This is a genomic window from Sutcliffiella horikoshii (assembly GCF_002157855.1).
GTDB lineage: Bacteria > Bacillota > Bacilli > Bacillales > Bacillaceae_I > Sutcliffiella_A > Sutcliffiella_A horikoshii_C.
Genome location: NZ_CP020880.1, coordinates 2,243,552 through 2,301,222 on the forward strand (window position 1 = coordinate 2,243,552; position 57,671 = coordinate 2,301,222).

The 57,671-nt window shown below is 40.1% G+C and carries 58 protein-coding genes and 1 riboswitch (1 of these 59 cut by a window edge); of the genes, 8 read left to right on the forward strand and 50 right to left on the reverse strand.

Going from position 1 to position 57,671, the window contains the following annotated elements:
* Nucleotides 1–26: 26 nt before the first annotated feature.
* A complete protein-coding gene (locus tag B4U37_RS11520; RefSeq protein ID WP_088018341.1) occupies nucleotides 27–920 on the reverse strand; it encodes an alpha/beta hydrolase in 894 nt (297 codons plus the stop codon).
* 132 nt (nucleotides 921–1,052) lie between these two features.
* Here B4U37_RS11520 and B4U37_RS11525 point away from each other — a divergent pair, with 132 nt between their 5' ends.
* Nucleotides 1,053–1,589: a YhcN/YlaJ family sporulation lipoprotein gene (locus B4U37_RS11525; RefSeq protein ID WP_088018342.1), complete on the forward strand. Its 537-nt coding sequence runs from the start codon at nucleotides 1,053–1,055 to the stop codon at nucleotides 1,587–1,589.
* 71 nt (nucleotides 1,590–1,660) lie between these two features.
* On the opposite strand, the gene B4U37_RS11530 is transcribed toward B4U37_RS11525, so the two are convergent.
* Genes B4U37_RS11530 through B4U37_RS11590 form a run of 13 tightly spaced genes read right to left on the reverse strand, consistent with a single transcriptional unit; the run spans nucleotide 1,661 to nucleotide 14,029 of the window.
* A complete protein-coding gene (locus B4U37_RS11530) occupies nucleotides 1,661–2,101 on the reverse strand; it encodes a bifunctional adenosylcobinamide kinase/adenosylcobinamide-phosphate guanylyltransferase (RefSeq protein WP_088018343.1) in 441 nt (146 codons plus the stop codon).
* Nucleotides 2,056–2,688 carry a histidine phosphatase family protein gene (locus B4U37_RS11535; RefSeq protein ID WP_088018344.1) on the reverse strand — a complete coding sequence of 211 codons (633 nt, stop codon included), beginning with the start codon at nucleotides 2,686–2,688 and terminating at the stop codon, nucleotides 2,056–2,058. The genes B4U37_RS11530 and B4U37_RS11535 overlap by 46 nt, the downstream gene beginning before the upstream one ends.
* On the reverse strand, nucleotides 2,640–3,404 hold the full coding sequence (cobS, locus tag B4U37_RS11540) for an adenosylcobinamide-GDP ribazoletransferase (protein ID WP_245839960.1): 765 nt from the start codon (nucleotides 3,402–3,404) through the stop codon (nucleotides 2,640–2,642). The genes B4U37_RS11535 and cobS overlap by 49 nt, the downstream gene beginning before the upstream one ends.
* Nucleotides 3,398–3,946 (reverse strand): bifunctional adenosylcobinamide kinase/adenosylcobinamide-phosphate guanylyltransferase, encoded by a 549-nt coding sequence (locus B4U37_RS11545; protein ID WP_198317020.1) that lies wholly within the window; start codon nucleotides 3,944–3,946, stop codon nucleotides 3,398–3,400. Before B4U37_RS11545 ends, cobS begins: the two co-directional genes overlap by 7 nt.
* Complete coding sequence (gene cobD / locus B4U37_RS11550; RefSeq protein WP_088018346.1) at nucleotides 3,943–5,019, reverse strand: threonine-phosphate decarboxylase CobD; 1,077 nt, start codon at nucleotides 5,017–5,019, stop codon at nucleotides 3,943–3,945. Before cobD ends, B4U37_RS11545 begins: the two co-directional genes overlap by 4 nt.
* A 9-nt stretch (nucleotides 5,020–5,028) precedes the next feature.
* Nucleotides 5,029–5,970, reverse strand: coding sequence for an adenosylcobinamide-phosphate synthase CbiB (gene cbiB, locus B4U37_RS11555; RefSeq protein WP_245839962.1), 942 nt, complete (start codon nucleotides 5,968–5,970; stop codon nucleotides 5,029–5,031).
* Nucleotides 5,971–5,990: 20 nt separating this feature from the next.
* Nucleotides 5,991–7,472: an adenosylcobinamide amidohydrolase gene (locus B4U37_RS11560; RefSeq protein ID WP_088018348.1), complete on the reverse strand. Its 1,482-nt coding sequence runs from the start codon at nucleotides 7,470–7,472 to the stop codon at nucleotides 5,991–5,993.
* Complete coding sequence (locus B4U37_RS11565; protein WP_088018349.1) at nucleotides 7,465–8,538, reverse strand: FecCD family ABC transporter permease; 1,074 nt, start codon at nucleotides 8,536–8,538, stop codon at nucleotides 7,465–7,467. Before B4U37_RS11565 ends, B4U37_RS11560 begins: the two co-directional genes overlap by 8 nt.
* Entirely contained in the window at nucleotides 8,504–9,499 is a 996-nt protein-coding gene (locus tag B4U37_RS11570) for an ABC transporter substrate-binding protein (RefSeq protein WP_088018350.1), read from the reverse strand. The genes B4U37_RS11565 and B4U37_RS11570 overlap by 35 nt, the downstream gene beginning before the upstream one ends.
* 22 nt (nucleotides 9,500–9,521) lie before the next feature.
* Nucleotides 9,522–10,562, reverse strand: a complete 1,041-nt coding sequence (gene cobT, locus B4U37_RS11575) for a nicotinate-nucleotide--dimethylbenzimidazole phosphoribosyltransferase (protein ID WP_088018351.1) — start codon at nucleotides 10,560–10,562, stop codon at nucleotides 9,522–9,524.
* Nucleotides 10,546–12,087, reverse strand: coding sequence for a cobyric acid synthase (locus B4U37_RS11580; RefSeq protein ID WP_088018352.1), 1,542 nt, complete (start codon nucleotides 12,085–12,087; stop codon nucleotides 10,546–10,548). The genes cobT and B4U37_RS11580 overlap by 17 nt, the downstream gene beginning before the upstream one ends.
* Complete coding sequence (locus B4U37_RS11585) at nucleotides 12,080–13,462, reverse strand: cobyrinic acid a,c-diamide synthase CobB (RefSeq protein ID WP_088018353.1); 1,383 nt, start codon at nucleotides 13,460–13,462, stop codon at nucleotides 12,080–12,082. Before B4U37_RS11585 ends, B4U37_RS11580 begins: the two co-directional genes overlap by 8 nt.
* A gap of 18 nt (nucleotides 13,463–13,480) precedes the next feature.
* Nucleotides 13,481–14,029 (reverse strand): cob(I)yrinic acid a,c-diamide adenosyltransferase, encoded by a 549-nt coding sequence (locus tag B4U37_RS11590; protein ID WP_088018354.1) that lies wholly within the window; start codon nucleotides 14,027–14,029, stop codon nucleotides 13,481–13,483.
* 176 nt (nucleotides 14,030–14,205) lie between these two features.
* Nucleotides 14,206–14,393, reverse strand: a riboswitch (cobalamin riboswitch).
* A gap of 966 nt (nucleotides 14,394–15,359) precedes the next feature.
* Here B4U37_RS11590 and B4U37_RS11595 point away from each other — a divergent pair.
* Nucleotides 15,360–15,641, forward strand: a complete 282-nt coding sequence (locus tag B4U37_RS11595) for a hypothetical protein (RefSeq protein WP_088018355.1) — start codon at nucleotides 15,360–15,362, stop codon at nucleotides 15,639–15,641.
* Nucleotides 15,642–15,750: 109 nt separating this feature from the next.
* On the opposite strand, the gene B4U37_RS21970 is transcribed toward B4U37_RS11595, so the two are convergent.
* The gene (locus tag B4U37_RS21970) at nucleotides 15,751–15,918 is read right to left on the reverse strand and encodes a hypothetical protein (RefSeq protein ID WP_157663774.1); all 168 of its coding nucleotides are present in this window, start codon (nucleotides 15,916–15,918) and stop codon (nucleotides 15,751–15,753) included.
* A gap of 397 nt (nucleotides 15,919–16,315) precedes the next feature.
* On the opposite strand from B4U37_RS21970, the gene B4U37_RS22740 reads away from it, so the two are divergent.
* From B4U37_RS22740 to B4U37_RS11605, 3 genes are all read left to right on the forward strand, one after another.
* Complete coding sequence (locus B4U37_RS22740; protein WP_483883386.1) at nucleotides 16,316–16,675, forward strand: DUF421 domain-containing protein; 360 nt, start codon at nucleotides 16,316–16,318, stop codon at nucleotides 16,673–16,675.
* 24 nt (nucleotides 16,676–16,699) lie between these two features.
* A complete protein-coding gene (locus B4U37_RS22745; RefSeq protein ID WP_483883387.1) occupies nucleotides 16,700–16,927 on the forward strand; it encodes a hypothetical protein in 228 nt (75 codons plus the stop codon).
* Between the two features lie 68 nt (nucleotides 16,928–16,995).
* Nucleotides 16,996–17,508: an isochorismatase family protein gene (locus B4U37_RS11605; protein ID WP_088018356.1), complete on the forward strand. Its 513-nt coding sequence runs from the start codon at nucleotides 16,996–16,998 to the stop codon at nucleotides 17,506–17,508.
* A gap of 746 nt (nucleotides 17,509–18,254) precedes the next feature.
* On the opposite strand, the gene B4U37_RS11610 is transcribed toward B4U37_RS11605, so the two are convergent.
* From B4U37_RS11610 to B4U37_RS11675, 15 genes are all read right to left on the reverse strand, one after another.
* Complete coding sequence (locus B4U37_RS11610; protein WP_088018357.1) at nucleotides 18,255–18,716, reverse strand: 2-thiouracil desulfurase family protein; 462 nt, start codon at nucleotides 18,714–18,716, stop codon at nucleotides 18,255–18,257.
* A 216-nt stretch (nucleotides 18,717–18,932) separates the two neighbouring features.
* Nucleotides 18,933–19,526, reverse strand: coding sequence for a DJ-1/PfpI family protein (locus B4U37_RS11615; RefSeq protein ID WP_088018358.1), 594 nt, complete (start codon nucleotides 19,524–19,526; stop codon nucleotides 18,933–18,935).
* Between the two features lie 246 nt (nucleotides 19,527–19,772).
* Nucleotides 19,773–20,204 (reverse strand): MFS transporter, encoded by a 432-nt coding sequence (locus B4U37_RS11620; RefSeq protein WP_425444078.1) that lies wholly within the window; start codon nucleotides 20,202–20,204, stop codon nucleotides 19,773–19,775.
* A gap of 154 nt (nucleotides 20,205–20,358) precedes the next feature.
* On the reverse strand, nucleotides 20,359–21,261 hold the full coding sequence (locus B4U37_RS11625; protein WP_088018359.1) for an NAD(P)/FAD-dependent oxidoreductase: 903 nt from the start codon (nucleotides 21,259–21,261) through the stop codon (nucleotides 20,359–20,361).
* A gap of 201 nt (nucleotides 21,262–21,462) precedes the next feature.
* Complete coding sequence (locus B4U37_RS11630; protein WP_088018360.1) at nucleotides 21,463–21,861, reverse strand: Rrf2 family transcriptional regulator; 399 nt, start codon at nucleotides 21,859–21,861, stop codon at nucleotides 21,463–21,465.
* A gap of 263 nt (nucleotides 21,862–22,124) precedes the next feature.
* Complete coding sequence (locus B4U37_RS11635; protein ID WP_088018361.1) at nucleotides 22,125–23,327, reverse strand: toxic anion resistance protein; 1,203 nt, start codon at nucleotides 23,325–23,327, stop codon at nucleotides 22,125–22,127.
* Between the two features lie 18 nt (nucleotides 23,328–23,345).
* A complete protein-coding gene (locus tag B4U37_RS11640) occupies nucleotides 23,346–23,984 on the reverse strand; it encodes a 5-bromo-4-chloroindolyl phosphate hydrolysis family protein (protein WP_088018362.1) in 639 nt (212 codons plus the stop codon).
* Nucleotides 23,985–24,180: 196 nt separating this feature from the next.
* A complete protein-coding gene (locus B4U37_RS11645) occupies nucleotides 24,181–25,596 on the reverse strand; it encodes an NAD-dependent succinate-semialdehyde dehydrogenase (protein ID WP_088018363.1) in 1,416 nt (471 codons plus the stop codon).
* Nucleotides 25,597–25,690: 94 nt separating this feature from the next.
* Nucleotides 25,691–26,896: an MFS transporter gene (locus B4U37_RS11650; RefSeq protein WP_088018364.1), complete on the reverse strand. Its 1,206-nt coding sequence runs from the start codon at nucleotides 26,894–26,896 to the stop codon at nucleotides 25,691–25,693.
* Nucleotides 26,897–27,015: 119 nt separating this feature from the next.
* Nucleotides 27,016–27,171 carry a hypothetical protein gene (locus B4U37_RS21975; protein WP_157663775.1) on the reverse strand — a complete coding sequence of 52 codons (156 nt, stop codon included), beginning with the start codon at nucleotides 27,169–27,171 and terminating at the stop codon, nucleotides 27,016–27,018.
* Between the two features lie 100 nt (nucleotides 27,172–27,271).
* Complete coding sequence (locus B4U37_RS11655) at nucleotides 27,272–27,742, reverse strand: YusW family protein (RefSeq protein WP_088018365.1); 471 nt, start codon at nucleotides 27,740–27,742, stop codon at nucleotides 27,272–27,274.
* Nucleotides 27,743–27,800: 58 nt separating this feature from the next.
* Nucleotides 27,801–28,448 carry a phosphatase PAP2 family protein gene (locus tag B4U37_RS11660; RefSeq protein ID WP_088018366.1) on the reverse strand — a complete coding sequence of 216 codons (648 nt, stop codon included), beginning with the start codon at nucleotides 28,446–28,448 and terminating at the stop codon, nucleotides 27,801–27,803.
* A 62-nt stretch (nucleotides 28,449–28,510) separates the two neighbouring features.
* The gene (locus B4U37_RS11665) at nucleotides 28,511–30,436 is read right to left on the reverse strand and encodes a vWA domain-containing protein (protein ID WP_088018367.1); all 1,926 of its coding nucleotides are present in this window, start codon (nucleotides 30,434–30,436) and stop codon (nucleotides 28,511–28,513) included.
* A 10-nt stretch (nucleotides 30,437–30,446) separates the two neighbouring features.
* Nucleotides 30,447–31,319 (reverse strand): ATP-binding protein, encoded by an 873-nt coding sequence (locus tag B4U37_RS11670; protein ID WP_088018368.1) that lies wholly within the window; start codon nucleotides 31,317–31,319, stop codon nucleotides 30,447–30,449.
* A 150-nt stretch (nucleotides 31,320–31,469) separates the two neighbouring features.
* The gene (locus tag B4U37_RS11675; RefSeq protein ID WP_088018369.1) at nucleotides 31,470–32,252 is read right to left on the reverse strand and encodes a TerC family protein; all 783 of its coding nucleotides are present in this window, start codon (nucleotides 32,250–32,252) and stop codon (nucleotides 31,470–31,472) included.
* 422 nt (nucleotides 32,253–32,674) lie between these two features.
* On the opposite strand from B4U37_RS11675, the gene B4U37_RS11680 reads away from it, so the two are divergent.
* Both B4U37_RS11680 and B4U37_RS11685 read left to right on the forward strand, forming a co-directional pair.
* Nucleotides 32,675–34,039 carry an MATE family efflux transporter gene (locus B4U37_RS11680; protein WP_088018370.1) on the forward strand — a complete coding sequence of 455 codons (1,365 nt, stop codon included), beginning with the start codon at nucleotides 32,675–32,677 and terminating at the stop codon, nucleotides 34,037–34,039.
* Nucleotides 34,040–34,129: 90 nt separating this feature from the next.
* Complete coding sequence (locus B4U37_RS11685; protein ID WP_088018371.1) at nucleotides 34,130–34,507, forward strand: hypothetical protein; 378 nt, start codon at nucleotides 34,130–34,132, stop codon at nucleotides 34,505–34,507.
* A gap of 41 nt (nucleotides 34,508–34,548) precedes the next feature.
* Here B4U37_RS11685 and B4U37_RS11690 read toward each other — a convergent pair whose 3' ends face one another.
* The 16 genes from B4U37_RS11690 to B4U37_RS11765 form a co-directional block, all read right to left on the reverse strand.
* Complete coding sequence (locus B4U37_RS11690; protein ID WP_088018372.1) at nucleotides 34,549–35,385, reverse strand: CAP domain-containing protein; 837 nt, start codon at nucleotides 35,383–35,385, stop codon at nucleotides 34,549–34,551.
* A 379-nt stretch (nucleotides 35,386–35,764) separates the two neighbouring features.
* Nucleotides 35,765–36,916, reverse strand: coding sequence for a homogentisate 1,2-dioxygenase (locus B4U37_RS11695; RefSeq protein WP_088018373.1), 1,152 nt, complete (start codon nucleotides 36,914–36,916; stop codon nucleotides 35,765–35,767).
* A gap of 202 nt (nucleotides 36,917–37,118) precedes the next feature.
* On the reverse strand, nucleotides 37,119–38,030 hold the full coding sequence (locus tag B4U37_RS11700) for a fumarylacetoacetate hydrolase family protein (protein WP_088018374.1): 912 nt from the start codon (nucleotides 38,028–38,030) through the stop codon (nucleotides 37,119–37,121).
* A 19-nt stretch (nucleotides 38,031–38,049) separates the two neighbouring features.
* Nucleotides 38,050–38,658 (reverse strand): flavin reductase family protein, encoded by a 609-nt coding sequence (locus B4U37_RS11705; protein WP_088018375.1) that lies wholly within the window; start codon nucleotides 38,656–38,658, stop codon nucleotides 38,050–38,052.
* A 19-nt stretch (nucleotides 38,659–38,677) separates the two neighbouring features.
* Entirely contained in the window at nucleotides 38,678–39,766 is a 1,089-nt protein-coding gene (gene hisC / locus B4U37_RS11710; RefSeq protein ID WP_088018376.1) for a histidinol-phosphate transaminase, read from the reverse strand.
* A gap of 58 nt (nucleotides 39,767–39,824) precedes the next feature.
* Nucleotides 39,825–40,943: a 4-hydroxyphenylpyruvate dioxygenase gene (hppD, locus tag B4U37_RS11715; RefSeq protein ID WP_088018377.1), complete on the reverse strand. Its 1,119-nt coding sequence runs from the start codon at nucleotides 40,941–40,943 to the stop codon at nucleotides 39,825–39,827.
* A 119-nt stretch (nucleotides 40,944–41,062) separates the two neighbouring features.
* Nucleotides 41,063–42,499 carry a dihydrolipoyl dehydrogenase gene (lpdA, locus tag B4U37_RS11720; protein WP_088018378.1) on the reverse strand — a complete coding sequence of 479 codons (1,437 nt, stop codon included), beginning with the start codon at nucleotides 42,497–42,499 and terminating at the stop codon, nucleotides 41,063–41,065.
* Nucleotides 42,500–43,753: a dihydrolipoamide acetyltransferase family protein gene (locus tag B4U37_RS11725; protein ID WP_198317021.1), complete on the reverse strand. Its 1,254-nt coding sequence runs from the start codon at nucleotides 43,751–43,753 to the stop codon at nucleotides 42,500–42,502.
* A gap of 18 nt (nucleotides 43,754–43,771) precedes the next feature.
* Nucleotides 43,772–44,740 (reverse strand): alpha-ketoacid dehydrogenase subunit beta, encoded by a 969-nt coding sequence (locus B4U37_RS11730; protein ID WP_198317022.1) that lies wholly within the window; start codon nucleotides 44,738–44,740, stop codon nucleotides 43,772–43,774.
* Nucleotides 44,741–44,766: 26 nt separating this feature from the next.
* Nucleotides 44,767–45,831, reverse strand: coding sequence for a pyruvate dehydrogenase (acetyl-transferring) E1 component subunit alpha (gene pdhA, locus B4U37_RS11735; protein WP_088018380.1), 1,065 nt, complete (start codon nucleotides 45,829–45,831; stop codon nucleotides 44,767–44,769).
* Between the two features lie 16 nt (nucleotides 45,832–45,847).
* Entirely contained in the window at nucleotides 45,848–46,984 is a 1,137-nt protein-coding gene (locus tag B4U37_RS11740; protein WP_198317112.1) for a Leu/Phe/Val dehydrogenase, read from the reverse strand.
* A 36-nt stretch (nucleotides 46,985–47,020) separates the two neighbouring features.
* The gene (locus B4U37_RS11745; protein WP_088018381.1) at nucleotides 47,021–47,404 is read right to left on the reverse strand and encodes a thioesterase family protein; all 384 of its coding nucleotides are present in this window, start codon (nucleotides 47,402–47,404) and stop codon (nucleotides 47,021–47,023) included.
* A gap of 732 nt (nucleotides 47,405–48,136) precedes the next feature.
* Nucleotides 48,137–48,931, reverse strand: coding sequence for an ABC transporter ATP-binding protein (locus B4U37_RS11750; RefSeq protein ID WP_088018382.1), 795 nt, complete (start codon nucleotides 48,929–48,931; stop codon nucleotides 48,137–48,139).
* Nucleotides 48,909–49,931, reverse strand: coding sequence for an ABC transporter permease (locus B4U37_RS11755; protein WP_088018383.1), 1,023 nt, complete (start codon nucleotides 49,929–49,931; stop codon nucleotides 48,909–48,911). The genes B4U37_RS11750 and B4U37_RS11755 overlap by 23 nt, the downstream gene beginning before the upstream one ends.
* Nucleotides 49,932–49,964: 33 nt before the next feature.
* Nucleotides 49,965–50,963, reverse strand: a complete 999-nt coding sequence (locus B4U37_RS11760) for an ABC transporter substrate-binding protein (protein WP_088018384.1) — start codon at nucleotides 50,961–50,963, stop codon at nucleotides 49,965–49,967.
* A gap of 266 nt (nucleotides 50,964–51,229) precedes the next feature.
* Nucleotides 51,230–52,177 carry an NAD(P)H-dependent flavin oxidoreductase gene (locus B4U37_RS11765; RefSeq protein ID WP_088018385.1) on the reverse strand — a complete coding sequence of 316 codons (948 nt, stop codon included), beginning with the start codon at nucleotides 52,175–52,177 and terminating at the stop codon, nucleotides 51,230–51,232.
* Between the two features lie 79 nt (nucleotides 52,178–52,256).
* On the opposite strand from B4U37_RS11765, the gene B4U37_RS11770 reads away from it, so the two are divergent.
* A complete protein-coding gene (locus B4U37_RS11770) occupies nucleotides 52,257–52,772 on the forward strand; it encodes a gamma carbonic anhydrase family protein (RefSeq protein WP_088018386.1) in 516 nt (171 codons plus the stop codon).
* Between the two features lie 309 nt (nucleotides 52,773–53,081).
* Here the strand turns inward: B4U37_RS11770 and paaX are convergent, their stop codons facing one another.
* From paaX to B4U37_RS11790, 4 genes are all read right to left on the reverse strand, one after another.
* Nucleotides 53,082–53,957, reverse strand: a complete 876-nt coding sequence (gene paaX, locus B4U37_RS11775) for a phenylacetic acid degradation operon negative regulatory protein PaaX (RefSeq protein WP_088018387.1) — start codon at nucleotides 53,955–53,957, stop codon at nucleotides 53,082–53,084.
* A 150-nt stretch (nucleotides 53,958–54,107) separates the two neighbouring features.
* Nucleotides 54,108–55,319 (reverse strand): 3-oxoadipyl-CoA thiolase, encoded by a 1,212-nt coding sequence (gene pcaF, locus B4U37_RS11780; RefSeq protein ID WP_088018388.1) that lies wholly within the window; start codon nucleotides 55,317–55,319, stop codon nucleotides 54,108–54,110.
* 21 nt (nucleotides 55,320–55,340) lie between these two features.
* Nucleotides 55,341–56,186 carry a 3-hydroxyacyl-CoA dehydrogenase gene (locus B4U37_RS11785; protein ID WP_088018389.1) on the reverse strand — a complete coding sequence of 282 codons (846 nt, stop codon included), beginning with the start codon at nucleotides 56,184–56,186 and terminating at the stop codon, nucleotides 55,341–55,343.
* A gap of 81 nt (nucleotides 56,187–56,267) precedes the next feature.
* A protein-coding gene (locus B4U37_RS11790; protein ID WP_088018390.1) for an aldehyde dehydrogenase family protein crosses the window boundary here: on the reverse strand, nucleotides 56,268–57,671 show its 3' portion. The gene runs 114 nt beyond the window's last position; the window shows 1,404 of its 1,518 coding nt (coding positions 115–1,518); its start codon lies beyond the right edge, outside the window; it ends in the stop codon at nucleotides 56,268–56,270.

Genomic DNA, 57,671 nt, shown 5'->3' on the forward strand with positions numbered 1-57,671 from the left:
TATAACTCCACCTTTTTTATGATTCTTTATTCTCTTTTATCCTTATTATCCCCAATGGCTGATAAATATCTTTTAATATGTGTAAAAGTTATTTCCCTGATCATTGCCGTTTCATTAAAAAGTTGATGGTTAGCTCCATCGATAAGAACACATGTGGAGTTTGGGTATTTTTTAAAAATAAAATTTAAATTATACCTCCAATCAACTGTCGTATCTTTATTTCCCTGAATGATAAAAAGGGCTTTCTCACTCCCTGAAAGTTGTTTCGACAGACTGCTGTTCCACCGCTCTAGAGATTGAAGCCATCTAATAGGTAACTTCGTGAATTGAAGAGGATCCTTCTTCACACGTGCTAAATACTCTTGGTCTGAAGAGTTCTTTCTAAATGTCCTGTGAAGATGAAATTTTTTCTCCCCAATGAGTTTAACACCAAATTTTGAAAATGACCACAAATATGGCTGAATCAAGGGGGCAATCAGAATTACCTTATCAAATGGGCATGCATACTCGTTCATGTAATTTAGAATGATGGCAGCACCTGTACTATGTCCCATTATTGACCATCTTTTATGAGTTATTCCTTTTTGTATGATGTGAGAATGGACGGCATGGAGGACTTGGACATATTCAGAGAAATCATTAATATCTCCCCGGTCTCCATTTGAATGGCCATGGCCAGGTAAATCAAACGTAATGACACCGTATCCCTCGGAAACTAAAGTTTGAATGATATTTGAAAGTGCTCCTGAATGATCAAGATAACCATGGACAATGGTGACTAGTCCTTTATTCTTTTCAGGTAATAATGTCTGAATGAAAATATCGTGGTGTTCATGGGTAAGCATCTCACCAGTATGTATAGAACTCAAAGTATGTAAATTATAGAAATGTAAATATTCTTGCGTGTCATATGTTATCATAGCTAACCTCTCTTCATCCCATAAACAACTTTACTTATTCTTATCTTACCTTATTCTCAAACAAAAAAACCGAATAATTCCTTTCCTCTTGTTGAATCATAAAGGTAAATATGATGAAAGAGGTGTAGAGAAATGAACATTAAAGGATTTTTAGTAACTGGCCTAGTCATGACGATGGTGATGAGTGGCTGTGGGAATGTAGATGACTATGGTACAGCAAGAAATGACAATCCTGATGACGCTCTAAACGTAAATTATGATAACATGGGGCGTTACAATAGGAATGTAAGAAATGGTGACATCAACCCACGTAGAGTTAATGATACCAACGAACCAAGACTTGAAGTGGCAGATGAAGCTACCAAACATATTACAGATTTAAAAGAGGTAGAATCCTGCAGTGTTCTCATAACTAACCGCAACGCCTATGTGGCAGCTGTTTTGGAAGGGAAAGGCAAAAAGGAATTAACGAAAGATGTGGAAAAGAAGATAGCAGATCAGGTGCGTAAATCAGATAGCAACATCCGCAATGTGTATGTATCTGTAAATCCAGAGTTTGTCGATCGTATGGAAGGTTATACGAATGATATTAGAGAAGGCAGACCTGTTGCTGGAATCTTTGATGAGTTTACAGAAGTAGTACAACGTTTATTCCCGACTTCTCGATAATGCAGCAGTGGTATGAAAAGTCAAAAACCCAGATTTAAAGTCTGGGTTTTTGTTTCTTTCCTTTCAAACATCTATACTCGCTCCTTCAGTTTTTCATTCATCCCATGCCAAACATAGTATACCTCATCGGCAAGCTTTGCGGCATCTTGCAAAATCCATCCTGCTATGTCACGGAGTCTTCTTTCCTGTTTATTGACGGGGACAATTCCGCGACCCATTTCCAACATGATTATAACTACTTGGTTACCCGTCTTACGTTCCTCCTCTTTCAACTCCAAAAGAAAGGAATAAAAAAATTGCCGAATGGAATCATCATTTTGGTCAGATAGTAGAGCCTTCGTTATCCATTTTTCCCAACCCTCTAAAACAATAAGGGTATCTCTCTCCCAATAAGATTTCCAGTCGGTAAAGTTATGACCATAATAGGAGGATACCCAGTTTAGTTCACCGGAATGAAGGGCTCTCACTATTTTTCTTTTTCCGCTATAGGCACCACCGATAAAGAGTTGCACACCCAGTCTCCTTCCTTGTCTTCCAATTTTAAAAATAAGCCTTTTCCATGTGCAACAGCAGGCGATTCCCAAAAAGATTCTGTTGCATTGAATTTACGAAGCATGTACCGAATCACTCCACCGTGGGTCATTATCAGAATGGTTGCTTTTTTCCCAGAGAACCTGTATTTATCCAGCATATCCGATACAAACGCATCCACCCTATCTTGGAACATTTGCCCGCTTTCACCAGATGGTGTGCTATGCAATTCCCAATTATCAAGCCATTTCTGGTAACTAGAATCTTCCTTCAACTCTTCATATTTCTTACCTTCCCAATCTCCAAAATTCATTTCTCTTAATCTTAGATCAAGGTTTGGAAAATGACATAGACGCAAGTATTCCAAAGTTCTTTGACATCTTATTAGATCGCTAGAATAGATAGCATCAAATGAAAGACCTTCAAGCTCTGTTTTAAGTAAATCCAATTCATCAAGCCCGTCCATCATGATATTCTCATCTGTATGTCCCAGATAACGTTTGTCTTTGTTCCAAGCTGTTATCCAATGACGAATGAGATATAGATCCACATAACGATCAACCCCCATAGTTCTCCTCCTTCAATGGCTGTCCCCATCAGGTCACCATTGCTTCCTTTAAAATGTTTCATCATCCATTTGCCATAACACCATGTGAATAAGACGTACGCAGGCAGTAGCACAAAATACTCTGGAAGAAGTAATAACAGTGCAGCTATAGGCAGGAATGAGGCGAACAAATCTCCCCTGGTCATATTCTTCTTCCATTCAAACGCTAGTCCCTCTTGCTGAGCAGTTGGAAAAAGATACATCAAATAGACCGCAATGCCTCTTGAACAAGCAAGGATGACCAAAAAACACATAGTATTTAAATAAGATTCATGTAGTAGTAAGTAGATGAAAACTGTTTTCCATACTACCAGGAACAATAAACTTAAGATTCCAAAGCTTCCAACCCGTGGGTCTTTCATGATCTCCCATTTTTTCTCAAGTGTTGCATTGGAACCAACAGCATCCGCCACATCCATCCAGCCATCAAGATGCAGCCCTCCTGTAACCCAAATCCAGATGGTCAAAATAAGCAATGCCATCATCCAAGTTGGCACATTACCATTCAAAAGAGCTACAGTTATAAATAGAATTCCTCCCAGCACCATACCTGTCAGGGGGTAACATCTTAGAGCCCACCTGCTAGTCTCCTTGTTCCAAGGGCACTCAACAGGTACAGGAATCCTGGTTAAAAATTGGAGAGCTAAGCCTAAACCATACAAGCTGTTTTTCAACATAACACCCCTTTTCCTTTCCAATACTTTGGAATACCAGCCCTGACCTGTACCGCCACATCAGATTGTTTAACAATATATTGATGAAGTAATCCCAATGCATATACATAGGAGCGGACCATTTTATACGGTGAGGAAGGTTCTTCGTTCAGATCATTTGAAACGATTAGCAGAGTCAACCTTTTTTCCCTTGCGATAGTCATCCACTCTTCAACCACTGGAACCAGCTCTGCTCCTTTGCATGGAATTTCAGCAAATAGCATGTTACTAAGCCAGATGGTCAGGCAATCCAGCAGTACCACATCGCCCCTACGTGCTTGCATCATACTTCTGCCAACCTCTACCGGTACCTCATCTACTTCCCACTCCCCACCACGCTGAGCCTTGTGCATCGTTATTCTTCTCTCCATTTCGTTATCGCTTTTTTTTGAAGTAGCTATATAAACGAGATGGGTAGAAGGATCTTTTTTATGAAGGGATAGAGCAAACTTTTCGGCAAAATGACTTTTTCCTGATCTAGCCCCTCCAGAGATAAAAATAATCATTTTTGCTCCCTCCATTTTTTTAAAATGGCAATCAATTTATCATTCTCTTCCTCCGAACGTACGGCAAGCCTTAAATGGCTACCTTCCAATCCTTTGAAATTATGTGTATGCCTTGCCAAAATACCGTGCTGGAACAAGAAAGTGAAAAGTGTCTCCGTTTTCTCCGGGTTTCTTTTATCCTGAAGGAGATAGAAGTTAACCGAACTGTTAGATAGATAAAAGTCATTACTTTCAATAAAAGCACGTAACTTCCTTGTCTCTTCTTCCAGCCAACTGACGGTTTTGGCAACAAAGTTTTTATCCTTTAATAAAAGTGGAGCGATTGCACTTGCTAAACCATTCACACTCCAAGGTATCTGAAAATCCTTTATTTCATTTATGACTGCTTCACTGGCCATCATATAACCTAACCGAAGGCCAGGAATCGTGTACATTTTTGTCAAAGAGCGTAGTAAAATCAGGTTAGGGTATTCCTTTAACAATGGAGTAAGTGCCTCATGTGGGACAAAATCTACGAACGCTTCATCTATAACCAGGAAAGTTTGATGATGAAGCCCTTGTTCCAGTAACATTTTTATTTCCGCCTTGGAAATGACCACCCCTGTTGGATTGTTGGGACGACAAAGGAAGAGTACATCCAAATCAGGTAATGATTCCAGGAGTTGATTCATTGGCAATCGAAAATCCTCTTCATGCGATGTTAAGATATCTGTCACCTGTAGATGATAATGCCTGCACGCCCGATCATATTCTGAAAAAGCTGGGTGCACAATTCCAGCCCTTTTTCCTTCAAAATACTTTGTTGCAAGGAAAATAGCTTCCGCTCCCCCATTCGTCAGAAGGATTTCTTTATCCCGGATTCTTTCCATCCAAGCCAATGCACTAGTGCTAAAAGAATAGTTCGGATCTGGATAATACAGCAGTTTTTTCCACTGTGCCTCCAACTCCCTCTGCAGCCATTGTGGTGGCCCCAAGGGGTTAAGATTCGCACTAAAGTCCAAGACTTCCAGCTCTTCTGCTTTCAAGAGTTTCTTCATCATTTCTGGCTGACCTCCGTGTTCTGGCCACTTCACTCTCAACCCTCATTTCTGTCCCAATAAAAATAGTAATAGAATTTCTAAGCCTACAAACACGCTCCAACCACCATGCATATATAGGATGGATGTAGGGATATCCCCTGCTACTAGCTTTCTATGAAAATCACCCATCGTTTTCCTATTAGATTCAATACCTTTATAATAATTTAAGCCACCCAACTGGATCCCCATCAAGCCTGCAGTCATCGCTTCCGGCCAACCGCTATTGGGGCTGGGATGTTTCTTTGCATCACGCATGGTAATGAGCCATCCCGATTTTCTATTAGAGCCTTTAATAAAAACAGAAGATAACCAAATGGATAGAGCTGTCAGCCTTGCGGGAATAAAGTTAGCCATATCATCCAACCTTGCCGAGGCCCATCCAAAATCCAGAAATCTTTCATTCTTATACCCTACCATTGAATCTAAAGTATTAACGGCTCTATATGCCATGGCAAGAGGGGCACCACCAAGCATTGCCCAAAACAAAGGGGCAGTAATGCCGTCAACTGTATTCTCTGCTATGGTTTCTACCGTCCCTCTGACCACTTCACTGTCTGTCAAGTTTTCTGTATCCCTCCCGACAATCATACTAAGGGATAACCTAGCTTCTTCCAAATTACCTTTTATTAGTGGGATCCAGACACTTTTTCCTGCATCAGCTAATCCCTTAATGGCGATGGTTGTCCATATAAAGTAAATTTCCAACAAAACGCCTACGTAAAAATGAATCTTATAGGATAGCGTTATCACAAGGAATACAATTCCATAAACAGCGAGGACCACGATGAATGCCAGAAGAACTCCCTTCCACCTTCGCTTCTGACCGTTGTTCAAGGATCTCTCCAAGAAAGAAATGAGTTTTCCCATCTGTACCACCGGATGTGGCAGCCATCGCGGATCCCCCAAGATTAGTTCCAACACAATCGCTGCTCCCAAAACAAACATATTTAAATAGAACACATTATCTACCATGCATGTTGACCTATTCTTTTCCGGTATTTTTGAATGGCTTTTGTTACCCCTTCATAGACAAGGTGACCAATCCCCTTCCCAATAAGGGTTCCAGATCCAGCATAAGGTGTTTTTTCACCTTGTTGGGTGAAGGCGAGAACCATGGCATCAGTGGATGTCCCTGTTGCAATGGTACCCGAAATTGGATCCTGTACCTCCAAATCATGGAGCGCCTTTACTTTTGCCTCGGTGGCAGACATCATTCCATTGACAAGCCCGCCATCCGTTAAATGCGCATCGATAAAAAGCATGATGTTAATGGTCCCAATGGTCACCGGTGACTGACACAATTCGATGTTTGTGATATCCACCGCATTGCCTACCCCGGCTGTAATTACTGCCATGAACGCGATACCCTTGATTTCTTTTTTGTATATCACAACATCTGAAAGCTCTACTGCGGTCATCATTCCGACTGACTGCTCAGTCGGAATTTTCTTTTGATAAAGCCATTCCTCGATATCTTTTACAGGATTATCACAGTTATAATTTTTCTCCACATGAAAGTTGCAGAAATGTCTATGCCACTGGATTCCCTCTCCTATCACTCCATTGGAGATGCTTCTTAACGGCTTAAAGGATTGCACATGGATGCACTTATCATCCATGTCAAATTTAAAATTATCATCAAAACTATAAATTTCCTTTTTATCCTCCAACTTTGGCGTCATTAAAAGCTGTGGCTTCGGGACAACCGGATGCGACCCTGCTTTAATCAGTACATCATATACTTTTTCGAGCTGCTCCTCTTTTCGGAGCGTGTCAGCATCCCCCACCTCCAGAAATCTCCCATTATGTAAAAGAGCCAAACGATCAGCATACAAAGATGCCACATTCAAGTCATGCAGGATGGCAAATACAGTAAGCCCTTTTGTATGTTGCCATTCCTTGATAAGATCCAACATATGAAAGGTATGCTTTATATCAAGATGATTGGTTGGCTCATCCAACAGAAGTATCGCTGGTTCCTGCGCAAGAGACTTTGCAAGTAAGACCCGCTGCTTCTCTCCACCACTCAATTTGCGGAATTGCTTATTCTTGTGTATGGTCACCCCTGTAACATCCATCACCTGTTGCATGATTTCTTTGTCTTTTTTGCTAAGGCTCTTAAGGAGACCTTTTTGATGTGGGTATCGTCCCAGACTGATGATTTCTTCAACAGTATAATCGAAAGAAACCTGTAATTCCTGTGTGAGCACCGCAATCTTTTTGGCTTTTTCCAACTTTGTAAAAGAAGATAGTGGTTTGCCTGATAACAACAGTTCCCCCTCTAATAAAGGAAGCTGACCTGTCACAAGTTTGAAGAGGGTTGTCTTTCCACTCCCGTTTGGTCCAAGAAGCGCAAAGAAATCGCCTCTCTTAATTGCCAGGTCCACACCGTTGATTATCGGTTTTTCTGGGCTATATCCACCAACTAGCCTTTTTAGTTCAATCATTCTTCTTCCCCTTTCCAATCCTTTCTCTAATAAGAAGACCAGCAAAGACTGGCGCACCAATCAACGCTGTTATCACACCAATTGGCAGTTCTTTTGGCGCAATGATGGTTCTGGCGAATAGATCCGCCAATACCAGAAATCCCCCGCCAATCAGCATAGATAAAGGAAGTACGTGTCGGTGATTAGGCCCAATTAATAGCCTGACTAAATGAGGGATCACAAGTCCCACAAAACCGATGGATCCAGACACCGCAACAGCGGAACCTGTCAGAAGCGAAGCACCAAATAAGATGAGTATCTTCCCTCTTTTCACATTCACCCCGATATGATCTGCTGCCTCTTCCCCAAGGGCCATTGCATTCAATTCCCGATAATGCAGGAATAAAAGGATGGATCCGGCCATCATAAACGGAAAAATAAGCTGTACATGGCTCCAACTTCTCATCCCCACACTTCCGTATAGCCAATAAATGATTTGAGTCATAGACTCTTTATCACCAAGGGCAATGATCAATGAAATAATGGAGCTGATAAACGCGCTGATGATGATTCCCGCTAGGATGATGGTTTCGATTGCGAGTCCCCGGCTGCTCAACCTGACTAGCCCAAACACAAGGAGTAAACACAATAGTCCGCTGAGAATGGCCACAACAGGAAGGGTGAAGCCTCCCAGCCCAATAATGGAGATGTTGAAGAAAAGTACGGCTACCGCCCCCAATGCAGCTCCAGAGGAAACCCCTATGGTGTAGGGATCAGCAAGGGGATTCCGCAACAATCCTTGAAAAGCTGCTCCGGCAAGGGCAAGGGATGCCCCGACAAACATGGCCAGCAACACTCGGGGAAAGCGGATGTGCCAAATGATCATTTCTTCATTCTTGGGAATGTCGGGCAGCCAGCCCTTCCCAAGTGTATTTTCCGATAAAATGTGCAAGATGGTCGGAATTGGAATGGCAACACTGCTGTTCAATAAACCAAGGAGGGCTGCACCAAGTACAAACCCTCCGCTACCAAGATATATCCAAAACAGCCTATTATTCAAAGATTTCCGGATAGATAAGTTTCGCAAGATGCTCCACTCCTTCAATCAAACGAGGTCCTGGCCTTGTTACCGTATCACTGTCCACATCATGGACATTTCCATTCTTAATGGCAGGTACCTCCTCCCAACCGGAGCGAGTCATGACCCCCTCTTTTGGGTTGTCCACATAATAGCCATAGGTAGTAATGATCACATCTGGATTTAACTGTACGATTTCTTCTTCCGTAAGTTTTACCCAGCCCTCCTGATTGCCGGCAGCATTTTCCGCTTGAATGGACTCCAGCATTTCATGCATGAAAGTCCCTTGACCTGTCGTAAAAATATCAGGAGCAGGAGAAACCTCGACCCAAACTTTTTTCTCTTCCGTCACTTGCTTGGCTTTTTCTTGCACTGCGAGTAGTCGTTCTTTCATATCGGCAACCAGCTTATCCGCTTCTCCCGAAGTACCCGTTGCTTTTCCAATCAATTCGATTGTTTCATATACATCCGCAAACGAGGATTCGCTACCAATCACAATAACACTTATTCCAGCTTCCCTATATTGTTTCAGGAGTGCCTCATGATTCTGGTGATGATAATCCGTCACAAAAATCACATCAGGCATCAACGTCAGAATCATTTCCGCATTCATGTCTTGGCCTCCCACTTTTTCCACATCGGCGGTTTGCGCTGGATAATTGCAATAATCGGAAACACCAATCATTCTATCTCCAAGACCTAGAGCATAAGCGATTTCCGTATTACTTGGTTGCATAGAAACTATGGTTTCTGGTTCTGTTTCAATGGTGATTTCCTGACCTGAATCGTCCGTTATAGTGATAGGAAAGGCGGAGTTCTGCGATTGCTCCTCACCGCTTGTATTTTCAACGACTGAATCATTTAAATTGCCATTCGTTTGCTCTGAGGTTGATCCACATCCTGTTACTATTCCGATGAATAAAATGAAAACAAGACCTATGATTCCCCATTTTTGTTTGATATGTTTCATCTGTTTTTCTCCTCTGCTTTTACTAGATTTTTTCTGCAATTCCTGCTGATTCAAATGTCGCCATATCTTTTACGATATCTGTTGCTGCCTTTAGGATTGGAAAAGCGAGAGCAGCTCCCGTGCCTTCACCAAGTCGGAGACCAAGATCCAGGATCGGCTTTTTTTCCAGCTGCCTGATAGCATGTTTATGACCAGCTTCCATGGATTGATGACCGATGAAAAGGTATCCCTTTACTTCAGGGTAGAGTCTTTGGGCAAGAAGAGCCGCTACCGTACTGATGAACCCGTCAACAAGAACTGGTATTTTCCGCTCCGCTGCCGCCAAGATAGCGCCAACCATCCCGCCAATCTCTAGGCCGCCAACTTTAGATAATATATCGATTGGATCATTCGGGTCTGGGTTTCGTTCCTGAAGCGACTGACGGATAACTTGCTCTTTCCATTTTAATTGGTCGGGGGTAATCCCCGTCCCAGCACCAATAACATCCGCTACATCTAAACCACTTAAGACTGACAGGATCGCACTGCTGCTTGTGGTGTTGCCAATTCCCATTTCCCCGATGATCAGACATTTCGCCCCGTTCTCAATGACTCTTGTTGCCATGTCGCTTCCAACTTCGATCGCCTGCCATGCCTCGTCTCTAGTCATGGCGTTTTCCTTTAGGAAGTTTGCTGTCCCATGACGGATTTTTTTCATATGAAGTTCGGCCCGCTCCATATCTGCCGCTACCCCTATATCGACAATTTCGACTTTTGCCCCGATCTGCTTCCCTAATACATTTATGGCCGCTCCCCCGTCAAGGAAATTGTGAACCATTTGTACAGTCACTTCCTGAGGATATGCGGACACTCCCTCACTAGCCACTCCATGATCAGCAGCAAAAACAATGATCCCTGTTGGAGTTACCTCAGGAAAATCCTCTCCTGTAATCTGAGCAAGCTGGATGGCGATTTCCTCCACAGCCCCTAAACTTCCAATGGGCTTAGTCAAGGAGTTTAAGTAGTCCGTCATTTTCTCCCCTTGTAATAAGTTAATGGGCTTTATGTTATACACTTTTCCCATGCGTTTGCACTACCTCCTTTTTGTTCGTCCTTTCAAATTCAACCATCTTTTCCTTGATTTTATCCATAGAAAGATGCAGGCTCACAACATCTGCCAATCTATCAAACGACTCTTCTCTTTTCCTATCAAAAGAGGTTCTGCCTATTAGGGGAGAGAGGCCTTTCTTCTGTCTTAAAGTGTTCAACAGTTCCTCTCTGAAACTGTCATTGTGGAAGATTCCGTGAAAGTATGTACCTATGATATTTTCAACTTGCACCCCATCCGTCCGGTCTGCCAATACTGCAAACGGCATTACATTTTCTCTTCCATGCAATGTAGTTACTCCCATATGAATCTCATAACCTTTTATAAAAAATTGTTTACCCTTGAAATTTAGGATCCCTTCGGAAAGAACAGTTCTCTTCTCCTTTTCCAGATGTGTTGTCATGGGGATGAGACCAAGTCCGGAAATCACTTTCAGCGAAGATTCTATCTCATACTCATCTACAACTTCCTCACCAAGCATTTGATAACCACCGCAGATCCCAAAAATTCTTGTCCCTTGTGCTGCCAATGTCTGTAACCGGTTCCCAAGGCCACTTTCATGCAAGAATTGCAAATCACCTAGTGTATTTTTGCTGCCTGGGAGGATGACCAAGTCCGGTTCTCCTAATTCTTCTGCCTTTTGCACATACTTCACATGACAATCCTCCTCGGAAAAGAGGGGATCCATATCAGTGAAGTTTGAGATGTATGGGAAGCGGATCACTGCAATATCCAAGTCTTTCGTTTCATCTTTATCTTTAGAAAAACTATCAAGGACGACAGAATCCTCCGCCTCTATATGTAAACCAGTTACATAAGGGATCACCCCCAATACCGGAATGCCGGTATATGCTTCAAACCATTCCAACCCAGGTTCGAGGAGGGATACATCTCCCCTGAATTTATTGATGACAACGCCTATGACTCTTTTGCGGTCCTCCTCTTCTAAGAGTTGCAATGTACCGACAAGGCTTGCAAATACGCCACCCTTTTCTATATCACCTACCAGAATAACTGGAGCATTGGTCAACCTGGCAATCCGCATGTTCACAAGCTCTCGATCGTTTAGGTTGACTTCAGCCGGGCTGCCCGCCCCTTCTATCACAAGGATCTCATATTCTTTTTGAAGGCGAAGATAGCTCTCTGTTATAACTTGCAAACCTTTCTCGTAAAATTCTTGCCGATATTCACCTGCCTTCATATTTTGAAAAGGTTTCCCATGCACCACAATTTGCGATTGATATTCGCCTGTAGGCTTAATCAAAATGGGATTCATGTCAGTGGTTGCCACCACACCAGCCGCTTCCGCCTGAACGCCCTGTGCCCTGCCAATTTCCTTGCCATCTCTAGTAATATAGGAATTTAGCGCCATGTTTTGCGATTTGAACGGTGCGGTTTTATAGCCTTCTCTAGCAAATATTCTGCACAATGCCGTTACCAAAGCGCTCTTTCCTGCATCGGAATGCGTTCCTTGGATCATCAGTGGCGTCCCTTTAAACATGCAATTTTACCTCCAAACATCTTTGAATCCAGTTTTCTACAACACTTGGATTGGAGCCAAAATGAATATGCGTATAACCAGCGACTAAGTTTTTAGTAACATACCCGTCTGTGCCTCTTCCTCTCATTCCTTTTGTTTCAAAGGCGGCGGGTAGCTCTGTTTCGTGATGGAAGGTGGAATAGTGGAACTCATGCCCCCTTGCCACCTCTCCCTCCTTCAAGAGAAAATTCCCGTTCAACCCTTTGACTTCCCTGTACCCAAGGGCAGCTAACCTGGTTTGCATATGCACAATACCAGGAATTACCCCTACCATTGGATAAGTCTCCCCTCCTGCAGTCACAATTTCCTCGCATAAATACATATAGCCTCCACATTCCGCAAAGGTTGGGATTTCCCTTTTCACTACTGCCTGATAGATGCTATCCATGGTTTTGGTATTTGATGAAAGCCTAGCTGCAAATTCCTCCGGGAAGCCTCCGCCAAGATAGACACCATCCACATCACTTGGGACCACTTCATTTTCCAAGGGAGAGAAATAGATTAATTCCGCTCCTCTGCTTTGCAAAAGTTCCAAGTTCTCTTCGTAATAAAAATGGAAAGCAGCATCATAGGCAACAGCTATTCGAACCTTTTTATTTGGATATGAAGTGAAAATGGAAAGCTTGTTTTTGGTTGGAAGCTCGGAAGCTACTTCCGCCAGCTTATATAAGCGCTCCACGTCCACCGTTTTTGCAACACGCTCACCCAATGCATGAAAAAAACCTTCAAGTTCTCCTCGTTCAATAGATGGAACAAGGCCTAAATGACGCTCAGGCATCTCAATTTCTGACTCTCTTGTCAGATAGCCTATTACGGGAATCTGACACTCAGATTCAACTGCAGCCTTAACTAAGTGAAAGTGTCCTTCGCTTCCCACTTTATTCGCCATCACACCAACAATGTTCACTTGGTCAGATAGTGTCTGATACCCTTTGACCATTGCACCCGCACTCCTAGCCATTCCGGAGCAATCCACCACAAGCACCACAGGACTTCCGGTGAGGATACTAATTTCTGCACTGCTTCCCTCATTTGAAAGGGGATCCTTCCCGTCATAAAAGCCCATCACCCCTTCTATGATGGAAATATCAGCACCCTCACTTCCCCGCACCAATACTTCTTTCACACAATCAGATGAAAGCATCCAACTATCCAGATTCCGCGATTTCCTGCCTGTCACCGCCGTATGGTATGAGGTATCGATAAAATCTGGACCACATTTAAACCCTTGTACAAGAAGACCCTTATTCCGCATGGCAGCCATCAAGCCGATAGTGATGGTTGTTTTTCCTACTCCACTGCCAGTTCCTGCTATGAGAATTCTTCTTCTCCCCATTTTCTTCCCACCTTCCTCTTAAAATTCCACCCCTTTGACTGCCGGGATCCCCTTATCGTAATAATGCTTCTCGGCATGGACAACTGAGACCAAATCTGCTGCAACTTGGACTTGTTCAGGTGCATTTCTTCCAGTTATGACAAGATGAACGTGCTCAGGCTTGTTCCTGATAAGTTCTAAGACCTCTCTTAATGGTAAAACATCATCTACCGGAAAACCCTGAATAGATAAAGCGTTATTCAATTCATCCAAGACGACTATGTCATACTTTCCACTCATGACAGCTTCTTTCGCTTTTGGCCAACCGATGCGAAGTGCTTCTCGATGCTCTTCAGGAGTCTTGGTCCACGTAAAGCCAATCCCCAGTTGCTCCATCTCCACTCCTAATTTACTCAAGGCAATCTGTTCCCCGTATGTACGCTCAGGTGATTTGATGAACTGATAGATCTTCACCTTCATCCCCCTCCCTACTGCGCGAACTGCCAGTCCAATTGCTGAAGTTGTTTTACCTTTTCCATCTCCGGTGTACACCAGTGTCAAGCCTTTTTGCTTTGATTTCCCACTCATAAAACATACCTCCCTGTATTTCTCCATTAAAAAAACGCCTTTCTGCTGATAGCAAAAAGACGTTTAAAGGGCCATCCAATCCAGTCCTTTTAAAAGCTCTTACGAAGAATCGCTTATAAATATGAAAACTGAATAAAAATAAATGAATGTCACTTTAAGCATTCTTTCCTCGCAGAATCCTTAAAAACAATTAGGCAGGTCTCCTGACTTGCGTTTCAAGCACATTGCCGACCCTTCCCATGCTTTTGCACAGTGGATATACTCGGCAATATTCAACGCTTACAGTGGCGGGGTCCGTGCTGGATTTTCACCAGCTTCCCTTTTAACCTTTCTTCACAAAGGCACCTAAATGTTGTATCGTATCAATTAAAATATGAAATTGTAATTTATTGTTTTAACCTTAAAAGCTTATATTAACAACGAATTCATTGTAGCCTATTTTCTTTCAAATGTCTTTAATAAATTTTTCGGCTTTTGAAAAAAGTTTAATAACTCAATAAAATAAGACTCTAACTTCAACTAGGGGCTTAAACAATTAGGAAGTTTCTTCTACAACTTCCAAGTTCTTGACAAAGGCACTCTGACCCCTGTTATCGATTTATTAGGGGCAGGTATAATTATGTTACAAGTTTAAAGATTCATCCGACAGATAATGTAACTAACTATCGTGTTCATTTATATAAATCTAAAGGACAACCATTAAATAAATATTGGCGAGTAGTTGATTATAGAATTAGAGTAGATCATATTTCATATCTAAGGTGACTAAATGGAAATTCAATTATTGGGACTCTAAGGTCTTAGCATTTGAAATGAAGTATTTTTGCAGATGAATTAACTTTAAAATGTGAACCAGGGATTTATATTTTTTAAGGGTGTTATAATTTAGAAATTAAACATACTTCTAAATATGAAAAAGGTATCCCACCTTAAAAATGGACATGTGCTCAAATACCCTATACAATTCATGACATATCAGTTAATGAAAATAATCTAGATTCAACCAGTAAATATAAAGTTAATATTATTATGCCTCCTATGTCATTAATCAATTAAATGGGAGTCCTGTTCAAATAACCCGAATAGGGCCACCTTTTTTTCTAATCACTCCGTCATCTTATTCTTATTACCAGTGATTTTCTCATTTTTGAAAAGCCAAACAACTTCTATTACTTAATTAGAGACACTCCACAATCAAGGCCCTAGAATAAAATTTTGTTTATTATCAGCTGACATTATATAAAGAAGCGTAGAGCATTAAGATTACAACTTTGCTCCTATATTTTTCGAAAACATACTAATAAAAATTATTTGTATAAGGAGGATATAAATGGAAGTGTTGAGTATTTTGTTGTTTATAAGCTTCTTAATTGGAGTTAATTGGTACATTACGAAGAATTACGCAAATGACAGGGGAAAACTTATTAAAGCGAGTTTAATAGTTATTCTAGTCGCTACTCCATTGATTTATATTATTACTATGATTACTTTGGGTGTGTATTCTGGTGATGGAATTGCTGGAGCAGTCGGAGGATTGGGTTTTGGCTTTATTACTTTTATAAACGGACTGATCTACTTCATTAAAGGTTTTTTTTCACAAAAAAAAGTTTAGGCAATTAAATGAAATAAGAAAACACCTTTGTTAGACAATTCTGCCCAATTCTAAAAGGAGGAGCGATCCCACTTTGCTGCAATCGCTCATAGTTTGTTGTTAAACATATTTATTCAAATTTTTTTGTAATCTTTATTCCAATCCAAATTAATACTCCAATAATAAGTCCATAATTCAACTGAATCACAGTATCTTGACCCGCCATTTCACCTAAATTGAGTGTAATTAACATATAAATAATTGCAAATACAATAGAAAAAACAAATGGTTGAAGCATAATTATCTTCTCCTCCCCTTAAAACTTCTTAACTTTTTAAATTTAACCATAAAAATATAAAACCCTTATTCAAGTATCCTGCCCGATTGCTTAATTCCAATTATTTCATAATCTATAAATTCCAACAATTGATATTCTACACCCTGATTAATAAAAAATGAGCGCTGATCCTTGTAACAGGTTAGCGCACTTTAATGGTATAACTTTGAATTTACTATGCAATGAAAGACGGAAGCAAGTTTATCTTACGTTACACAATTCGATCTAAGCAAAAAATGCATACCATTGGAGACACTAAATAATATAAGGAAATAGGTATGACTACGGAGGGATTTGAATAAATTGTCATTTATTTGTTAGGCTAATTAGTAAGAAGTTACATTAGGAGGCACTTGTCTTGGATTTAGATTGGATTTGGAAAGCGGTACTTATTGTGATTGTTGGGTTTCTTATTTTGCGATTAGCTGGAAGAAAATCCATTTCTCAGCTGACAGTTGCACAAACAGTCCTCATGATATCTATAGGGAATTTAATCATTCAGCCAGTAACCGAAAAAAACATTTGGATAACCTTTTTAATCGCATTATTACTAGTATTAGTCTTAATAACAATAGAACGGTTGCAGATCAAATTTGATAGGTTCGAAACCTTCTTAACAGGAAAAGGAATAGATGTTATAGAGAATGGAGAAATCATTGAAAAGAATCTAAAAAAATTGCGAATCACCGTTGACCAATTAGAAATGCGGTTACGCTAAGATAGCATCTCTAGGATTAGTGATGTGAAAACAGCAACCATCGAACCTAGTGGACAATTAGGGTATGTGCTAAAAGAATATGCCCAATATGCCACTAAAAAAGATATTAAGGTTATATTAGATTATATTCATAATAAATTTCCTACGGGTCAACAGCCCCCAGATATCACTAAAGAAATAGATATTCATTCTATTTTTTCAGAGGTAAATAGGCATGAGCATGTCATACCTCCCCCTAAGCATTTAGAGTAACCAACTACTTTGCCAGAAGACCTTTTAACAACAACCAAGGTTATAACAGGGGTTCAGAGTTCGAAAAAATGCAGATTATTCGTCCGACTAAGTACGGATTTACCAAATTATGGTTGAAAAGCACCTATCTAATTTTACTATTAAATGAATGGAGGCACAGGGATGCTGAAGTCATTTTTATTAAGCATATTTCAAAGAATCGCAACTCCGGTTTCCACCCAACCCATAAAGGATCAGCTATCAAAGAAATTGTGAAACCTCTCGAAAAGGAAATAGTGATATCTAAAGAGGTTAACAGTGCTTTTATCGGCACCTCACTTGAAAAATATTTACATGACAGAGAGATTGAAGAAGTGGTGATTACAGGCTTAACTACTCCCCACTGTATCTCAACAACCACCAGGATGAGCGGAAATCTAGGATTTAACACTTACCTTATAGAAGATGCTACGGCCGCATTTGGCATTAATTATAAGGGTACCTACATAGATGCCCAAACCATCCATAACATTTCTCTTGCTACCCTTCACAATGAATTTGCCATAGTCTTGACAACGAAAGAGCTTCTTGAACGATTGTGAAAGATCCCCTTAAGAAGACTGTTGCATTTTTTCAAAGGTTTATATATCTGATTTCACTTTCAGTTTTAAACCAGCACATAAAAGTAAAGCAAGTACCAAGTATGTGAAAATCTTATTACTGCCGTATGGAATGAATATGTTGAATTGACCATTTAAATAGGAAAACTGTTAGATCTCTATAAATATCGAGAAAAGGCATTGGTACCAGTGTTTTTCTTCAAAATTCAGTTTAAAAATCAGTTTAGAAGTTAGAAAAATTTGAAGACCATGTATAAAATGCAGGTCTTCTTTTTATTCTTTAAAACTTATGAATAAAGTCTTTAGAATACTATGTTTTCTATAAAAAAACTAATCCCTTTCAACATTTCGGGGCACTACCACCAAAAAGGGAACATTTCTTAATTAAGATCATTCCCCGTTATAAAAAATTACTGCAAAATCCTTTTCTTTTGTTATATCTTATTTCTCTATCCTGCCCTATTTTTAAGTAAGGAGCGACTACGCTTTGCTGCAACCACTCCTATATTCTTTAAAAACCTCAGGTCTTTCCCTGTAGTTAAATTGATAAAAATATGGCTAATTATTCGCTGTTAAGTATTTAATTAGAAATTTTTTATCTTCTGAATAAGAAAGCTCCAATTCTTTAATTTCATCAATAGACTTCCAATCAATATCGAAAACCAAATGATCAGGATCTTTAATTTCTGGAACACCGTCCAGAAGTTTTGCTTCAAAGTATTGTACTTCTACATCAAAACCATATCTGCAAATTGTTCTTCTGACATTACTTGTAAACCGTTTCTTTTTAATAAAGCAGTTGTAACTCCATTCCCAGTAATTCTCTCCCCTATAAATTCACCATTATAAATCATTGAACTTCCACAGGATGGACTATACTCCTTAAGAACAACTACTGTTGCATTAACATCTCTAGCTTTTTTTAAAGTAGTGTAAGCTCCTTTTATGTATAGTTCCGTAACGTCTCTACCTGACTTCTCGACAACTTTAGCTTTTCCATTTAATACATCATCCCCGTTACCACCTATTATTTCAGCAGGTTCTCTGGGGGTTGAAAATCCACCAAGCAATTCCGGACATACAGGTATCGCCTTATTCTCTTCTATTAGTTTACTGATCTTAAGATCTAAACAATGTGTACTGTTATATCTTACCTGTAACCCTGCTAAACAAGAACTTACCAATATCATTGAGAACACCTCATTTTAATAGCACCTTATGAACTTATACAGCTAACTCCACGTAATATGAATCACTTAAAGCTTCGATTTCCTCCTAAATTATGCCCTATTCACAGAAATATGCACCTTTTCTTATTCCAGTATAGCGCTCCTATTGAAGAAGTCCTTAAACAAAAGAAACTACCAGTCAGAAGTATCAACCCTCTTTCATTAGTTATTGGAAAGTTACAACTTAATTTCATACTCCATTCGTTTTGCTGTATCTTCAGCTACATCTTTTCCATGTAGTCGAGATATCAGATGAAACGACATATTAATTCCAGCTGATATTCCTCCAGAGGTTATAATTGATCCTTCATCGACAAACTTAACATCACGCTGGACTGAAACTTTAGGAAATTCATGTTTTAATCTATCAACATCCATCCAATGCGTTGTTGCTTTTCTTCCATCAAGAATTCCTGCTTTTGCAAGAAGCAGCGCACCAGTACAGACTGAAGTCAGAAACTCTGTTCTTGATTGCTGGGTTTTAATCCATTCAATTATAGTAGGATTGTTTATTTCAATCTGTTCTGCACCATAACCCCCAGGAATAATCACTATATCTAATGAAGGATGGTTATCAAAACTATAATCAGGAAAAACTTTCAAACCATTCCTTGCAGTAACTAAGTCTCCATTTTCAGATATTGTTTTGACAATAAACGGCTTTTCATTAGAAATAGGTAAGGTCGCTACAGAAAAAACTTCAAATGGTCCTGCAAAATCTAATACTTCTACATCGTTAAATAGTAAAATACCAACTGTACGCTGTTGCATGTTTTTAAACCTCCTGAAAAACCCTTTTAATTGAATATCTTAGAGCTTCCATTCACTTTCTAATATTTCCTTCTATCTATATAAGAATTAGGCCCGATAAACGAAAAGACGCGTCTTTCGATAAACGCGCCTGATTGTTGAAGGTCAAAGGATGTTGAAGCTGAATCTTACTTATTTAGCTCTCTTCACTCGTTGTTGGATAAGACAAGGTTTTTGTTAATCAACACAATTCTAGGTATTTATAAATCAACTATTCACAAAGTTTTCTTTTCTCCTTTTATCCAATCCAAAAGAAATAGATGCAGTTAATAACGCTAGTAATACTGTTAATCCCGCAATCCACCCTAAATTCAAAACAGATGTATATTCAATTACCACTCCTCCTAAGCCAGCTCCTAACGTCATACCAATATTCATTAAAGCAGTATTGAAACTCAAGACAATTTCTGATGACTGCGGTTTCAAAGAAATTAAGTAAAATTGATTTGCAAGAGTGGTTAACCACGCAGATGTTCCCCAGATCATAATGGCAAGAAGAATACCTATTTTTTCTATAGAGAAGCCAGCTAAACTACTTAAAAGGGGTGCAATGTAAGTAAATCTGCGGTTCCAACTCCAAAGGCTCCTAAAGCTAGCAAATATATTGCAAAACGATTCATTTCTTTTTCCTTTTAACAATGTTATTAGAACTACTTTTCATCATATCGATAATGTTCATTAGCATGAAGTCCAAGGAAATGAATTTTCAATATACAATCTTAGAAAGAACAAAATAGTGAGCTAACAACTAAGGAAATACATAGACTAAAACAACCTTTAAAAGGTTTTGATGTCATTCAAACTCTTCTTCTGTTAAATCCATATTAACGGTCATAGCAATACGGCTCCCATCAGCTGCTGCAAAAACCACTTGAGATGGTTTTACATAGGAAGCATCACCAGCAGAATACAAACCAGGTATTGATGTTTTGCCTGATTCATCTGTTTTGATCCCACCCGACTTTGTCAATTCATACCCCAACTGGTCTCTGAACGGTGCACTTTGAACAAATTGTGGCATGACAAAGCCTCCAGCTCTCGAAGTGTGAGTTCCATCTGTAAAGCGAATATGTTCCAATCTACCGTTTTGGCCAATAAAGGCTAGAATGGGTTTCTCTATCACAGTAATCCCTTTTGATTGCAGTTGCTTTTTTTGCACTTCCGATAAAAGTGTAAGACCATTTGTACAAACAACCAAATCTTTACTCCAATTGAAGAGCAGTTTCGCCGTATGGAAGATAGATGGATTTTCGGAAACAACGAAAATTGGCTGATCTTGCAGTTCCCATCCATCACAATAAGGACAATTAAATAAACTTTTTCCATAGAACGAATAAAAGCCCTCGATGAGAGGAAAATTTTCTTTTACCCCTGTTGCCACAATTAATTTTTTTGTCCGAATAAGAATTCCTGATATATCAACTACTTCATATCCCATAGCTGTTTTGTTGACTGAAACTATCTCAGTTTGTAGATGATTGACAGAAGGGTAATTCAACAATTCTTTATAAGCAATACGACGGAATTCGGACGGTGTTATACCGTCTCTTGTAATGAAACCGTGAGAGGCATGTGTCACAGCATTTCTAGGCTGATTATTATCAATCAATGCTACACTTCGTCTTGCTCTTCCCAGTACAAGGGCTGCATTCAACCCTGCAGGACCGCCTCCAATAATCGCACATTCATAAATCATAAATTACACCACCTAAATAGATAATATAGATATATTATATCTGTAATTAACCATAATAAAAGGTAAATAGATTCGTGGAGCTCTTACGAGTGTAGAAAAATTCATCGTTTTCGCCCCCCTGAAATATATTAGAGACCCATTATATCTTTTATTAATTGAAAGATTCATGTTTAAAGTAAAAATCTAAAAAATTTACTTGTGTTAAACTCCCATTTGCTTTTGAGCTATGTCCACTAAGTTAATTTCTTTTAAATGTTGCTTCATCTTCTCTTCTGCTTCTTTCATTTCAGCTTGAATTAAGCATTCATCTCCATGAACAAAATCACATTCAAATAAGGAAGCTGTACCTTCTATGGCGTGAATGATATCTAAAAATGTAATCTCATCTTTTAGACGAGATAATCGATAACCTCCATGAGCTCCGGAAATTGATTCAATCATTCCTGCTTTTACGAGCTTGGTTAAAATTTTGGACAGATAAGTTGTTGAAACACCTTGTGATTCTGCCAGTTTCTGGACACCTATTGGCTCAGCCGAAGCAGAAGTAACGAGAGAAAGCATGGTGTGTAAAGCATAATTAGTCGCTTTTGAAAATTTCATTTTAACACCTCTATTGTAGACTTATTATATCTACAATATCCTTAAATATATTTATATGTCAAGACTAATGCTTCCTAAATAAAATGTAGACGAACAAATCTTCACAATTTGTTGCGCCACAATCTAGCCCTTTTGTTGAATAAGCCCTTTTGTTTAGCTGGAATACACAAACTAATGAAATGAATGAGGTTAAGCTATGGTATCCATAAAAAAACAGGTGTAATCCTTAAAAGAATCAAACCTGTTTTTATTATATGTTTCAATCATTCCCGTTTCGCTTTGGAACGGACTTCTAGTAGTTTGTTTTTGAGGTCGTTCTCCATTTGGACGAGTTCTAGTTCTACTTGATGGCGTTTTTCTCGGCCTTCTTGTTGGATTTGTAAGGTTTCTTCTAGTGTTTCGATTAGGTTTTCTTGCGTTTTCTTCAGTGTTTCGATGTCGACAAGACCTCGTTCGTTTTCACGTGCTGCCGAAATCGTGTTTTGTTTGAGCATTTCGGAATTTCGCAATAACAGTTCATTGGTAGTCTCAGAAACATTTTTCTGAGTATCTACTGCCTTTTGCTGATTATATAAGGAAACCGCAATAACCAGTTGATTCTTCCATAGAGGTATTGCTGTTAGAATGGAAGATTGAATTCGCTCCACCAGGGTCTGATTTGTATGCTGGATCATTCTGATTTGCGGTGCCATTTGCAGGGTGATTTGGCGGCTGATTTTTAGGTCATGTGTGCGCTTTTGAAGGCGGTCTGCAAATTGCATCATATCACTAACGGCCTGTACATCCATTTGATTATTCGTTTGCCTTGCTTTCTGTTCTAGCTCCGGAATGATGGTCCCTTGAATTTCATCAAATTTATGCTCCGCTGCAGCGATATAAATGTTTAATGCCTGGAAATAATCTTTGTTTTTGTCGTATAAAGATTCAAGCATAATATTGTCACGCTGTAACACCTTTTTAAAGCTTTCGAGTTGATCTGAAATTTTATCGATTTCAAAACCAATTTTACGGTATTTCGCAAAAAGTTGTTGTACTGAATTATTGACACTTCCAAAAAATTTACCAAAGAAGCCTTTTTTCTGAGGTTCCAGTTCTCCAGGTTTTACTTCTTTGATCTTTTTCATTAATTCAGAAACCACTTCTCCTACCGGGCCTGCGTCCTTTGCCTGAACATGAGACAATATGGAATTAGAAAAAGTGGACAATTCGTTTTGTGCAGTGACACCGTAGGAAGATATAGCGTGTTGATCATTTGGATCAATTTGTTTTGCAATATCAATGGCTTTCGCTTTGTACTCTTCAGAAAGAGTATCCATTACCTTTTCTTTTTTTGGTTCTGATTGAACCTCATTTAGATCTTGCGTCATCATTTCGTTTTCCATTTTCGGTGTCTCGAATGGATTACTTAATAAGTCATTCAGTGTATCTTCTTTTACTTGGTTTTTTACTTGATCATTGTTTTTCATTGTCACTCACCCCATAAGCTACTTCTTCTCAATTATTCTCTTATCTGTATCAAGCTGTTGATAATTCATCAGTTTAATTTCTGTCGTAAGATTATTCATATCCCCTGAAAGCACTGCCATCAACTCTTTTTCCATACTGCGTTCTAATTGTTTTAAAGCACTTTCTGTTTCTCGAAGCGCTTGAGAAACTTCATGAGTTCGCACTGGTTGATTTAATAGGTGCACATATTTTTCAGTGATGATAGCAGAGGAATCCAGATGATGGTGAAAGAAGCTTTGTGCTGTACGATACCGAACCGGTTCCTTTTCCACCATTTTAATGATTTTAGTCGAGATTTTAGATAATTTTGTTATCGTTTGATAAACAAAAATAGAGCGTACTCTAAACCTTGAACTATTAATCTTCTTTGCTTTTTCTTTCGCTTCTCTTAATTGAGCAGTAACATATTTTTTCTCTTTTCGTTCAATCTTTTCCAGGTCATTATTAGGTAGCAATTTTCTCTTCAACGCCAAATAGCTTCCAAGAAAGCCACCAAAAGCGCCAAGAATACCAAGTTGAATTTGATTACCTGTTAAAAGAAATACTATTAAAAAACCGATGGCCGCTAAATTAAACGATAGGATAATAATAAAACTTTGCAGTAAGAACCGTTTCATATTTTCACTCCTCACCTTTTTTAAAGGCTTAAGATAAACTATACCTTTCTTACGTATTTAACAAGGGAAAGGTTTCAATTATTTATAGTTTTATTATATAGGAAAGAAGTAGGAATACGAAATATTTTATGTATCAGCAACTAGAAAAGATGAAAAAGACCCTTGATTATGTAAAAATCAAGGGCTTTAAAGTTTATTAAATTCCTATGGAAACATATTTCACTTCCAAATATTCTTCCATCCCGTGATGTCCGCCTTCTCTGCCGATACCACTTTCTTTTAACCCGCCAAATGGGGCCTGTGCAACAGAAGGTGCCCCATCATTGACACCAATAATGCCATAATCAAGCCCTTCCGTAACTCGATAAATTCTGGACATTTTCTCGGTAAATACATACGCAGCCAATCCATAAGGAGAATTGTTAGCTCTCTTGATTGCCTCTTCTTCCTCTTTAAAGGTTGTAATTGGTGCAAGAGGACCAAATGTTTCCTCGTTCATGCAAAGCATTTCGTCTGTTACGCCAGTTATGACTGTCGGTTCCATAAACGTTTTTTCTTTCACTTCGCCACCAAAAGCAACGGCTGCACCTTTTTCTTTGGCATCGCTTAAATGCTCTCTCACTTTTTCCAATGCATCTTCATCAATCAGTGGGCCAAGATCAATTCCACGTTCCATCCCGTTTCCAACTTTTAGTTTAGAAACCTCTTTGACGAAAAGTGAAGTAAATTCTTCCTCTACACTCTCCTGTACATATATTCTATTGGCACAAATACAAGTTTGACCGGCATTTCTGAATTTTGACTGAACAAGTCCTTTTGCTGCTTTTTCCAGGTCCGCATCCTCAAATATGATAAACGGGGCATGTCCGCCAAGCTCCAATGATAGTTTCTTGACTGTATGAGATGCTTGTTCCATTAATTTCTTACCAATCTCCGTAGAGCCTGTAAAGGTAAGCTTTTTTACATCTTTATGTTTCATTAATGACTCGCCAATAACGGAAGATTTTCCGGTGATGACTTGAAGAACACCTTTAGGTACTCCTGCTTCGTCTGCATATTTTGCCAAGAGTAGGGCAGTCAATGGAGTCTGTCCGGCTGGTTTCACGATTACCGTACATCCAGCAGCTAGGGCAGGAGCAACTTTCCTTGTAATCATTGCGGCTGGGAAATTCCATGGCGTAATGGCGGCAACAACACCAACCGGCTGCTTTTGAATCAGTACTCTTTTGTCCTTGGAGGAAGATGGAAGGGTCTCACCATAGATTCTTTTCCCTTCCTCTTTATACCAATCTACAAAACTATTCGCATAACCAACCTCTCCCAATGCTTCCCGGAACGGTTTGCCTTGCTCCTTTGTAAGAGTTTCTGCAATATGCTTTTTATTTTCCTCCAATAAAAGGAACCATTTATTTAAAATATCTGCACGCTCATATGCCGTATAATTCCTCCAAGTTTGAAAGGCTTCTTCGGCATGTTGCACCACATTTTCCAGTTGATCCTCTGAGATGCTAGGTACCGTACCAATCACTTCGCCAGTAGCTGGGTTCGTCACCTCAATTACTTCCTCGGTATTAACCCATTCTCCGTTTATGTACATCGAATATTTTTCCATTGTGTTCCCTCCAATAAAAAGTTTTCAGGACATTCTCTCTAATATATTCACTCTTTATGGGCCATTCCCTTTATTGAACACAAAAAAACACCATTTAAGGTGTTTTCTGTTCGGCAACTGCAACCGGTTGGCGAAATAGTCTTAAACCATATATCAAAATCAATGTTAAGGATAGCATCCCAAAAACGATAGCCATCATTTGAAGTCCTATAGTATCGAGGAAAAGCCCGGTTCCAAGAAGTACTACCTGGAACAACACGCGGTCCAGCATATTCCGGAATGAGAAAAAGCGTCCATGGTACTCTTTCGGTATTTTTGTTTGAAAGATAGTTGCTGCAATTGGAAAGAAACATCCAACTGCCAAGCCGAATAACCCAAAAGAGAATAGTGTCATCCATTTAATGTCTGCAAAATACAAACTCAGGTGAGAAATGGCGATTAGCGTAACAAAGAAAAACATTAACGGTACCATATTGTTATCATTGGAAATGCGTTTTACGGCAAATGCACCAATCATAAAGCAGACACCCTCGATCGTGTAAATCCAGCTTTTAATCGTTTGATCATCCTGGATTTCACTGATGTTGATGACCATCAGGTTGAAACCGCCGATGAATAAGAACGGGATAAACGTTAGAATCAATACGGTAAGAGCTATCGGCGTTTCCTTTAAAACAGGCAGTACTTCTTTGAAGTCTCCGGATTTTTTGTTCTTGCCTTCTAGTGAATCGTTTTGGTTTGGTTCTTCAAAGTTCAATAAAAAGGTAAGTAAGAATAATATTCCATAAGCAACCATGGAAGCCATATACAAGGAAGATAAACTCATAATGACTAGCATCGCTCCAGCAAGTGCTGTCCCTGCAATCCTAGAAACAGTGGATACATTCATATGCACCCCGTTCATTTCTAATAAATCTTTGTCTTTCACAATCAACGGAATAGATGATTGCAACGCAGGAAAATAAAATGCGGCAGACAACTGAATAGCAATCATAAAAATGATCATAAAGAGAATAGATTGATATTCAATCGCTAAAAACATAAATACTACACTAATCATCCGGCCAAATCCTGATATTAGCATTACTCGCTTTTTACTTGTTGAGTCAATAATCTTACCAGCTAAAGGGCCTACCATCACTCCTGCAAGTAATCCCGCAAACAAAATAAGAGACTTGGCAAAGTCTGAAGGAACCAATGCCTGCATAAACTCCAAGTTCCCAATAATACCCGTCCATAAGCCTAATCCAGCAATAAATTCACCTATTAAAATAATCCATACATTCCGGTTTTTCCACATGATAGTTTCTCCGATCACTTGTGTTGTTGTAAGTAAAACTATACCATGGAATGAATTAATTCGCCACACGAAATTTCTGTTTGTAAGTATATACTCAAGTAGCCTCGGGATTGAGGTCTTTATACGGGTGATGAGGACATCTCTTGAACTTTCTCTTCATCACTGAGGTCTTCATCACGGCAGGACATCTCTTGACCTTTTTCCTCGTCACTGAGGTCTTCATCACGGCGATGAGGACATCTCTCCTTCTTTTTCATCGTTACTGAGGTCTTCATCACGACCATGAGGTCCCCCGCCCTTCGGTTAAAGGAAGAGTCTGGAAAGGAAAGCAATAAAAAATTGGCATAGGGAAGACCCTTTGCCAATTCTCACGGGTTATTTCTTCTCTTCATATTTCTTAATGGTACCGTCCTCAAATGTTACTTCAAGCTCAAATTCTTTATAGTCATCTTTTAAACCGAATACTTCCAACACCTGTGTCATTACTTCTTGTTGATCTTCACTGCTATCAAATTTCAATTGTTCCAATCGAGGTGACAATTCCGTATATGCCTCGTCCCCTTTTAATGACACTTCATTAATATCATCCTCAATTTCTGCTTCTCCATTTCCTTCTGCTTCGAACTCTGCTTCATACTTTACTCTGTTTTCGTACTCCACTTCCAGGTCGAACTTGGTAAACTTATGTCCAGTTGTACTCTGTTCGTTTTCTACATCTGTTGCTGTACCCTCATTTTGAGGAGCATTTTCAGGAGGGGCAGATAAATTATCATTATCAGTTCCACAACCTGCTGCTAATCCAATAGTTAAGGTCATTACAAAAGCTGTAATAATCCATTTATTCATCTAGTCATCTCCTTTAGTATTTGTAAGAGTATTTTTTCCTATTGGAAATTTTTCACCCTCAATTATGGAAAGAATTTATTTTCTTGTTATGTACAACTTTCGAATAAATCCCACTCATTAACAATAACCATGAAGCCCCCATTGCAAACCCGCCAAATACATCCAGGGGGTAGTGTACGCCTAAATAAACTCTGCTAAATCCAATTAGTCCAATTAATACGAAACAAAAAATCATCAATGTATTCCTTAGCCAACTTTTCTTAATCATCCAATAACACAAATATGCGATAGCCCCGTAGAATGCCATGGAATTCATGGAGTGTCCACTAGGGTAACTATAATACCCTGCCTCTACTACATGATCTAAGCTTGGTCTGTCTCTTGAAAAAATCGTCTTTAATAATGTGTTTAGCAATCGAACCCCTACTAGATTACCCCAAAGAAATAAGGCTAAATACCAGTTTCGTTTAAATAGAATGAAGAGGGTCAAGACAATAAGTGCTGGGTAGAAAAACAGCTTCGACCCTATATAAGATAAAAAGATAAAGAATCCATCCATTTCACCTATTCTATAAAGGCTTTCACCAATCATCCTGTCCCATGATTCCGTAGCTTCTAAACTGATCAATAATGCTACAAAGAGAAAAATGGTAAAAAGAATACCGCTTGCCATAAACATAGCGTTTGATTTTATGTAACTATTCATGATGTCACTCCCGACAAAAAAGGCTAACTCCTTGTTTCTTAGAGTTAGCCTAATTGCTTTTTTTATAAACTTTTTAACAATAATTTTTTCAAAAGTGGAAAGAGCACATCTGGTAACTCTTCAATATCGGGAACTAAAATACTATACTTGCCATACATATTTTGTATGGTTTTTACTTGTCCCTCATCAATTTCACCGTTAGCCAAGAATACGTTGATGACTTCAAGTCCGTTTTTCCTAGCTTCCATCACAGCTTGATGTGTATCGACTATGCCGTTCTTTTCGTAGTCCATCGCTGCAGGTTCCCCGTCGGAGAATACAAGTAGAAATTTTTGTTTTTCACTCCGTTGTACAAGTCTTTTGGTCATATGTCTGATTGCATAACCATCTCTGTTATCTTCTTCAGGTTCCAGCTGGAGGATTTCTGGCCCTGACGCACGTCTAAGACTTGAGTTGAAGTCTATCACTGTTTTAAAGTAGTTTGGTTGGCTTGTCTTTGTTGCATCATTAGTATCTTCCCAGAATCCTACCACTTCATGCGGGACAAAGACGGATTTTAAGGCTTCATGAAAAAGCGTGATTCCATATTTGGTCTGTTCCATTTTATCGAACATGGAAGCTGAGCAATCAACCAAAAGGGAGAACACAGCATCAATTTCAATGGAGGGATTATCTTTTTTATAAAAAACTCTTGTATTTTCTTCTGTAAACCAAGGTAAGAGCTTTTTGCTTAATCTGCCGAATGGAAGATCACTTCTTGGCATGATTTTTTTGTGTTCCAACGTTTTCTGTATCAGTTGTTTTAATTTCTTTTGGTAGGTGGAGACAAACAGTTTGTATTCATCATACCTATCATAATGTTCCGATGATATATTCTCTGGCTTTAAGAAGACAGGATAGGCGAACTTGTTCTCTTTCCCAAACTCCGCACCGCTTCCTCCTTCTTTTTTTGTATCATTTAGAACGTCCAGCGCTTCTAACTTTGAATAATCATTTTTATTCGTCTGCTGACTCTCGCCTTGAACAAAGCCCATTGCCTGGTCTCCGTCTTCCCCTTCGCGCACGCCTTCCCCCATTAGATCGGTTTTCGTTCCTTGTTCCATATCAAACTGGAGGAAGCTTTTATTGTTGCTTTCTGATTCACGATGCCAAGTTGGTAGCTTGTCTTCATGTACATCTTCTTCGTCGTCTTCGTTATCCTTTTGTTTTATGTCGTCATTTTTCAGTTCGCTTTTTCTTTTCATTTCATCAAAGGTTGGGGACTTGTCTACTTCAGGCATCTCTGAAAAGTCCGGAAGGAAAAAATACGTATTAAGCATATCTTTCTCCAAGAGGTCTTCCAATACTTCAACGATAATTTCGACACTCCGAAGGATATCTTTCGTGTTTCTTGCTTCATAAGATTTAGCAATCTCTACTCGGAGAAATGGGATAGCAAGGTCTAACTCCTCATTTAATGGAGGTACTTCCTCCAAAGGATTGTCTGTAGTCAATAAGAGATACAACAAATTGTACAGCGCATCAGTCATAATATTTCTTTCCATATTAACTGTAAGTTGGCTTCTGAAATATTTATGATACTCCACTCTTCTCACCATGAAGGTTTTAGTGGTGCCTGGCCGCTCTCGTTTGCAAAGTTCCTCAAGCCTTATGTCTTCCATCAGAATAAACAATTGTCTGCTAAAGCTTGATAGATGTGTTTTTTTCATAAAGGCAAAAAGCTGTTTAATCACTTTATAATCAGTATGTACAACAGATCCCACACTTCGTAAATACACATCGCTTTTCATGCCGTGCAGTTTTTCGAAAGTCGGATGGTTATCCCAAAATAAACTGATAAACATTTTATTCATATATGGGTCATAGTAGGACTTGAACGCATATTCCACTTCAAGATCTTTCTTCTTAGAAAGGGAAGTCGCTAAGTCCGATAATTCCATAAATAGAAAGGAATCAATTTTTTTATCATTAAAAACGATAGGTCTCAAGTTAATCTCCTCATTCAAACAAAGTTTGTGCGATGTTTAAGATAGCGGCTTTTTCTCTATCATCTTCCAACTTTTCGACAATACCACGCTTAATCGCTCTAAGTGGTGGTAAGTATACACTAAGATCACAAGTGTCTAATAGTGCGCGCACAGACGCAGCTTCTTCGGATAGATTTCCGTTTTCAACAAGCGCGATAAGGTCAGCTGATAATGTTACATATTTCTTAAGCAATTTTTCATCTTCCAGTTTGGATTGACTTTTCAATACTTGAAGTAACACTTCTCCCTGTACATAAGGTACATCAATAACTACAAAACGATTTTTCAATGCTTCATTTAATGGTACCGTTCCCACATATCCTTCATTGATGGCAGCAATCACGCCAAAGTTCTGATTTGCTTTCACAACTTCCCCTGTAAAAGGATTCGTAATCGTTTTACGGTAATCCAACACTCCGTTTAAAATTGGCAAAGTTTCTGGTTTCGCCATATTTATCTCATCTATATAAAGAAGGTTTCCTTGCTTCATTGCATTGATTACTGGACCTGGCACAAACTCTATCGTCGCTTTTCCATCATTATTGTGGATGGTCTTAAAGCCAAGTAGTGCCTCAGCATCTAAATCTACAGAGCAGTTGATACTATGCATCGGCTGATAAAAAATGGAAGATAACGTTTCTGCCAACTTCGTTTTCCCCGATCCTGTTGGCCCTTTTAACAGGACGTTCTTCCCCATAGATAAAGCAATGATACAATCAAACAATACATCATCATCAGCTGATGTATACCCTGCTGATCCTATAAGGGAGCTTGTACCATCGTTTTCTTTATTTTTTTTAATCTTATCTTGAATAGCTGTAGGTAATTGATCTATAGCAAACATCTTTCAGTCTCCTTTTAACTTATTCCATTTAGTATCCCACATTTTGAGCGTAGATATCGTATTATTGAAAAAGGCTGCTGACATTAGATTGTCAACAGCCTAGTACATTATATCAATTATTGCTTGTTACTTGAAGTAAAAAGAGTTAGCTTACTTGATGCTATCCACTTCTTGCACTACTTTGTTCTTTCCGGAAACAATCCAGCCACCAACAGCGATACCGATCAAGACAATCCAGAACATCGCTTTAAATAACGGACTGTGCGGGAAGTGGTATGGAAGCACGCCAACACTTGGGTGTGCCAATGTGTACATAGCAAGTTTGAAACCTACCCAACCTACAATTAAAAATGCGGCAGTTTCCAAACTTGGTCTTTCTTTTAGCAACTTAACGAACAAGGTAGCAGCAAAACGCATGATAACTACGCCGATAAATCCACCAAGGAAGATAATGATGAATTGACCTCCATCAATACCCCCGATTTGAGGAAGGTTTGTTTTTGGCAATGTCATCGCTAATGCAAAAGCTGCTAAAATAGAGTCAACTGCAAATGCAATGTCTGCAACTTCTACTTTGAAAACTGTCATCCAAAAACCAGACTGTTTTTTTGGCGTATCAACGGTAGCAGCATGCTCCACTTTTGCCACTGCAAACCGTCGCCATATATGGTTTAGTGCGATAAACAGCAAGTATGCGGCACCAATCGCCTGCACCTGCCAAATGGTTACTAAGAATGAGATAGCGAATAAAGACCCGAGCCTAAAGACGAGTGCTCCTGCCAGGCCATAAAATAAAGCCTTTTTCCGTGCTTCTTCCGGGAGGTGCTTAACCATAATTGCTAGTACTAGTGCGTTGTCAGCCGCTAAAATACCTTCAAGTGCAATCAAGACAAGAAGAACCCAGCCGTATTCCAATAATAATGATAATTCCATGGTTTCCTCTCCTTTTTACATAATAAAAGCCTTTCCTAAGAAACAGGTTAAGGCTTTTATGAACACATAAAAGACCTTTACCTAGAACTGTCCAATTTCCAGTTTAGGCAAAGGTCTTGCTAACAACATCAAGGTTGCCGATAAAGCCGGTGCTGATTCAGTCAGTCACGTCATGACGGCAATATCGTTCTCATAGCTACTCCCCTTTGATTGGGCTTGTGCATATGTAGTTTTAATATAAACCTATTCTAGTAGGTTTATAGAAATGTGTCAACAAAATAATTTTTCCTGATTAAGAACGTTTTGTCTGGTCATTGTCTTAAATTTCAAATATTTTATTTCTACACTCTAAATAAATGTTTTATGATATAATCCATACCATTATTACATAATTACTTCATATAAAAGGTCGTGGCTTTGTTATGCATCAAGTATTCTCCTATAAAGAACGTCTTCATCTTTTCATTAAAATTGTCGTTCCAATTCTCATTACTCAGCTTGGCTTATTTTCCATGAACCTTTTCGATATTATGATGACTGGAAACGTCGGTGCAAGTGACTTAGCCGGTGTGGCAATTGGTTCTGGACTTTGGGTTCCAGTTTACACAGGTCTTAGTGGAATATTACTCTCCATCACTCCGATCGTGGCGCAATTGGTTGGCGCCAAAAAAACAGAAGGTGTCCCTTTTTCAATCACGCAAGGTGTGTACGTTGCATTTGCCATGAGTTTACTTATTATATTAATGGGCGCTTTGTTGATTAATCCGATACTTTCTGGAATGAACTTGGAAATAGGAGTAAGACATGTAGCTAAATATTACTTAATTGCACTTGGCTTTGGGATCATTCCATTGTTTGTCTACACAGTAATTCGATGTTTCATTGACGCCCTAGGACACACGAGAACATCTATGATCATCACACTGCTGTCCTTACCTATTAATGTCTTACTGAACTACTTATTGATCTTCGGGAAACTTGGACTCCCTGCCCTTGGCGGAATTGGCGCAGGAGTGGCATCTGCACTTACTTACTGGCTTATCATGATTATTTCTTTATACATTGTCCTAAAGAAAAAGCCTTTTACGAAGTTTCCACTTTTCAAGAAACTATATCCTATTTCTTTTTCAAAGTGGAAAGAGATCTTATTAATCGGGGTTCCGATAGGACTTTCCATCTTTTTTGAAACCAGTATATTCTCAGCTGTTACACTTTTGATGAGTTCTTTTGATACAGTAACGATCGCTTCTCACCAAGTGGCATTAAATTTCGCTTCCCTGCTTTATATGATTCCGCTAAGCATTTCTATGGCGTTAACCATATTGGTTGGTTTTGAAGTTGGGGCAGGACGCATTCATGATGCCAAACAGTACACCATCATGGGCGTAGTTTCGGCAGTTCTTCTTTCCTCCATTTGTGCTGTCTTCCTATATTTCTTTAGAGCAGAAGTGGCTTTTCTTTATACAAAGGATCCAAAAGTGATTGCACTTACAACCGCTTTCCTTTTATACGCCATTTTCTTTCAACTATCAGATGCGATTGCCGCACCAATCCAAGGGGCATTAAGAGGATATAAAGATGTCAATGTTACGTTTATGCTAGCTTTTGTCTCTTATTGGATCATCGGTTTGCCAATTGGATATTTACTAGCAAACTTTACTGACTATGGAGCATTTGGCTATTGGATTGGCTTAATTTGTGGATTAGCAGCTGGAGCTGTCGGGCTTTCATGGCGTTTAAATGTCCTTCAAAAAAGATATATGGCAACAACAGTACCTGTAAAATAAATATAACTATTCTTATAGGAATAAAAAAAGGACTTATGTAGTAAATTGTCGAAAAAAGTCATATTATAATTTTTAAGTGAGGTAATACCTATGAATGATTATGATATGGAAAAAGTCCGTGCTTCTTTACACTATTTTCGCCGTGAGCTAAAAGTCCTTCTTGATTTACTTGAAAGCTATGAACTATCAAATTATGAACAGAAAGCAAAATTGCAAAAAGAGCTGGTTATACAGTTCAAAAATTATAAAGTTAAATTAAAAAGAGAAATAAAAATCTTGATCGAATATGATGCCAATCTTTTGAGTTCAGACTATCTATTACCTTCTTTGGCCGTTGCATTTGCATATCTTCAAGATATTGGAGTCAACCGAATAAACCCTAATAGCGTCCAAAAGGTTGCTCAGCAAATAAAGAAAGCATACTTCTTTATGGAGCGTTGTGACCAAAGCATTAATTCAAAGACATAGAGAAAGGCAGCCGAGTGGCTGCCTTTTAATTTGTGCCTATATTATTTTCCGATGAACATTTGAGTCCAGTAGTTACCTTCTTCCACATGACCTACACCAATGTGAGTGAAGTTTTCATTCATGATATTAGCACGGTGACCTTCAGAATTCATCCAAGCATTTACCACTTCTTCAGGGCTTTGTTGACCTTGTGCAATGTTTTCCCCAGCAGTGTTGTACTGAATTCCGTATTTCTTCATCATATCAAACGGAGATCCGTGAGTCGGGCTGTTATGAGAGAAATAATTGTTTTGCTGCATGTCTTTAGACTTATCTTTCGCTACTTTGCTTAATTCTACGTCCAATTCTAATGGAGCTAAACCTTGTTTTTCACGCTCTGCGTTTGTTAATTCTACTACTTTCTTTTCAAACTCACTTACAGCACCTGCAGTTTGTTCAGTTGCTGGTTTTTCAGCATTTTGCTGTGGAGCTTGTTGTTGTGGAGCTTGAGCTTCTTGTTTTGGCTCTTCTTGTTTCGGTGCTTCAGCAGGAGCTTCCGCTTTTTCTTCTTTTGGAGCTTCTACTTTTTCAGCAGGTTTCTGCTCAGCTTGTTTTGGTGCTTCTTTTTCCGCTGCTTCAGCAGATGGTGCGCCATTTAAGTTTACTTTAACACCATATTTTTCTTCAAGATCTTTTACGTAACCATCTAAGAATGCTTTTGCGTCTTCTTGGTTAGTAAATGCTTTGTTACTATTAAATGAAGTGACTTTGTTTGTTAAGTCACATGTTGGTTTTGTTGGTGCGTTTGATTCTGCTTTTGCATTCATTCCGAATGGTGCTGCTGTTAATACAGCTGCAGTAGTTACAGCAGTGATGATTGACTTTTTGTTGATTTTCATAGGTGTGTTTCCCCCTTGAAAGTTTTTTGTGTTGCTTTCTTGCTACACGAAAATCATATCATGGGTTTTGTGTAATATTAGAGGAATAATGTGGATATTAAATATACGGGTTTTCTATAATTATCCATATACTCCGAAAATCTTTATGTATCAACGGATTTTAAGAAAGGTTAAAAGAATCGTATTTCAAGCATTTTTCCAGTAAAATGAAACACATTAAAATTATACTAAAAAAATGGTGTTGACAAGTTTTAAAACCGTCTTTTTTATTACAGGATAGTACTGTTATGTTACATTCTTTACAGGAAATCTTACTTTTATGGATAAAAAAACCATGAAAACACTAAGCTTTTTTGGAAAGCCTGGTGGTTCGCAAAAATTATTTTTCTATCCAAGTGAACATATACTTTTTATCTTCAATACTGTGAGCTTTTTTAACAACCTTCAAAGGCTTGAATGTATCTATCATCACTGCCAGCTCCAAGGTCTCCTTCTTTCCGATACTAGCTTCAGTGGTACCAGGATGAGGACCATGCGGAATTCCAGATGGGTGTAAGGTAATGGACCCTTCCACAATCCCTTTGCGGCTCATGAAGTTTCCTGCCACATAATAAAGCAGTTCATCACTGTTTACATTGCTATGATAATACGGAGCCGGTATCGCTTCTGGGTGGTAGTCGTATAATCTAGGCACGAAGGAACAAACAACAAAGTTATGTCCTTCAAAAGTCTGATGGACTGGAGGTGGCTGATGAACCCTGCCTGTTATCGGTTCAAAATCTTCTATATTAAATACCCATGGGTAGAGATAACCGTCCCACCCCACAACATCAAGTGGGTGATGACCAAGTACATGTGAATGCAAATGTCCCCTTGTTTTGGTGATTACTTCATACTCGCCTTTGTCTGTATATGTTTCTAATGTTTCCGGACCCCTGAAGTCACGTTCGCAAAATGGACTGTGTTCTAACATCTGTCCATATTCATTGCGATACCTTCTAGGTGTGGTTAGTTGACTAAATGATTCAATGAAGAGTATTTTAGTTTCTTCATTAGGTACGACGCGGTAGATGGTACCGATTGGGATGGTCACATAATCTCCTGGACGGTATGTTATCGTCCCAAACATGGTTTCTACTTTTCCTGAACCGTAATGGATGAATAACAGTTCGTCTCCGTCACCATTTCGGTAATAATTATCCATCTTTTCTGTGACCAGCGCTGTTCCTATTAATAGATCACTGTTTCCTAATAGATACTCTCTGGAATTTAGTGCATTTCCTTTGGTCTCTAATGAAGTGGTTAGTAGGTGGCGATGATTCAGGGCATCTTGTTCTTCATATTCCGGCATATAGCTGCCAAGTACCGTGGATTTCACCACTTCTGTTGGCAGGTAGTGATGATAGAGGATGGATTGTGTACCTGAGAATCCTTTGGTACCCATTACTTGTTCTCTATATAATGTCCCGTCTTCCTTTTTGAACATCGTGTGGCGTTTATGTGGTATTTCTCCCATTTTACGATAATACATGAGCTCACCTCATTATATTGTTTAGTTGTTACTTAAAGTTTGAACGTTCCTTTTCGCTGCAGGCACTCGCTTTCCGCGGGGCGGTGCTTGAGCCTCCTCACTTCGTTGCGGGGACTCAAGTCTACCGCTACCTCCCGCCGGAGTCGAGTGCCTTCCGCTCCAATCCACTTATTGCTGGATATTACTTTCTGCAACAACACACTTATTTTATTGTGTTTTTCAATGTTCCTAGACCTGTAATGGTAAGTTCTACTTCATCCCCTGGTTCTAGCCAGCGGTGTACTTCTGTACCAAGTTCCAGGATGCAGCCGGTACCAACCGTCCCTGATCCTATCACTTCTCCAGGGTATAAGGTAACATCGGCTGAAGCTCTTTCAATCATTTGAGCAAAGCTATAGTGGATCTGCTTGAAATCCCCTTTAGAAAGCAGCCTACCATTTACAGAAGCGGTCATTTCCAGGTTATATCCTTTACTTGTCTTATACGATTCAAGTTCGTCAGGTGTCACAATGACAGGCCCTAGGGATGTCGCAAAATCCTTCCCCTTTGCCGGTCCCAAACCAACCTTCATTTCTTTTGCCTGAAGGTCTCTCGCACTCCAATCATTCATGATGCAATAGCCAAAAATGTACTCTTTGGCATCCTGCGCTTTTATATTTCTGCCTTCTTTTCCAATGATGCAGGCGATTTCCAACTCATAATCGAGCCAATTACACCCTGATGGTTTATCAATCTCATCCTCAGGTCCTTTAATGGCCAAGTGATTGGTAAAATAAAAAACAGGAATCTCATACCACTCCGGAATAACATCCAGTCCCCTTCTTGCACGCGCCGTTTTAACATGTTCCTCAAACGCATAGAAATCACGAACGCTTACAGGTCTAGGTAAAGGTGCTAGTAGGGTGACTTCCTCTATTTTGTATCTACCTTTTGTACGATCACTTTCTAAATGAAGTGTTACGATATCTCTATATTTCTCATACTGGGTTATCAATGTAAGAAGGTCACTTGGTAATAAACCATCTGATGCTTCGTTCATGTCGACAACAATGTCATGATTGATCCAGCCGGCTTTTATCTCACCATAGCTATTTTTAAAAGTAATATACTTCATGACAAACCCTCACATTTCCTTATTTGCGTTGAAGCTCGAACATATCACTAATGGCCTTGGTATACATGCTTCCTGCCATTCTTCCTACAGGGTTCAATTTCTTTGTATCAATCTTACCTTCAAAATACAGGTCATCTGATATGTGAAAACTCTCTACTTTGCCTATAATCAGGCTGCCTGAACCCGGTAGATCACCGAAATGCAACACTTCATGCAGAGAGCACTCCATTTGGACAAGGCTTTCCTTAACCCGTGGCGGTGCAACGACCGAACTAGGCTCCTTCGTAAAACCTGACTCTTCAAATTCATCGACATCGCTTGGGAACTCTGTTGCTGTGATATTCATTTGATCCACTATTTCTTCGCTGACAATGTTAATCACAAATTCCTTTGTGCTTTCGATGTTAAGTAAAGTGTCCTTTTTCGACCCATCTGTGCCTCTTCGCATTGGAGAAAAGCAGACCAACATCGGCTCTGCACTGATCGCAGTAAAAAAACTGAAAGGAGCGATGTTCGCAACTCCTTCCTTATTAATAGAAGAAACTAGCGCGATGGGTCTTGGCAAGATAGACCCTACCATCAGCTTGTATGCATCTTTCCAGGCAAGATTGCTTGGTTGAATATCCATGTTTGTCACCTGCACTTTGCTACAAATTTTTTAATGTCTCGATAAAATAACGGTTATCTTCCATCGAGCAGATGGTGACCCTTATACTGTTTGGATACCCCAAGACTGCTCCTGACTTAACCATTATCCCTTTTGCAAGAAGTTGTTGTGTGATTTCATTTCCGTCTTTGCCGATATGTATCATCATGAAATTTGCATTTGTAGGGAAATAGGTATAACCTAATTTCTCTAGTTCAGCCTCTAAGTACGCTCTACCTCGTTCATTGCGAAGGATACAATCTTTTCTAAATTCCTGGTCCATAATGGCTTCCATTGCAGCTGCTTGACCAAGCTGATTTACATTGAAAACCTCTTTCACCTTGTTTAATTCTGCTAATATGGAAGAATCCATGATGCCATACCCAATTCGTAACCCAGCCAGGCCATATACTTTTGAAAAAGTTCTTAATATAACAAGGTTAGCATGCTTCTCTAGCAAAGGGATGGATTGAAGATATTCCTCACTTGTTGCATATTCATAATACGCCTCATCCAACACAATCAAGATATGTTCTGGTACTTCTTCAATGAAGGAAATAAGATCATCCTTATTTACAATTGTCCCTGTTGGATTGTTAGGATTGCAAACAAAAATCATTTTTGTCTTTTCTGTAATAGTAGCGAGCATAGCTGTCAGATCATGCACGCCACCTTTTAATGGAACGATTACCGGGGTGCCACCTTCAATGGAGACATTGGTTTTGTATCTCGGGAATGTAATATCAGCCATGATGGCTTCTTCTGTTGTATTCAGAAAAGCGCGGATCAGCAGCCTGATAATTTCATCTGAACCATTTCCAATGAACAACTGATTTTGGGCTACCCCTAAAAAATCCGCCAATTTGCTTGAAAGAGCTCTTGCGGAACCGTCCGGGTATGTAAATAAATGATCTAATCTTTGCATTAATTGTTTCTTCACGGATGGAGAACAACCAAACACATTTTCAATTTCAGACATGTTTCTTATATTCACGATTCCTAATTCTGACTGTATATCCTGCAAGCTTTTCCCTAAAGGGTAGGCAGCAATATGTTGGAGTATTTCTCGGCTTTTTACTTTTACCGCCATTTGTTAATCTACCTCCTATAAAAAAGGGAGGAAACTGGTCCTCCCCATAGTAACTTGCTTACAGATTTCCTCTTAATTCTTGCTCTCTTTCAATGGATTCAAATAATGCTTTAAAGTTTCCTTCACCAAAGCCTTTTGCACCTTTACGTTGGATCACTTCAATGAAAAGAGTTGGTCTGTCAACAATAGGTTTTGTAAAGATCTGAAGTAGATAACCTTCATCGTCTCGGTCAACGAGAATGCTCAGCTCGCGAAGCTTTGCGATTTCCTCATCAATTTCCCCTACTCTTTCTGACAACATTTCATAGTAAGTATCAGGAGTATTAAGGAACTCAACACCATTTTCTTTTAGTTTGCTTACTGTCTGAACGATATCTTCCGTTAAAATTGCAATATGTTGAACACCGGCACCATTATAGAACTCCAAGTATTCTTCGATTTGGGATTTTCTTTTTCCTTCTGCAGGTTCGTTGATTGGGAATTTAATTCTGCCACCATTGTGCATTACTTTAGACATTAGCGCGGAATATTCTGTGTTAATATCTTTATCTGTGAAATGAGTCATTTCTTTAAAGCCCATCACTTTTTCGTAATAAGCAACCCATTCTTCCATTTGCTCTACGTTCCCTACCACATGATCGATTCCGATAATTCCTGCATCTTTAACTGGTGTGGAGTTCGTATATGCTTTAAATCCAGGCATGAATACTCCAGTATAATTTTTACGTTCAACCAATGTGTGAATGGTATCTCCGTATGTACCAATTACTGCTTTCTTCAATGTTCCGTACTCGTCTGTCAGCTCTTGTGGAGGCTGGATCGCAATTGCTCCTCTTTCCACCGCTCCGTTGTAAGCACTTTCAACATCTTCCACGACAAGCGCGATATCCTTAACTCCGTCTCCATGCTTTTTAACAAACTCAGAAATTTTTGTATCCTGTTTAAGAGAACCTGTAATGACAAGTCGTACATTACGTTGCTTTAACACATAGGAAACCGTCTCCCTGTTGCCTGTTTCTAATCCAGAATAGGCTATAGGTTGAAAACCGAATGTGGTAGCGAAAAAGTGGGATGCTTGTTTAGCGTTGCCTGTGTAGATCTCCAAATAATCCACATCTTTTACTGGAAAAACTTCTTCTGCTTGATCTTTTTCTTGCATCGTTTTTTCTACGTTCATAAATACCCCTCCTGATTTTTATCTAAAAAATATTATTATTCTGAATATAATATAATCTATAATTTTCATAGTCTGCAAGAGTCTCGTTTAAAGCTAGAATGCTTTGACGCGACAACGTGTCATGAGGATGTTACTTTTTGTTTTGTCACTCTCGGGGCCTTATGAATGGCTTTCCCCTCAAGATCTTCCACCGACTCCCACATGCTTTCATTTACACTAGGATGAGGGTAAGAAGGAAACAGCATATCCTCTTGTCTTGCAACCATTTCTAAAGCAAGTGTTCCGGTACTGATCATTTCTACCGCTTGGGCTCCCATCATATGAATACCTAGTACTAAATCTGTTTTCGCATCTGTAATCGTCTTACTGAAGCCTTCTTTTTGTCCAAGAATGCTTGCATACCCATTTGTTTGGAGAGTGCTTTCCCCTATCTTCACTTCAAATCCATTTTCAACCGCATCTGTTTCCGTCATTCCGACTGTTGCAATTGGAGGAATGGTCTGAACGATTCTAGGAAGAAATGTAAAATCGCACTCGGAATGTTGCCCGGCAATATTTTCTGCCGCGACTTTTCCTTGTTTAATCGCTTTAACGGCCAAGGCAGGGCCTTCTGTAATATCTCCGATGGCATAAATAGATGGTACATTTGTACAACATGATTCATTTATTTTTATAAAACCTTCGTCGCTCAAATGAATGCCTGCGCGCTGAACACCAAGTGTTTCCGTTGAAGGTTTTCTTTCTTCCATACAGTAAAGGTGCGAACTTTCCAGCATGACTGATTCATTCTTAGCCTGCTCAAACCTCACTTCCCACTGAACCTCATTGAACCTGAACTGAGGGATTTTATGAGCCTTATAGAGCTTTATTTTTTGCTTTTTTAACTGCCTCTGCAGTTCTTTGTTTATGGCAGGATCAAATGTAAATTCATGCTGACCTGTTGGAATAATCAAAGTCACCTTCGACCCTAAACTGTTAAAGGTTGTCGCTGCTTCAAGGGTGAAATCATCGTTACCATATAAAATAAGCTCACTTGGCAAATCTTCCAGGTTCCATATTGAAGTAGGTGTTAGAGCTTGAGGGTTTATTTCAGCAATTGGCTGCTTATGGCACCCTGTTGCAATAATTACATCATTAAAAGTGAAAGTATCATATTGATGCCCGTTCTCCACCCCGATTTTAGTAGAGGATATAAAAGAGGCTTCCCCCTCTATGATCTCGATTTTATTTGCTTTACATAATGCCACAACACCTTGAAGTAGTTGCTCGACTACCTTTTGTTTGTGTTCCTGTAACCTTGGCAGGTCGAATATAACCCCGCTAGTATCCAGCCCAAGTTGCTGAAAAGGTTTCATCCGTTGGAAAGACTGTGCAGCTGCAGTATGTACTTTAGACGGGATACATCCTTCATTTAAGCAGACCCCGCCAAGCTTATTTTTCTCAATGATGGTAACCTGTCTACCTAACTGAGCCGCTCGGATTGCAGCGTGATAACCTCCAGGGCCTCCGCCAAGCACCATTACATCACGTTCTTGAGTAAGTTCACCTACGACCATTTAAACCAGCTCCAGCATTAATAATTTTGGTTCTTCTAAAAGTTGAGTCAGCCTGTTGGTAAAGGCTACTGCTGTCGCTCCATCTGCCACACGATGATCAAATGACATGGAAATGTTCATGATAGACCGAATAACAATCTCTTCCTGCTCATTTACAACCGGACGCTTTTTGGTTTTATGGAAGGAGATCAAGCCCACTTCAGGCTGATTGATGATTGGTGTGGCGCCGATACTTCCACCAAGAGGACCAACATTACTGATAGTAAAACTGCCTCCAGTCAATTCTTTCATGGAAAGCTTATTCTCCTGGGCCTTTTTGGTTAATTCTTTTAAATTGGCATGGATTTCTTTTAGTGACTTTTTCTCTACATTACGGATCACAGGGACAATCAGTCCATCTTCAGTATCAGTGGCTATCCCAATATGATGTTCTTTGATCAATTCGATTGTCTCTTCTTCTTCATTCAATCTTGCATTAAAGATTGGATAATCTTTAAGGGCGATGGAAATGGCTTTTAAGAATAAAGCAGTCGCTGATATGCTTTGATTGCTTGTTTTCCAAATTTCTCTTAGTTCTAATATGTTTGTCACATCTACTTCCTCAAAATGGGTGCAATGCGGAATTGTAAGGAGGGACTGTGACATTTTTTTGCCTATTTGTTTTCTTCGTCCTCTGTATGGAATGATCGTTGGAGATTCTTGCTGATCATTAGATTCTGTTTTTGTTTGAACTTGCTGAACTTGCTGTTCTTTCACTTTCACTTTAGGTGCAGGCTGCTCTTTACTTTCTATGAATCTATATACATCTTCATCTGTGATTCTACCAGCAGGGCCGGTTCCTTCAATTTGTTCAATATCAACCCCGGCGTCTCTTGCGATCTTTCTAGTATATGGGGCAGCCATGATTCTAAATGAATGGAGCTTTGTTGGCGGTTGTTGCTCTCTTGTTGTTTCGGTAACCTTAGTGGAAGTGTTTGTATGTGTATCTTTGATAGAAGTTATTGTCTCTTTTCCAGCTGATTCAGCTTCTAATAGAAATAAGGTGGTCCCAACTGGAATGGTTTCCCCTTCTTTTACCAAAATCTCTTTGATTACTCCAGCAAGTGGTGCTGGTATTTCAGCAGTCATTTTATCTGTTTGCACCTCAACCAGAGGCTCATCTGGCTTAACCTTATCTCCTTCTTTAACTAAAAAAGATAAAATATCAGCCTGTGTCATGCCTTCGCCAATATCATGAAGTTTGACCTCGATCATCCGTTGAACCCCCTTTTACTAAAACTTCATCACTTTATTTACTGCTGCAACCACCCTGTCAGCAGTTGGCAGATAGTAGTCTTCAAAGCCGAAATAAGGAACAGGAACATCAAACCCTGTCACTCGCTCCACCGGCGCCTTTTGATAGAGGAACGATGTTTCATTGATAATGGCAAGTACATCTCCACTTACACTTGTCGCCGCATGCGCTTCGTGCACAATAACCGTTCTACCCGTTTTCTGTACAGATTCTGCAATAATATCTTTGTCAATCGGATAGAGGCTTCTAAGATCTATCACTTCGCAACTTACACCCTCAGATTCTAGTTTTTTTGCAGATTGAAGGGCAACGGGAACCATCGCTCCCCACGCAATAATAGTGACATCCTCGCCTTCCCTGCAAATCTTTCCTTTTCCGATTTCAACTGTATATTTTCCTTCTGGCACTTCTTCCCTTACAGAACGATAGCAGCGCATCGGCTCCAAAAATAGTACAGGATCTGGGTCCTCGATGGCGGCAATCAATAAACCTTTCGCGTCATACGGGTTTGACGGGCAAACCACTTTAATTCCAGGCATATGGGTGAAAATCGCCTCAGTACTGTCAGAATGAATTTCAGGCGCCCTTACTCCTGCTCCATATGGTGCACGTATGACCATAGGGACGGTATAATGCCCCATTGTTCTTGCCCTGATTCTTGATGCATGGGTCATGATTTGCTCATAGGCAGGATAAATAAAACCCAGGAACTGTATCTCTGTAACCGGACGGAAACCATTTATCGCCATTCCGATTGCAGCTCCGATGAAACCTGCTTCACTTAACGGGGTATCGATAACACGGTCTTCGCCATATTTTTGTTGCAATCCTTCTGTAGCACGAAAAACACCGCCATTTACCCCAATGTCTTCCCCCATAAGAAGCACGTTTTCATTTTCTTCAAGCATAGTATCCAGTCCATCCGTAATCGCTTGAACCATTGTCATTGTTTTCGTTTTCAATGCCGTTTCCACTATTCTTCACCTCTCATCAGTTGAAGAAGTTCCTTTTTCTGCTGCTCAATTCCCCACGTCGGTTTTTCAAAAACGTAGTCGAACATGTCAGCAGGGTCTGCCTTTGGAAAATTCTCCATTTCTTCAATTGCACTATCGACTTCCTGAGATAGCTCCACTAACATTGATTCTTTCCAGTCTTCTGTAAACCAACCTTGATTTTTCAAAAAGCGTTCCAACCGAAGAATCGGGTCATTATCTCGTCTTTTTTCATTTTCAGATTGATCCCGATACTTGGTCGGGTCATCAGCTGTCGTATGTGCACCGTATCTCCATGTTACCGCTTCAATTAAGGTTGGTCCCTCCCCGTTTCTTGCTTGTTCTAATGAATCCAACGTATGAAAATAAACGGCGAAAACATCATTACCATCAATTCGGACGCTTCTCATATCATAAGCAAGGGCTTTCTGCGCAATGGTTTCGGTATTCATTTGTTTGGATAGGGGTACCGAAATGGCAAAGTGATTGTTCTGATTAAAAAACACAACCGGTGCCTTAAGAACGCTTGCAAAGTTTAATCCTTCATGAAAATCCCCTTCAGAAGTTGCTCCATCCCCGAAATAAACGATACTTGCATTTTTCGTTCCTTTTCTTTTCTCTGCATAGGCTGCGCCTACCGCATGCGGCAGTTGCGTCGCGATTGGAATTCCCGGCGGAAAGACTTTCTTCCCATTTGCCGGAATGCACCCTTCATTTCTGCCGTTCCAAAATAGAAGGATATTACGAAGGGAGTGGCCGAACGTCATAGTTGCCCCATGGTCCCTGTAGGAAGGAAATAACCAGTCATCTTCATTCAATGCCATCGCACTTCCAACCTGGGAAGCCTCTTGCCCCTCATAAGGTGCATAGGTTCCGATACGGCCTTGGCGTTGTAGACTCATACACTTTTTATCAAAGGTACGAATTCTGAGTAAATGTCTATACATGGACTTCGTCAGATCTTCCGTGATTCTTTCTTCATACGTTTTATCAAGGAAATTCCCCTGATTATCGATAATCTGAATGATAGGAAATTGATCGTTCAACTTATTTCCCCCTCTATTAAACTCGTACTGACCATTTCGGTCGCTTGGAATGAGTAAAGAAGCTGTTTCTTCTGCTTCTGTCTACTAGCCTCTGTTCGCAGAAATTATTTGCTGCTTCCACTGTCGTAATATTCATTTTCTCTGCTTCTTTATAAACATCCATCAAAGAGTTGTAGATAGCCTTTGTTTTGCGGAGTACACGTTCTTTATTTGGTTCATATAATTCATCTGCCACTTGAATCAGTCCACCGGCATTTACGATGTAGTCAGGAGCATAGAGGATCCCTTTTTCCTGCAGCATGGCACAGTGATGATTTTCGATTAATTGGTTATTGGCAGAACCTACTACCGCTTTTACCTTCAACTGTTCTATCGTCTGATCGTTAATGATTCCACCAAGGGCGCACGGTACAAACACATCTGCATCAACAGAATAGATTTCATCTCCGCCAACCACTTTAATACCTGCTCCAATTTCTTTCGCTTTGGCCACGAGTTGGGTAATGGCAAATTCATTGATGTCAGATACATAAATGTCCGCTCCAGCATGCATCAACTGCTCTGCCACTTTAGCTCCAACCTTTCCAAGGCCTTGGATTGCATAACTTTTTCCGTAAAGGTTTTTGGATCCCCATATTGTCAGGTTTGTCGCTTCTATTCCATAGATAACCCCTTGAGCTGTTGGAACGGAGGAATCCCCACTTCCGCCATACACCTCATCCACCCCGACTATACAATTTGTTTCTTTTAAAGCATGCACAAAATCCTCCGGTGATGTTCCCATATCGGTTCCAGTGTAAAAACGACCATTTAACGATTCGACAAATTGACCGAACGCCCTAAATAGTTCAGGCGTTTTGTCTTTATTCGGGTCACCAATGATGACCGCTTTCCCCCCGCCAAAATCAACGTCAGCTGCTGCACATTTATACGTCATTCCTTTTGAAAGACGAAGAACATCATATAAAGCCGCATCCACAGATTGATATGGCTGCATCCGGCATCCACCTAACGCAGGCCCTAATGTTGTGTTATGTATAGCAATAATGGCTTTTAGTCCTGTATCTGGATCATTACAGAATACTACCTGTTGGTGTTGTTGAATTTTATCAAACATTTCCATTCCCCCAACTTCAGAAGTAAGCGTTTTCATATTTGTCAAAGCAACCACCCTTTTTCTAATATTCTTTTAGTCTATCATTGCATTAATTTTACTTTTTGGTAATATCACTTGCGTAACTTCCCCTTCACCAATCACGCGGTCTTTAGAAAATATTTGTACTTTTGTGATGATGAAGTTTTTCTTAAGACCCACTACCGTTGCTTCTATTGTTAAAACGGTCCCTTCTGTTGCCGGTGCAAGATGCTTTACTTTAACTTCTGCACCCATTCCTTCTTCTGTTTCTTCCAAAACCTCTAAAATTATTTGTCTTGAAGCCCATTCCATGTGATAGACCATCATTGCGGTGGAATACACTGGATGTACTAATTCCCCTTCAAACTGGGCAAACATTTTGTTGGTAACAGTGATTTGAATGGAATGTTTCGTACCTATCGTTAGTTCCGGCTTCATGTATTCACCCCAAAACGTATAACGTTTATTCAACGCTATAATAACATTTCGTTAAATGAACCGTCAATAAATTGTAGAAATTTTATAAATAGTCAATCATAAATGGTAAGTAGTTAAGTAGATTGGTTTATCACCGCTGTTCCTTTCCGCAAATGGCTTCGCTTTCCGCGGGACGGTGCTTGAGCCTTGAAATATTGGACTTGGCTAGATCTTCCCTTTGCGCACATCTTTGACTATTTCAATAAAATCCCTAGTCACCAAGGGCTTCATATTGGCGATGAGGACCTCTCTTCTCCTGATTTCTCGTCACTGAGGTCTTCATAACGCCGATGAGGACATCTCTCTTCCTGATTTCTCGCCACTGATGTCTTCATAACGCCGATGAGGACATCTCTCCTCCTGATTTCTCGCCACTGATGTCTTCATAACTCCGATGAGGACATCTCTCCTCCTGATTTCTCGTCACTGAGGTCTTCATAACTCCGATGAGGACATCTCTCTTCCTGATTTCTCGTCACTGATGTCTTCATAACGCCGATGAGGACATCTCTCTTCCTGATTTCTCGTCACTGATGTCTTCATAACGCCGATGAGGACATCTCCCCTCCTGATTTCTTCGCACTGAGGTCTTCATCCAAACAATCAAGAATTACATTGAAGACTAACCACAATTCGATCTTCTTAAACAATAAAAAAGAGGAAAATGACCTGGTCATTTTCCCCTCTACGTATTCAACTTAGCAATGCTCTGTCGTTGGTCATTGCTTGTCCGCGTATTCGCTGGAATTCAGCAAGCAATCTTTCAATGGTAAGAGTTTTCTTTTCCTCTTCTCCCACTTCCAGAATGATTTGCCCCTTATCCATCATAATTAAGCGATTACCAAGATCCAGTGCCTGCTGCATGTTGTGAGTTACCATCAATGTCGTCAATTCTTTATCTGCAACAATTTCTTTCGTGATATTGGTAATCAGTTCTGCACGAGATGGATCAAGAGCAGCGGTATGCTCATCCAAAAGGAGGATATCAGGCTCAGTGAACGTTGCCATCAAAAGGGACAGTGCTTGCCTTTCCCCACCTGAAAGCAATCCAACTTTAGCACTTAATCTATTTTCCAAACCAAGGTGCAGGGTTTCCAGCACCTCTTTGAAATACGTTTTTCTCTTTTTAGTCACGCCCATCTTTAATGTGCGATTTTTATTCCGTGAATAAGCCATAGCCAGATTCTCTTCAATTGTCATTGTAGGAGCCGTTCCAGCCATTGGGTCCTGGAACACCCTTCCAATATATCTGGCTCTTTTGTGCTCTGCCATATAGGTGACATCACGGCCATCAATCTCTACTTTTCCGGTATCAGGCGTCAGTACCCCTGAAATCATGTTCATCAAGGTGGACTTACCGGCACCATTACTACCGATGATGGTGACAAAATCTCCTTTTTTCAAGGAAAGGTTGATGGTATCAAGCGCATTTTTTTCATCTAATGTTCCTTCATTGAAGATTTTGTTAATCTGTGTTAAATGTAGCACGTTGATCCCCCTTTTCATTGGCAGATTGTAAAGATCCCAGTTTTAGCATCTTCTGTTTTTTTCTCTTTCGATCTTTGTAGCTATCAATGAATTTAGGGGTGATAAGGGCCAAGATAACAATCGTTGCCGTAATGGCTTTCAGGTCACCGGTTTCTAAGAATTCTACCCTTAATGCAAGCGTCACAACAATACGATAGATGATGGCCCCACCTATTACAGCAAAAGTCGTCCATGCAATCGTTTTTGTACCAAAAATAGCCTCTCCAATAATGACAGATGCCAATCCGATTATAATCATCCCGATTCCCATCCCAACGTCTGCATATCCGCCATGCTGGGCAATCAATGCACCAGAAAATGCAACCATGGCATTGGAAATCCCGAGACCAAGAATAACCAGTCCGCTTGTGTTGGCAGAAAGGCTACGAATCATCCGCTTATTATCACCGGTCGCTCTAATTGCCAAACCGATTTCCGTTTTCAAAAATAAATCAGTTATGATTTTAATTGCAAACGTGACAATCAACATGATGAAAATAATTCCCCACGTTCTAGGAACAAAAGCTCCTAATCCGATAGTGGAAAAGATATTGTTTAAAAATTCATCTATTCCGGTATTCCCCCACCAGGAACGGATGTTGGTGAAAAAAGTATCACTGTTTAATAACGGCACATTTGATCTTCCCATTATTCGCAAATTGATGGAATAAAGGGCAATCATCATTAAAATACCTGATAATAGTGGATTAATCTTTCCAAACGTATGTAAGGAACCGGTGATGCATCCTGCGATAAATCCTGCAAACATCGCCACCACTGTAGCTGTGATAGGACTATATCCGCTGACAATCATTGTCGCAGCAACCGCAGCGCCAGTTACAAAGCTACCATCTACCGTCAAATCGGGAAAATCAAGGACCCTAAAGGAAAGATATACCCCTAGGGCCATGATTGCGTAGATGATTCCCAATTCGACTGAACCAAAAATTGCTGTTATCATGTCAGAATCATCTCCTCGTTGTCTTAAAAATGCTTATTTTTCATCATAGAATTCTGCAAACTCAGTCCAAGCATCTTGCACTTCCAAGCCCTGAGCTTCCGCAGCTTCTGTGTTGATTGTTAACTTCAAGCTTTGTGGGTAGGATACTGGAATTTCTGAAGGATCTTTTTCCCCTTTAAGAACTTGAACTGCCATTAAGCCAGTTTCATAACCTAAGTCGTAATAGTTAAATCCACTTGCCGCAACTGCTCCAGCTTCCATGGAATCAAGGTCTCCTGCAAACAAAGGAATCTTTTCATTCGTTGCAATTGTAATGAGTGATTGTATAGCTGAAACAACAGTGTTATCTGTAGGCATATAGATAGCATCTACTCTTCCAATTAATGATTCTGCAGCCTGTTGAACTTCTGCTGAAGTAGAAACCGATGCTTCTACTAAAGTTCCGCCTTTTTCTTCAACAAGACTTTTCACTGTTTCGACCTGTACAACGGAGTTTTGTTCTCCAGTATTATAGATAACTCCGATATTTTTCGCGCCAAGCTCGTCTACCATGAAATTGATCGTAGTGGCAATGGCATCAGGATGTGTATCTGAAGTACCTGTGATGTTTTCACCTGGCTTATCAAAAGATTCTACAAGTTCTGCACCAACAGGGTCGGTTACAGATGTAAAAATGATAGGAATATCTTTTGTCGCCTGCAAAGCACTTTGCGCACTTGGAGTGGAGTTAGCAAAGATCATGTCCACTTCATCTGCTACAAACTTGTCTGCAATCGGTTTATTGTTATTTGGATCTCCTTGAGCATTTTGAACATCAAATTTGACATTCTCGCCTTCTTTGTAGCCATTGTCTTCTAGTGCCTTCTTGAACCCTTCAAATGCAGCATCCAATGAAGGGTGCTCAGCGATTTGAGTCACACCAACAACCACTGTATCCTCTGCATCCCCACCTGTTGAATCGGAACTACAGCCCACTAGCAAGGCTGCACATGCCATACTTGCCAAAATAGATTTCATCTTGAACTTTTTCATCCTTATCCCCCTTATATATGTTTATAAGCTACATAAAAATATGTAAGCTTTTGAAACCGTTTACATTATGTTGTTGTCTATGATGGACAAAACGTTATTCGTTTTTTCAACGTTATATTAACACCAATAAACAAATAGTGTCAATATATTCGAAAAATTTAAATAAATTTACTATTTTACAATAAATACGCCATTTTCCCCTAAAATCCTTTTTCTTTTTGTAAATAAAAAAGAAACCTCTAAAAGGATAAGAGGTTTCCTGTTACTTAGAATTGTGCCATCGCTTTATGAAGTTGCTCTTTTGCTTCTGTAACCATTTGCTCAAGTAGTTCCCTTACACTCGGGATCGTTTTGATGATACTTGATATTTGACCGCCGTTAATAAAACCTTGCTCCAACTCACCCTTTACTGCCCCTTTGATATGATGTTCCTCCGTAGTCAATAAATTAAACTCCTCAAGCGTTATCCCTTCTTGTTCTTTTTTTAGAAGTAGGTCAGCATATGGAGTTCGGATGACCCTTCTTACTCTCCCAACAGTTCTACCAACAATGACAGTTCCTTGATCATCAGCCTCCAAGATAGAGTTCTTGTAATGACTGTGAAAAGGTGCTTCTTTTGTTGCAATTAATCTTGTTCCCATCTGCACTCCAGAGGCACCAAGGGCGATCGCTGCGGCGAGACCTTTTCCATTCCCGATTCCCCCAGCTGCGACAACAGGAATGGACACCGCCTCAACCACTTGTGGAATCAATGTCATAGTCGTTGTTTCAAGATTTGAATTGATGCCGGCAGCTTCATATCCTTCTGCCACAATAATATCAGCTCCGGCATTTTCTGCTTTTATTGCCTGCTTAGGTGAAGCCACCACACAAATGACCGTAATTCCGTGTTCTTTTAGCTTAGGAATAAATGGAGCGGGGTTCCCTGCTGAAAGGGACACCACCTGGACCTGATGCTTAATAATGAGCTTCAGAACTTCTTTTGTATAAGGAGAAACCGACAACGCGACATTCACTGCAAAAGGTTTATCTGTAAGGTTTTTCGTTTGTTTAATGATTTCTTCCACTTCTTCTGGCTTCATCGTTCCTGCCCCTATAGTACCAAGTCCTCCTGCATTAGAGACCGCTGCAGTTAATGGCGCATTACTGATATTTCCCATTCCGCCTTGAATGATAGGAAAGTTTATTTTTAGAATTTCTCGTAGTTTATTCATCAATTATTTCACCCCTCGTAAAAATAATGTTATACTAATTTTAATATTTAGACAATAACATTTGGGGAGTGAGTGATGAATGATTTATCCTTTTGGTGGGAAGAAACCGCAGCTTCATGATTCAGTATTTGTAGCACCGGGCGCGCGAATTATCGGTGACGTTACAATTGGGGAAGAATCAACTGTTTGGTTCAACGCCGTTCTTCGGGGTGATGAAGGACCAATAACCATTGGAAAAAGATGCAGCATCCAAGATAACGTAACTGCTCATTTATATGAAGGATTTCCGTTAGTTGTGGAGGATGAAGTGACAGTTGGACATACTGCCATTCTGCACGGCTGTACAGTTAGGAAGCGATGCATTGTAGGAATGGGTTCTACGATCTTGGATGGAGCAGATATTGGGGAAGAAAGTATCATTGGTGCCAATACATTGATTCCTTCTGGTAAAAAAATTCCACCGCGTTCATTGGTTGTTGGGTCCCCTGGTAAGGTGATTCGAGAATTAACAGACAAGGATTTAGAGCTCATTCAGCTGTCCATTGATACATATGTGCAAAAAGGGAAAGATTATCAGCAGGAACTTGGAGATTGATAGAATGGAGTTGCGTGCGGAACCGGGCTGGATTTAGATGGCTCGGTTTTTTTGTTTGGTTTTTTATGAAAATGGGTGATTGGTTCTGGGGTTTGGGGTTCATTTGAAAGGTTCGACCATATTGGAGCGACCTTCTACCTTTAAAATTGAACCTTTTACACCTATTGGTCGACCTTCTACCACAAATACCAAACCTTCTACCTTTCATCAAAAATCGACACAAATTGAATCAATCATAATAATGTTATGTAAACAACTAATCCACCAAAAAACAAAGCACTTCCACCATCCAAAGTGGAAATGCTCACCTCACTCCATAATATAAGGATGATTCATCACATCATACTTCTTATCCTTCAAGTCCAGCTCGTTACCGTCCTCAAAGACTTCTTCAAAAAAGCGGGAAGCTGGTTCTGCCAATTCTTTGTAATACTCACTAAATAAAGATGCAGCATGACTGCCAAGCCACATATCTGGCAACAGCTCTTCCGGCAGCCCCGGATCAACGAACAAGAACTTCCTGTATTCATGGACAAGCTTCGTCCGCTCCACGAAACATTCGGCGTCTGTCATTTGACCTTTCCCGATCTTGTTTTTGTCGATGATATACTTCTGACTATATTCTTGGATAAATTGTTGGTACCTTCCATTTATCTCATTCAGATCCCAACTTTTCATGACAAGTCGTTCATTTTCGTATGGTCCTTGATATTCAGAAATGAAAAAGTCTACATACTCTTCAATTTCATATTTTGATATAAGATCTTGTACTTGTTTTTCTAAGGAGTTGGGCGAAATCCAGCAGCTGTTTGATAATGTTCCAAATCCACTCCAGACCAACTCTTTACGAAGTTCATCCCGAACACTTCTGATTTCTTCTGGAATGGTGTACATGAGCATGCGCCATTTTCCATCCCAAGTATCCGTCTTCAGCTTGAAAATACGCTTGGCAGCTTCGTCAATTCTTTTCACGCCGCGTTCTGTTAAAAAATAATAACTTTTGTTTCCCTTTTTCTCCGCTTGGACCCATCCTTGCTTATTCATGCGTGATATTGCCGCACGCACGGCTTGATCATTATGACCAAATTCATTTAATAATTTGATTAAGCTTCCAATCCAAATTTTATTTCCATAATGCCTGACATAATCACCATATAAAGTAAAAATCATTGATCTTGTATTCATTCTAGCATCCTCTTTCTACCACATAAGATAAATCGCTATATTACAGTAATTTCATTTTAACAGAGTAACGCGTTATAGAAAAGATGGAACGGCAAACTTACCCAAGCTTCCTCCAAGAGAATACCCCAAAGAATCATAGGGCACCAAGCCCTATGATTCTTGTGGTCTCTCCACTATTGTCGCAATTCCCTGGCCTACCCCTACACACATTGTCACAAGGCCGTATCGCACGTCACGCTTGTTCATTTCATGCACAAGCGTAGTAAGTATCCTCGCTCCGCTGGCACCAAGAGGGTGTCCGAACGCGATTGCTCCCCCGTTAACATTCACTCTGCCAGGGTCCAATTCCAGTTGCCGAATACATTCCAGCGATTGGGATGCGAATGCTTCATTTAACTCAATTAAGTCTAGATCTCCCACAGACAGATTTGCCCGTTCAAGTGCCTTTCTGGTAGCGTAAATTGGCCCTATTCCCATTATAGAAGGAGTAAGACCTGCAGCAGCAGACGTGACATACCTCGCTAACGGCTTTAACCCTAGCTCCTTCGCTTTTTCTGCACTCATTAGTAGCAATGCCGATGCACCGTCATTCACACCTGACGCATTGCCGGCAGTAATCGACGTACCTTCGCCAAAAATTGGTTTCAGGTTCCCAAGTTTCTCTAAAGTTGTATCTGGGCGCGGATGTTCGTCGCAGTCAACAATTGTTTCCTTACCTTTTCTATCAACAATCGAGACGGGAACCATCTCATCCTTAAAGCGGCCAGATTCCATTGCCATTTTTGCTTTTTGCTGGCTTTCAAAGGCAAATACGTCTTGATCCTCACGGGAGACGGAGAATTCTTTTGCCACGTTTTCTGCCGTTTGCGGCATTGTATCTACACCGTACATCTTTTCAAGTTTTCTATTAGTAAATCTCCAGCCGATGGTTGTATCCATCAGTTCCATGTTGCCGCGGGGATAATCCATTTCCGGCTTTGCCATGACAAACGGAGCCCTTGTCATACTTTCCGTCCCTCCGGCTATAAAAATATCGCCTTCTCCTACCATAATGGCTCGGGCGGCATAATTCACGGCATCAAGACCTGAGCCGCATAAACGGTTGATCGTGGTGCCGGCCACCTCTACCGGAAGACCAGCCAATAGAGCACTCATCCTCGCGACGTTGCGGTTATCTTCCCCCGCTTGATTGGCATTGCCGAACACGACTTCTTCAATTTCATTTACCGGGACATTCGGGTTTCTTTCTACAAGGGCTTTGATTACAATTGCTCCAAGGTCATCTGGGCGAACTGCCTTTAACGCACCCTTATACCTTCCAATCGGTGTTCGGCAAGCATCTACAATTACAACTTCCTTCATATTGGACACCTCTCTCGTTGTTTATTGGTAGTCATAAACTCCTTTACCACTTTTCCTGCCAAGTCTTCCGGCTTTCACATACTTTTCCAGCAGAGGTGCAGGGCGGTACTTTTCCCCTAACTTTTCATGAAGATATTTCAGGTTATTCAAACGTGTATCCAATCCCACCAGGTCTCCAAGTTCAAATGGACCCATCGGATAGTTGAGCCCAAGTTTGATTGCCTTATCGATTTCTTCTGGAGTACCTACCCCTTCTTGGAGCATATAAAAGGCTTCGTTCCCAACAAGTGCACTGATTCTGCTTGTCACAAAACCAGGGAATTCATTTACAACAACTGTTTCTTTTCCCATCCGTTCTGCTGCATATCGGATATATTCAGCGGTTTCATCGCTTGTTTCCAAACCACGGACAATTTCTATCAGCTTCATTTTATGTACAGGGTTGAAGAAGTGCATCGCGATAACTTTCTCGGGTCTTGATGTGAAGCTTCCTATTTCAGTTGGACTCATCGTAGAGGTATTGGAAGCAAAATAACACTGTGCGGGAGCTACCTTGTCTATTTGTTCGTAAACAGATTTCTTGATATCCATGTTTTCAGGTACTGCTTCTATTATTAGATTTGCTACCTTCACGGCTTCCTCAAGTTGTGTAGAATAAAATAGGTTATCCCTTAATTCTCCTGCTGCTTGATCTGTTAATTTTCCTTTTTCCAACCCTTTGGAGATGATGATTTCTATTTCTTTTCTAGCTCCTGCGAGTTGTTCTTCTTTTACATCAATCAAGGTTGTATGGTACCCGCCTAGGGCGCTTACATATGCGATGCCACGTCCCATGACACCTGAACCGATGACCACTACTTTTTCCATGTAGACTCTCCTCCTTCATCATGCTGTAAAAAAAGCAAAGAGGACCATGCCCCTTTGCTCCAAAGAAAAAATATATTCTAATTATACGCCAAACGGATTGAGCGGACGGTTTCCAAAATAGGAAATGATGCTCTTCGTTTCTGTGTAAAGATCAAGGGTTTCAATGCATAGTTCACGTCCGAAGCCGGATTGCTTGTATCCGCCGAATGGTGTTCCTGGGAATGCGGAGAATGGGCAGTTGACCATTACGATTCCAGCTTGAATCTGTTTCGCAACACGGGTTGCGCGGCCATGGTCTTTTGTCCAAATAGCTGAACCAAGTCCATATTCGCTGTCATTCGCAAGCTTAACTGCTTCTTTCTCATCGCTAAATGGCATTACAACCACTACAGGTCCGAAAATCTCTTCTTTTACCACTTTCATTTCGTGCGTAACACCCGTGATAATGGTTGGCTCATACCAGAAACCATTTTCATAGCCTTCTACTTTCGCCACTTTTCCACCTAAAACGATGTTTGCTCCTTCTTCTTTTGCAGATTGAACATACCCATCAATGACATCTAATTGACCTTGATTGATGATGGCACCAATATGGGTTTCCTTTGCAAAAGGATCGCCAAGAGAAAGCTTTTTCGCTTTTTCTACGAACTTTTCCATAAACGCGTCATAAATATCTTCGTGGACATACAGACGAGAACGCGCTTCACAAGATTGACCTGTATTATAGAAAATTCCAAATAAGGATCCGTCTACAGCAGCATCAATGTCTGCATCTTCAAATACTAGATTAGGAGACTTGCCGCCAAGCTCCAATGTTACTCGTTTAAGTGTTTGGGAAGCTTTCTCCATAATGTCTTTTCCGATTGGAGTAGAGCCTGTGAATGCTACTTTGTCTACTTGAGGATGCTCAACCAAATAGTTTCCAACTTCAGATCCGGCACCAGGGATGATGTTGACAACTCCCTCAGGAACTCCTGCTTCTACGCAGATTTCACCTAAGACAATGGCAGTTAGCGGAGTTAGGGTAGCTGGTTTTACAACAACGGAACAACCTACCGCTATTGCCGGGGCAATCTTCCATGCTGCCATCATTAATGGATAGTTCCAAGGAATGATTTGCGCACAAACACCTACTGGTTCTTTTTCTGTGAAGTTGTGGAATTGACCTGGAACATTATTCACAGATCCACGGTGTCCCACGATCGCACCTGCATAGAACTCAAAGTCTTCGATTGCTTGCATGACTTGCCCTTGGGCAGCTGCAAGGGATTTCCCTGTATCTAAAATCTCTAACTCTACCAGCTCGTTGAAACGGGAGCGCATGATAGAAGCAATTTTATTTAACGTTCTTGCACGCTTGTTTAAAGGGAACAGTTTCCACTTTCCTTTATCGAATGCTTGACGCGCTGCTTGGACAGCTTTCTCCGCATCTTCTTTTGAAGCTTTCGCTATTGTTGCAACCGCTTTTCCTGTTGCAGGGTTGTA

What these genes read in the sequence shown, in the direction of transcription:
- B4U37_RS11740 (WP_198317112.1), bottom strand. Translation starts at nt 46,984, where the DNA reads ATGAAAACGCTTACTTCTGAAGTTGGGGGAATGGAAATGTTTGATAAA.
- B4U37_RS11640 (WP_088018362.1), bottom strand. Translation starts at nt 23,984, where the DNA reads ATGAAACGGTTCTTACTGCAAAGTTTTATTATTATCCTATCGTTTAAT.
- cbiB (WP_245839962.1), bottom strand. Translation starts at nt 5,970, where the DNA reads ATGTTTGTTTTGGGAGCAGCGATTGTGTTGGAACTAATCTTGGGGGAT.
- B4U37_RS11535 (WP_088018344.1), bottom strand. Translation starts at nt 2,688, where the DNA reads ATGGGGGTTGATCGTTATGTGGATCTATATCTCATTCGTCATTGGATA.
- B4U37_RS11570 (WP_088018350.1), bottom strand. Translation starts at nt 9,499, where the DNA reads ATGAAACATATCAAACAAAAATGGGGAATCATAGGTCTTGTTTTCATT.
- B4U37_RS11730 (WP_198317022.1), bottom strand. Translation starts at nt 44,740, where the DNA reads ATGACAATGGTTCAAGCGATTACGGATGGACTGGATACTATGCTTGAA.
- B4U37_RS11675 (WP_088018369.1), bottom strand. Translation starts at nt 32,252, where the DNA reads ATGGAATTATCATTATTATTGGAATACGGCTGGGTTCTTCTTGTCTTG.
- B4U37_RS11545 (WP_198317020.1), bottom strand. Translation starts at nt 3,946, where the DNA reads ATGATTATTTTTATCTCTGGAGGGGCTAGATCAGGAAAAAGTCATTTT.
- B4U37_RS11770 (WP_088018386.1), top strand. Translation starts at nt 52,257, where the DNA reads ATGATTTATCCTTTTGGTGGGAAGAAACCGCAGCTTCATGATTCAGTA.
- B4U37_RS11590 (WP_088018354.1), bottom strand. Translation starts at nt 14,029, where the DNA reads ATGAGTGGGAAATCAAAGCAAAAAGGCTTGACACTGGTGTACACCGGA.
- B4U37_RS11560 (WP_088018348.1), bottom strand. Translation starts at nt 7,472, where the DNA reads ATGATTGAACTAAAAAGGCTAGTTGGTGGATATAGCCCAGAAAAACCG.
- B4U37_RS11700 (WP_088018374.1), bottom strand. Translation starts at nt 38,030, where the DNA reads ATGAAGTATATTACTTTTAAAAATAGCTATGGTGAGATAAAAGCCGGC.
- B4U37_RS21975 (WP_157663775.1), bottom strand. Translation starts at nt 27,171, where the DNA reads ATGAAGACCTCAGTAACGATGAAAAAGAAGGAGAGATGTCCTCATCGC.
- B4U37_RS11635 (WP_088018361.1), bottom strand. Translation starts at nt 23,327, where the DNA reads ATGAAAAACAATGATCAAGTAAAAAACCAAGTAAAAGAAGATACACTG.
- B4U37_RS11660 (WP_088018366.1), bottom strand. Translation starts at nt 28,448, where the DNA reads ATGAATAGTTACATAAAATCAAACGCTATGTTTATGGCAAGCGGTATT.
- B4U37_RS21970 (WP_157663774.1), bottom strand. Translation starts at nt 15,918, where the DNA reads ATGCTTCAACCATTTGTTTTTTCTATTGTATTTGCAATTATTTATATG.
- B4U37_RS11520 (WP_088018341.1), bottom strand. Translation starts at nt 920, where the DNA reads ATGATAACATATGACACGCAAGAATATTTACATTTCTATAATTTACAT.
- B4U37_RS11755 (WP_088018383.1), bottom strand. Translation starts at nt 49,931, where the DNA reads ATGATAACAGCAATTTTTGGTTCAGTCGAATTGGGAATCATCTACGCA.
- paaX (WP_088018387.1), bottom strand. Translation starts at nt 53,957, where the DNA reads ATGAATACAAGATCAATGATTTTTACTTTATATGGTGATTATGTCAGG.
- B4U37_RS11605 (WP_088018356.1), top strand. Translation starts at nt 16,996, where the DNA reads ATGCAGATTATTCGTCCGACTAAGTACGGATTTACCAAATTATGGTTG.
- B4U37_RS11650 (WP_088018364.1), bottom strand. Translation starts at nt 26,896, where the DNA reads ATGTGGAAAAACCGGAATGTATGGATTATTTTAATAGGTGAATTTATT.
- B4U37_RS11685 (WP_088018371.1), top strand. Translation starts at nt 34,130, where the DNA reads ATGAATGATTATGATATGGAAAAAGTCCGTGCTTCTTTACACTATTTT.
- B4U37_RS11580 (WP_088018352.1), bottom strand. Translation starts at nt 12,087, where the DNA reads ATGTTTAAAGGGACGCCACTGATGATCCAAGGAACGCATTCCGATGCA.
- B4U37_RS11695 (WP_088018373.1), bottom strand. Translation starts at nt 36,916, where the DNA reads ATGTATTATCGTAAAATGGGAGAAATACCACATAAACGCCACACGATG.
- lpdA (WP_088018378.1), bottom strand. Translation starts at nt 42,499, where the DNA reads ATGGTCGTAGGTGAACTTACTCAAGAACGTGATGTAATGGTGCTTGGC.
- B4U37_RS11765 (WP_088018385.1), bottom strand. Translation starts at nt 52,177, where the DNA reads ATGAATAAACTACGAGAAATTCTAAAAATAAACTTTCCTATCATTCAA.
- B4U37_RS11725 (WP_198317021.1), bottom strand. Translation starts at nt 43,753, where the DNA reads ATGATCGAGGTCAAACTTCATGATATTGGCGAAGGCATGACACAGGCT.
- B4U37_RS11595 (WP_088018355.1), top strand. Translation starts at nt 15,360, where the DNA reads ATGGAAGTGTTGAGTATTTTGTTGTTTATAAGCTTCTTAATTGGAGTT.
- B4U37_RS11585 (WP_088018353.1), bottom strand. Translation starts at nt 13,462, where the DNA reads ATGGGGAGAAGAAGAATTCTCATAGCAGGAACTGGCAGTGGAGTAGGA.
- hisC (WP_088018376.1), bottom strand. Translation starts at nt 39,766, where the DNA reads ATGGCGGTAAAAGTAAAAAGCCGAGAAATACTCCAACATATTGCTGCC.
- pcaF (WP_088018388.1), bottom strand. Translation starts at nt 55,319, where the DNA reads ATGAAGGAAGTTGTAATTGTAGATGCTTGCCGAACACCGATTGGAAGG.
- B4U37_RS11690 (WP_088018372.1), bottom strand. Translation starts at nt 35,385, where the DNA reads ATGAAAATCAACAAAAAGTCAATCATCACTGCTGTAACTACTGCAGCT.
- B4U37_RS11745 (WP_088018381.1), bottom strand. Translation starts at nt 47,404, where the DNA reads ATGAAGCCGGAACTAACGATAGGTACGAAACATTCCATTCAAATCACT.
- B4U37_RS11645 (WP_088018363.1), bottom strand. Translation starts at nt 25,596, where the DNA reads ATGGAAAAATATTCGATGTACATAAACGGAGAATGGGTTAATACCGAG.
- B4U37_RS11680 (WP_088018370.1), top strand. Translation starts at nt 32,675, where the DNA reads ATGCATCAAGTATTCTCCTATAAAGAACGTCTTCATCTTTTCATTAAA.
- B4U37_RS11630 (WP_088018360.1), bottom strand. Translation starts at nt 21,861, where the DNA reads ATGAAATTTTCAAAAGCGACTAATTATGCTTTACACACCATGCTTTCT.
- B4U37_RS11610 (WP_088018357.1), bottom strand. Translation starts at nt 18,716, where the DNA reads ATGATATTGGTAAGTTCTTGTTTAGCAGGGTTACAGGTAAGATATAAC.
- B4U37_RS11615 (WP_088018358.1), bottom strand. Translation starts at nt 19,526, where the DNA reads ATGCAACAGCGTACAGTTGGTATTTTACTATTTAACGATGTAGAAGTA.
- cobT (WP_088018351.1), bottom strand. Translation starts at nt 10,562, where the DNA reads ATGGGAAAAGTGTATAACATAAAGCCCATTAACTTATTACAAGGGGAG.
- B4U37_RS11705 (WP_088018375.1), bottom strand. Translation starts at nt 38,658, where the DNA reads ATGGATATTCAACCAAGCAATCTTGCCTGGAAAGATGCATACAAGCTG.
- B4U37_RS11785 (WP_088018389.1), bottom strand. Translation starts at nt 56,186, where the DNA reads ATGGAAAAAGTAGTGGTCATCGGTTCAGGTGTCATGGGACGTGGCATC.
- B4U37_RS11760 (WP_088018384.1), bottom strand. Translation starts at nt 50,963, where the DNA reads ATGAAAAAGTTCAAGATGAAATCTATTTTGGCAAGTATGGCATGTGCA.
- cobS (WP_245839960.1), bottom strand. Translation starts at nt 3,404, where the DNA reads ATGTTGAAAAACAGCTTGTATGGTTTAGGCTTAGCTCTCCAATTTTTA.
- B4U37_RS11525 (WP_088018342.1), top strand. Translation starts at nt 1,053, where the DNA reads ATGAACATTAAAGGATTTTTAGTAACTGGCCTAGTCATGACGATGGTG.
- hppD (WP_088018377.1), bottom strand. Translation starts at nt 40,943, where the DNA reads ATGAACGTAGAAAAAACGATGCAAGAAAAAGATCAAGCAGAAGAAGTT.
- B4U37_RS11625 (WP_088018359.1), bottom strand. Translation starts at nt 21,261, where the DNA reads ATGATTTATGAATGTGCGATTATTGGAGGCGGTCCTGCAGGGTTGAAT.
- B4U37_RS11655 (WP_088018365.1), bottom strand. Translation starts at nt 27,742, where the DNA reads ATGAATAAATGGATTATTACAGCTTTTGTAATGACCTTAACTATTGGA.
- B4U37_RS11670 (WP_088018368.1), bottom strand. Translation starts at nt 31,319, where the DNA reads ATGTTTGCTATAGATCAATTACCTACAGCTATTCAAGATAAGATTAAA.